This is a genomic window from Georgfuchsia toluolica (genome assembly GCF_907163265.1).
GTDB lineage: Bacteria > Pseudomonadota > Gammaproteobacteria > Burkholderiales > Rhodocyclaceae > Georgfuchsia > Georgfuchsia toluolica.
The window spans coordinates 2748344-2806014 of the sequence record NZ_CAJQUM010000001.1 but is presented as its reverse complement, the minus strand read 5'-3'; the positions used below and the strand labels follow the sequence as shown (position 1 = coordinate 2806014).

Sequence of the window (57671 nt, the reverse complement as noted above, 5' to 3'; positions counted from 1 at the left end):
CACGTTTTTCCGTGCATTCCAGGCCTGGACCGGGGTCGCGCCCACGACATATCGCAATCGTCTCGCGAGCAAAAAAACGACACGCAAAAATACAAATATGCACTGATGACAAACGCGTTGCGCCTGCCATCAGTGCCGCCCTAGCGCTCCAGATGCTTCAGCTTGCCCTGACCTGAACCCGGTCAGCGGCATCAGGCAGCGGATCCTTGCGCCCGGTGATCGCTGGACAAATCAATAATGGTAAAAGTCGCGCCCGCTCTTGCGGCTGTAGTAACCGGCCGCGACCATTTCCTTGAGCATGGGCGCCGGGCGATAGCGCGGGTCTTTGTTTCCTACGGCGTCGCCTTGGCCCCTTAAGGCCAGTAGGGAACAGTGCGATGAGAAATGTCGGTGATCTTCTCTTTTCGCTTATGTGTGGTTGGGAATGTTTAAGTACGCGGCGTCATGCTTCGGCCGATTTCCCAGACGAAACCGACCAGTTCGCGGGCGAAAGCGGCGCACGTACTGTTCTGATGCATGCCGCGGTAGCGCAGCTAGAGGAAACGATGGCAAAGCGCACTTGTGCCTTCCAAGCAACCTTGGTGATTTCAATGGATTGTCCCTGCTGACAGGTTTCCCAGGCTCGCAATCTTTCCGATTTAAACCAGATTATCCAGATCACTACGTCCTATGAAATTTGACAGGTTCACAATCCTTCCGATTCGAGCTAAATTGGCTTCGGTCACCAATTCTGCCATACGGTCGTCGGCCAAAGTTCATCGGCGAGGTTGTCTTAATCGTGGTGGGGGCGGTCACCGAAATTTGGATAGCGCGGTAAGCGATAGCCATGCTCGACCAGCACTCGAGTCAGAAACCGAATTTTCTTGGAGGTGGATCACTCTTAAATATATTTCGCAATTTCTGTTGATTATGATTGGAAGTGTAACGGGTGATTTTAAAAAACCCGTATTTTGCCGTTCGACTTAGGAGGAAGGAAGAACATATGAATGGATTACTTAGTCCAGATGACTTGCATCGGAGGATTCCAGGTAAATTGGTCATTCCTCGGCAGCAGCCCGCAGCGGGTGGAGTAGAACTAAGTTGCTATCAGTACGGCCCTTGGAGGGGATCACTCTCGCCCCTTCGTAATCACTTGCTTATTGCGTATCATCGGACTTCAAAGATAAAGCAGCGAATTGATAACAGGTGGCTGTCGGAAACGCTGTGTCAGGGGGACTTTTCGCTTCTGAATCAAGCAACAGAATCCCAATGGGAATGGTCGAGTCCAATCGAGAATACCGATATACATATTAGCCCAGCTTTTCTCTCCAGAATTGCCACGGAAGTATTTGATCGGGATATTGAATGTTCACTACTATTCAATCAACTTCAAATTCGCGATCCGACAGTTCAATATATTGTTAATGCACTCGAATGTGAAGCCAATTCCTCAGAAATTGGTGAGAAGTTGTTTACGGAAGCGCTTACTAACCAACTATGCGTACATCTACTGCGCAAATATTCCAAAATATCATTTAGGTTTCCTCGGATCAAGGGAGGGCTTTCGCCCATGCAGGCAAAAAGTGTGGCGGATTACATTGAAGGCAACTTGAGTGGGGATTTGTCTCTCGACGACCTCGCAGCGTTGGTAAAGATTAGCCCTTACTACTTTGCGCGTCTGTTCAAACAAAGATTCGGGTGCCCTCCCCACACCTATGTAATATCTCGTCGCCTCAGTCGTGCAAAAGAACTCCTTGCCACGAACCAACTAATGCTCAAAGAAATAGCTAGCTGCTGCGGTTTTTCTGACCAAGCTCACCTGTCGCGACTTTTTAAGCGGCAATTCAAGATGACACCTAAAACAGCACGTGACTATAGCTGACATCAATGCAGCAGGCGAAATATAGGACATCAGCATTGCACCCTGAACAACAGTTGGCAGTACCATGGGCAATGACAAATTAGCCGTTCGTTTTAGGGCTTTGATTTCTATCACTGCGCCTTCACTGGACTTGCATAACGTCGCAAACCTAGCGATATTCGTAATAGGACTCTGAGTCGTCGAGGAATATTACTCACCAAGGAAGCTACGCGAAAGGTATCAATGGACAACTTTGCTCAACTAGCCCCGATTGCCGAAGGACTATTTACCTGGCCGTCAGATGATCCCCACCTGATTGGAAGCAAATGCCTAAACTGCGGCGCCGTGAAGTTTCCCAGGCAGGGTTCCTGCTCGAAATGCTGCAGCCAAAATGTTGAAGAAATAGAACTAGAAAAAAGGGGGACGCTGTGGACCTGGACGATACAGGCATTTCCTCCCAAGTCACCTCCATATAGGGGTATGGACCAACAGGAGCAATTCGTTCCTTTCGGTGTCGGTTATATCGAGTTGCCTGGCCAAGTGTGTGTTGAGTCACCGCTTACCATCAATGATCCCGCCTTGCTTTATATCGGAATGCCGATGGAACTGGTCGTTTTGCCACTCAATAAGAATGCGCAAGGGATCAAAGTCATGTCCTTCGCCTTTCGGCCAGCGACCGATCTAACATCCGACAGAAAGGATTCTAAATGACGGACGTCGCCATAATTGGTATAGGCATACATCCGTTCGGCCAAACACCTGGCGTGACGGGCTACGATCAAGGAATCTTCGCTGTTCGCGAGGCGCTTAAGGATGCGGGGATTGAGTGGCGCGACGTTCAGTGCGCCTACGGAGGCAGCTTAGACTGTGGTAACGCCGACACCATGGTCGACAAGCTCGGTCTGACAGGCATTCCGTTCACCAATGTGACGAACGGTTGTGCAACTGGCGGCAGTTCCCTCATTTGCGCAGTCAATGCGATTAAGTCCGGACAGTGCGACGTTGGTGTCGTTGTGGGATTTGACAGCCACCCGCCGGGCTCTTTTTCATTCGACCTTGAAAAGTGGGGGCTTGGCAGATGGTACAGCGAGATCGGGCTGGGACTGACGACTCAGTATTTCGCGATGAAGATTCAACGCTACATGTATGAATATGGTATCACCGAAGACGCCCTTATCCGTGTCGCTATGAAGGCGTACCGCAACGGCGCAAGAAATCCCAATGCATGGCGTCGTAATGAAATGAGCTACGATGACATCGCTAACTCGCAGATGCTGAACCATCCTCTGCGCAAGTTTATGTTCTGCTCGCCTTCTAAAGGTAGTGCAGCGCTTGTAATCTGCAACGCAAAGAAGGCCAAGCGATATACATCGAACAAAGCTATTCGCATCGCCGCCAGCGTTCTCCGCTCACGGCACTATGGTTCATTCGAGGTTTGGAGTCCAGAAAAGCCGATTGAACAGGCCGAAAGCCCTACGGTAGAGGCTTCCAAACTAGCCTATGAAATGGCAGGCATTGGTCCCGAGGACGTCAATATTGCCCAGGTACAAGATACGGAGTCAGGTGCGGAAATAATTCACATGGCTGAAAACCAATTGTGTGCACACGGCGAGCAGGAAAAATGGCTGCGTGAAGGCATTACCGAGATCGGGGGCCGGTTACCGATCAACACAGACGGCGGTTGTATAGCCAATGGTGAGCCAATCGGAGCCTCGGGATTGAGGCAGGTGTACGAAGTCTGTTTACAAATTCGCGGTGACGCAGGCACCAGACAGATATCCGTCCAACCCAAAGTTGGCTATTGCCAAGTCTATGGGGCGCCAGGGGTCAGCGCCGTACAAATACTCACGGATTAATCACTCGCCATGAAGATAGACATGCAGGTTCCTAACGCAGTAAGCGCCTATCGGACTCAATATCAATCTGAATGGATTTCTTCGGGCCTTTGGAAGAACAGGACCGTAGCCGACGAGGCCTTTCATCACGAGCAAATGCATCCCGACGATCCGGTTGTCTTCCTGGACGATGGCGATGCATTATGTTTCGGCGAAGTCATAACAGAAGCGCTCGCACTGGCTGCAGCCTTTCAACGCTTAGGTCTACGCCAAGGTGACGTCGTGAGCTTTCAGTTGCCGAACTGGCGCGAAGTTGTACCAATCAATATTGCCAGCGCTTATCTTGGTCTCGTGGTTTGCCCGATCATTCCGATTTACCGATCGAAGGAGTTGCAATTTATTCTCCGCGCTTCGCGCTCCAGGTTGCACCTTACTTTGGATAACTATCGCGGAGTTGACTATCGGGCGATGCTGGAGAAGTTCAAAGGCAAGCTACCGGACTTGAAGGACATTGTTTACGTTCGCCCAATCATAGCAAGCGGCAACAGCTTTACCACACTGCTAGACTCGGCAAGAGGTCTCAAGACGGTGAAGCACCCAGTAGATCCAAACTCAGTTAAGTTGATTATGTACACTTCGGGAACGACCGGTATCCCTAAAGGTGTTTTGCATAGCCACAATTCGTTGCGCTGCTTCCTCGACAACACCGCTCGATACTGGAATCTTTGTGCAGATGATGTGATGCTAATGCCTTCGCCAGTCACTCATATTACCGGCTTGGCACTCGGGCTTGAACTACCTTTCTCCAGCGGTATTAAGTGCGCTCTGATGGAAAAATGGAATGCAGATGCTGCACTTGTCTACATTCGGCAGGTCAAGGCGACAGTTTCAGTAGGAGCTACCCCGTTTCTGGAGGAACTCATTGACGCAGCAAATAGAAACAACGACAAATTGCCGAGCATGCGCCTGTATGCTTGTGGCGGCGCTACGGTACCACCGGAATTGATTGTACGCGTCGGGCTTTCTTTATCGAGATGTCGCGCCTTTCGCGTCTACGGCAGCACGGAAACACCATTGGTCACCCTGGGATTCGTGGGGAAGGGAGAAACCAGTCTGGCAGCCCATACCGATGGAAAGGTGATCGGCTATCAAGTCAAGGTTGTTGACGGACAAGGGGGCGAAGTCGCCATGGGTCAGGAAGGCGAGATACTGACGCGTGGTCCCAGCATGTTTCTGTGTTATGCGGATTCCGAACATAATGCCGACGCCTTCGATAACGCTGGTTACTTTCGGACGGGAGACCTCGGCCACCTTACGCCAGAAGGTGGCATTGTAATTAGCGGGCGCAAGAAGGATTTGATCATTCGCGGCGGCGAAAATATCAGCGCCAAAGAAGTCGAAGATGTTCTCTATGATCATTCGTCGGTGCGTGAGGTAGCTGTTGTCTCGATGCCCCATGCTCGCTTGGGTGAGGGAGTCTGCGCCTGTGTCATTCCATCGGATGGTCAGGCACCCCCAACGCTTGAAGCGCTGGTAGCCGCCTGTAACGCAGCCGGCCTTGCCAAACAAAAGTGGCCTGAGCGTGTCGAGGTTATGTCCGAGTTTCCCCGAACAGCTTCAGGCAAAATCAAGAAGAACGAACTGCGCGATTTGATTCATCAGAAACTCTCTAATGCCGCATCGGCAGCTTACTGACAACCACTATTGAGCTGTGATCCCATGAACTTTACGCTAAACGAAGACCAGAAAAGAATCGTCGATTCGCTCGAGCGGTTCATTCAAAATAACTACGAATATCCGAAGCGCAGGCAGATACTTGCGTCAGAATTGGGGTTTTCCAGGAATCACTGGCAATTCTTTGCCAATATGGGCTTGCTGGGTCTGCCATTTGCGGAGGAATTTGGCGGTCTTAACTTAGATTTCGCTTACACCGCGCTAGTTATGGAATGGTTCGGCAGAGGACTGATCGTCGAGCCCTTCCTTTCAAGCGTAATGCTGAGCGGCGGTCTGATCAAGCACGCAGGAACCAAGGCTCAGCGAGCAACCTGTTTGGCCCCACTCATTGAGGGCCGCCTGTTGCTTGCTTTCGCCCATGAAGACTCGGGTTCTCGATTTGGAAAGAGAAGCCAGAAAACGCGTGCTCAGCCGCAAGGAAATGGATTTGTTGTCAATGGCGGAAAACGACTGGTCATCCACGGTCAAAGCGCCGACCGATTCGTTGTCAGCGCTGCTGGGGCAGCAGGCGAACAGGACAGCTTCCTGTTTCTTCTGGACGCCGATCAAGCCGGGATGCAAATTGATTCTTACCGCACTGTCGATGGTCAACCAGCTTGCGATCTCCGATTGCATAACGTCACAGTACCACGGGACCATGTGCTCGCCGAAGGCAAGGCGGCCCAGGCCGCGCTGAAAAACGTACTGACCGAGGCCACAGCGGGTCTCTGCGCGGAAGCATATGGTTGCATGCAGGTCTTGTTTGACATGACACTTGATTATGTTCAGCAGCGTAAGCAATTTGGGAAAACCATCGGAAGCTTTCAGGTCATCCAGCATCACATGGTCGATTGCTACATGGACCTCGAACAGGCCAGGAGCATGGCATTGCTCGCCTCAAGCAGCATTGCAAGCGAATCACCAGATCGGCACCAGAACGTAGCCGCAGCCAAGGCATTCATCGCCGAAGCAGGCTTGCGCATGGGACATGCAGCGATTCAACTTCACGGGGCCATGGGCATGACTGAAGAACTCGCCGTGGGGGGGTATCACAAGCGGTTGCTGATGATTCAAACATTACTCGGCGATCCGAATTATCAGATTGATAGGCTTATTGATCTGGAAAACGAGTCATCGTTGAATGTCAAGCAAGCCGCGGAATTGTGCCTTGACTAGGAGGACTTGTCCGGTGAATAGCAAATATGATGGGAACGATTGACGTTACTGGTTGCCAGATCGCACCAAAAGCCTGTTTGGAAATAAATAGCGCGTGACAAAGAAATGGGCCGCGCAGACATGTCTGCCAGGGTTCACCATAGTCGTCTCCCCACTAAATCCTTGTGATTTAGGCTTTTATCGTCAGAGTTACGCCGCAACTATGATACTGACAGCGCTCTAACTTTGACGATGCACAGCCCTTCTGCACGGGTTTCAGGGTGCCCAGAGCCTATTTTGATTGCGGTTGGATGCTGCCGGTACGGCCGCCATAGCTGTACTTGGGATTGCTCGAATCGCAGGTGCAGGACAAGCCGGTTTCCGACGACGTAGCCAAGGCACAAGAGCCGCCGGTAGTAATGCAATACTGCGCCGGATGCTGTGGGGTTTGCTCGGTTGGCGCATCGTAGACCACACCCTGGGCGTCCGGCAGCAATTGCCGATCGAGCGGTAGCCGTTGTCTTTGTGCATCACTACCGGCACAACCGAGCACCAGCAGCAAAGATATTGCGGGCAACAGATTTCTCGCCATCGCCAAACAGCTTGCCTTCAGTGTAAGACTAAAAATAAGTCCTCCCATCCCAACAATTAACCGACACGGATGACCAGCTTGCCGAAATGATCTGTCTTCTGGAGTGCTACAAAAGCATCTTGGGCCTGTTCGAAGGCAAAAACTTTATCAATTACCGGACGCAGATGATGCAGACGGATCGCCTGGTTCATCTCTTCGAACATTCGACGCGAGCCGACATAAATCCCATTGATACGAGCGTTCGAGAACAGAATCCCCGTAGTCAATTGCATGGCGTCAATGGGCGTGGAGCCAGATAACACACCTATCATCGCGACATGTCCGCCCAAGCGCAGGGCCTGTAGCGAGCGTAACCTCCTCTACCAAGCTGATGTTGCGAGCCAGTGATGGGTTGAAGATAGGCACATCTTTGAGCGCGAGATGCACGATAGCAATGAATCAGGTACAGTATTAAACGAGGCATTTGATGGTCAAGATCTCATACTCTGCATTTGTGAAATGATGCGCTTGCTCAACGAACGCCCCTTTTCACCATGGTATAGCTATGCCCGATATCTAAGACAGAATGTTAACCATTGAACTGGCCGCTGTACGGAAGCAACAACTATGCACTAATTTACTGCCCCATTCCTGAACTCGATTTCCTTGCTGTTCAAGTTAATTTACTCTTCCGCTGGGCTCACCTCAGGGACCAGATCGGCCAAACGGCCCAACTCCAAGCAGATACTTATCGAACCAATCAATCGCGAGGCGCATCGCTTCCCCCCGCCCCGGCTCAATATAGAGGCCGACAACATCATAATTGAGTATTGAAAGGTCCTTCGGCTCGCCGGCCCTGCGATAGGCTTCCTGGATGCTGTCAAGGGCGTGATGAATATCGTACCCACCGTTGGTTACAATTCGCAGAGGCGTGGGCGCAATGTGTTCGACGAAGTTCATCGGCGCCCAGATAAGCATATGCTCAAGCGACTCAAGCGGAATCTCGAACCTGTAGCTGTCAAACAGCTCGACGTTATTTTTCATGAACTTCGACGAAAGTGTGTCGCCGGGCATCACTGGAAAGACGCCCGGCTCAACCGGCACCATGCAGGGAACTCGTTCTCCCGTCCCTGTTCGGAATCGGCGAAGATGATCTTCCTGTAGTTTGGTTTGCAGTTGCGCGAAAGCTTGAGCGCCGTAAAGCGACTTGGTCGCTTGGCGCCCATCCAGATAGGCCGGGCTCTGGGCGACAACGCATTTCACGCGACGATCAACCGCTGCTACCTGCAACACGACGCCGCCACCGAAGCTGACGCCCCAAATGCCGATCCGATCAGGATCAACGTCCGGCCGGTCTTGCAAATAGGAAATCGCATTCCGGAAATCCTCGACTTCATCTAATGGCCGCATGAGCTGGCGTGGCAAACCCTCGCTCGCTCCGAAGCGGCGATAATCGATCGCAAGTACGACATAGCCGGCTTTCGCAAGATAGGCGGCTTGCTCACGAAGCGCTTCCTTGACCATGTTAAAGCCGTGGCCAATCACCAGCGCTGGCTGTGCGCCCTGCATATTTTCCGGCAGATAAAGGTCGCCTACACATTGCTCGTCGCCACTTCGAAAGTGCACTAGTTGAGGTTCCATAGGCTCCTCCTTGTCAATTGAAAGTCCGACGTCCTGATCAAATTGGATTTGAGTTTAGACGCACGCCCGGAAGAACGTATTGAACGCTTTAACGTTTATTGTTGAACTTCATTGCTGTCGCTCGGCCGTTTCGTACCTCGATGGCACAAAATAGAGTGGAGCAGAGCGTGAACGGGTAGCGAGAAACCTGTGCGGATAATGATGAGCGTGCGACCTGCGCATAGTATCTCAAGTTAACTCCCTAACCGTTGGGGTTCACCTTACTTGGATCGAGATCGATTTCCTTTTTCAACTTGCAGACTTGTGTCGAGAAGGCTTCGTTGGTCTCGATAGCATCCAACAGATCTGCCGCCCGCTGACCTTTGCATTCGATTACCTTCCGAGTTTCAGGAACCAGGCCAATTCCACGGACTCTGGCTCGACGGCCTACGTGATCATATGCGACCAAGCGTGCCAACAGCTAATATCAACGCTTCAGTCGCAACCCTCCAAGGTAGTCGCGCTTTCCCAGAACGACGCCCTTGGATCGCAGAATATCGTAGGCAGTCGTCGCATGAAAATAAAAATTGGGCAAGGAAAATGAAAGCAGAAAACTTTCGGCGGTAAATGGTATCCGGTGATCGCGGAATTCGAAAATAACTTCGGCCCCCTCCATGGCATTGATTTCTGTCGCTGACAACTTTCCCAGCGCATCATTGGTTTCGTTGATAAGCGTTTGCAAAGCCTCGTAGTTGTCCTCAGGAAGGTTGCTAGGCGGGCGAAAAATGCCGTTCTTGATTCCCTCAATTGCGCCCAAGGAATGATAGGCAACTGACTGGATCTGAAAACGGAAGGGCAGCATATCGTGATACATGCGAGTCTCAACAAAGGTCTCTAGGTCGATGTGGTTGCTCTGGCAATGTGCAAGACCCAGCTTTAAAATATGGCTGACTGCTCCCAACGTTTGCTGGTAATTCATTACACTTATGTCATATAGTGAAATTGCCATGGTGTCCTATCCGTCCCAGTCTGGGCTGTAGAGCGGTACTCATTGAGCACTCTGTTATCAAATGTCATTGCTTAACGAGCAACGCAACAGTAGGTGCCTGATACTAGAATCGACAGTGAGTGCCGTTGTCGTAAGTGAAGTCCGCCGAGGAGGTCTTTCTGGCATCCCATACCCCTGCGTAATCATATCCTACAATAAGCGTTCTATTTCTTGCGCATATTTGTGGTAATTGACAGGTGGGGCGGGGACGGTTATTTTTCAGTACTTAATGTATCCCTATCTATTACCGCAAACCAAGGACATGACTGGCAATAATATTGCGTTGGATTTCGTTTGAGCCCCCATAAATTGAAGATGCTCTGAGGTTAAGATATCTTGACATGAGCGGCATTGTGAAATCAATTGGAGTGGCTTTGGTTTGTGTTGTGTCATGCTCAAACAGACGCAGCGCCTTATTTCCAATCGCGTCTACCGCCAGCTTAGAAACATCCTGTTCAAGTTGTGCTGAAACCAATTTCAAGATCGACGATTCCTTGCCGGGTGGTCGCCCTGGTTTCATTTGCGACATTACTCTCAATTCAGTAGCCTCTAAAGCGAGTACTCTAATCTTCAACCTAGTGAGGTTGTGGTTGAATATCCGATCGTTCGTTAATCGATTCGCAAAATTTACAAGGTGTTCGATGTCTCTGCGTATCTTTCCAGAAACCGATACACCTCCGCGCTCATATTCCAACAGGAACTTAGCGTATTGCCAGCCACGGCCCTCCTCGCCAACCAGATTCTCGATCGGTACTTTGACGTCGTCGAAGAATACTTGATTTACATCGTGATCCCCACCGAGGGTAATTATCGGCTCGATACGGATGCCAGGCGATTGCATATTGATCAGAATGAAGCTGACACCGTCTTGTGACTTGGCGGATTTGCTTGTACGTAAGATGCAGAATATCCAGTTTGCGAAGTGAGCATGGGTTGTCCATATCTTGCTGCCATTGACCAGATAATGGGTTCCTTTGTTATCTGCTCGGCATTGTAGCGCAGCGAGGTCTGACCCAGCACCGGGCTCGGAAAACCCTTGCGCCCAATAGTGCTCGCCGTTGAGAATACGGGGCAAGAAATATTCCTTTTGCTGCGGGCTGCCGAAAGTAAAGATCACCGGTCCAACATATCTCAGGCCCATTGGTATTAGTGCCGGCGCATCGGCTAGAGCACACTCGCGCTCGAAGATAAACCTTTGTATTGGCGACCAACCTGTCCCCCCGTATTCCACAGGCCAGAGATATCCTAGCCACCCCTGCCTGTGTAATATGCTGTGCCACTCTTGGGCGATCTCCTTAGAAACAAAGGTCGCTGAATTCAGCCGCGTCGCAATGCGCAAGTGCTCAGGCAGTTTCGTGTCAAGAAACTGTCTCACTTGCTCACGAAATGCCCTTTCTTCTACGCCGAAAGCAAAATCAAGAGACATCTGACCCACTCGCAATGCGCTATTGGAGTTGTGGTCTTATGAACACAGAATCTCGTTACAGTGCTTGGTGTCCATATACTCGCGTGCCTCAATGATCTTTCCGTCCCTGATAAAATGGAGAATGTGATACTTGTTATTGTATATCTTGCCATTCTTACGTTTGCCGTAGGACTCTGCAACCATTGCCACTCGGTCTTCCTCGGCAGTCATAATCTGTGGGGTAACACGAATTCCTTTGGGTACGTCGTCCAGCAGCCCCTTGACGAGATCTCCAAATTGCTTCTTGGAATACGTTCCGGAAATGGCGAAATCTCCGGCGACCCACCACTTTAAGTCCTCACCCAATAGCGTAAGCGCGGTATCGAAATCACTTACAGAGAAAGCAGCCCAGAACTTAGTCACCACCTGTTTGTTTGCTTCGATACTCATAAGTATGCCTCCGGTCTTAAATTGGAATATGGAATATACGAATTACTCCGTATGGATAACGCACCAACCTATTCACTTCCATTTGCGCCACAATGTGTCCGTTGAGAATATACGATTACAAAATTACTTGTATTGAACGTTATGGCCTTAACACTTAGCTAGTATTGCTATCGTGTCGAAAGCCAGCCCCGGAAAATTGGACAGCGAGTTTCGCGTCAGAAAACCGGCCAAGACGGTCTTAGACGTCAACTCGGTAAGTCCCCTTGCAGCGAACTTCCGGCATCTCATCCTCGCCATGTGCTTGCCATCGCCCACAAGCGATCCGCACAGGTGCTTAGGAGAGTATGCGTCCCGGCTTTTTTCGCCCACAAAACAGTTCTTAAATATCGCTCTCCTGTCGCCGATATGCGCACATTTGTCAGGTCCAGCGATCAAAGTGGTTTATTTCGCGTGCATGTTTATGGGTAATTGTGAGAGTTCTTCCGGCTTACGCTGAATAAACGAACTGAGCAAGTGGGATCCAAGATCAAATTTCAATACCCTTGGAAATTCGCCGGACGTTTTTCGAAAAATGCGTTCAATCCTTCCGCAAAGTCGTTGCTTGCCGCACATTCACAAAACGCTGCCTGCTCGGCATCAAGTTGTTGAACCAAATGGTTTGCGTACGACGCGCGAAGCAGGCGTTTGATTCGTCCATAGCAGCCCGTCGGTCCGGATGCAAGCCGTCGTATCCAGGCATCGGTTTCCGCAACGAGCATTGCAGACGGTACTACGCGATTCACTAGACCCAGCCGATGCGCTTCGTCGGCATCGAGTGGATCGGAAAATAGCGATAGTTCCATCGCTTTGCGCAGTCCCACAATCCTTGGCAGGGACCAAGAGCCACCAGCATCGAGACTGGCGCCAATGCGCGAATAGGCAAGCGCGAAGCGCGCGTTGTCGGCGGCAATCGCGAGATCGCAAGCCAGCGCAATGCTTACGCCAGCGCCGGCGACTGACCCATGAAGACGGGCTATAACAGGTTGTGGCAACTCAGTCATGATGACGAGTCCGGCGTGCAAATGTTTGATCAAGGACGCGGCTGTTGCAGGGGCTGCAGTAAGATCGGCATGAAACGCCGCCAAGTCACCACCGGCCATAAAAGCCTTGCCTTGTCCGCTGAGCAGGATAACGCGAAGACCTTTCATTCGTTTCAATTCCTTGCACACGTCGTGAAAAGCCTGAGCCATGGCTACATCGATCGCATTGAGAGACGCTGGGCGGTTGAAACGGATGTGTGCGATCCCGCAATTGACGTCGAATAACAGCGATTCATGTGAGCTAAGTTTCATTTGTAGTCATCTTAAAAAAATAGCGCCAAACACGTTCGTGACAAGTTGAATATGAGTGCCCTGCAATCAAGGTACGGCAAGGATTGCTGGGCTTCAATTGCGATATCAAGTCCTTACAGCACTGGCGACAAACTCAGAAATATCCTGTACACGGCCCCCCATTCGCGCAATTGGATCTTCTAGCATTGTCAAGCAAAACGGACAACCGGTAACCAAGAGGTCTGCACCCGCTTCCGAAACTTGCGTTGCGCGTTTTGCAGCCATCCGCGCTCCAGGTTCGCCATCGCGCCACAACCGCGCTCCTCCCGCTCCACAGCAACGGCTTTGTTCGCGGGACTCATGCATCTCAAGCCGCTCGACTCCCTCGATGGTGTCAAGCAAGTTACGTACTGGCTCGTATTTTCCGTTGTAGCGCCCAAGATAGCATGGGTCGTGAAAGGTAATTTTCGTTGGAAGCACAGCCAGATGACCCAGTCGGCCATTCTGTAACAGTTGGAGGAGCAGTTCGCTGTGGTGTACGACTTCAAAATCACCGCCAAACGCAGGGTATTCATTGGCGAAGGTGTTAAAGCAGTGAGCGCAACTGACAAGTAGCTTCTTACACCTGGCTTGTCGAAGCAACGCAATGTTTCGCAGTGCGAGTTTTTGAAATAAGCCCTCATCACCCATTCGGCGTGCAGTATCTCCCGTACACAATTCCTCCGCACCCGCTGTCGTCCAACGGATTCCTGCCCGGTTCAACAATCCAGCAATTGTCGCGGCTATGCGTTGCCCGGCCGGATCATGGCGGCCGGCGCAGCCGACCCAGTAAACAAGTTCGGCTGGGGGCCCATCTGCTTCCATTAACCACGGCACAGGAGGTTGTAGATAAATAGCTGGTGATTTTGTTTTGTCCCAGATACTGCCAAATTCTGAGATCCTCCTCAACGCAGATTCATGACCAGATTCAAATCGCCCTTCAAATGCCGTCGTTCGGCGTAACTCATGAATCGCCGATAGTGGCTCCAAGGCAACCGGACATGCAATCTCGCAACGTCCGCAAGTAGTGCAGCAGTCCACCTGTTCACTTTCCGCTATCGCCACAAGATTGGCCGATGGTGCGCTCGGCGCATTGGCCAACTGCAGTTGCCTCATTATCTTGGCGGGGGAAAATCCATCACCGGTGCCGTGGGCGGGGCAGATTTCTTCACAGCGACCACATTGCGTACATGCATCAAACGCCAGTAGAGCGCGCATAGAGAACTCTTCGCGGCGTCTTGGTCCCAGTGGCAGATCATTGTTCGATATCTCTATCTCCGTCTCACGCGACAGATCGAAGGGAAGCGACATTGTAAATCGCTTATCAGGTCGAACCAGCGTCCACAATGGGACGGTAATGATATGCAAAAGCCTCGAATAAGGGATTAATGCAAAGACCGTCATCGCGCACATATACTGTAGAAAGAGCACACCGGTCGAAAGCACGGTCGAACGCATTACGAAGAAATGACCAATCCCGACGGCGGCGATCAGAACTGGGGCGACAACACGGCCCAATGTGTGCGCAAAACTCAGCTTCCGATTCGGCCATGAAAATAGAACCAATCGGCCTGCTAAGAATAGGCTGCCTATGCTGATCCCCAGGAATAACGCACTTAGCAGTGGATACGGTATGGTTGCCAGCGTTACGCCTACTGACGGCAGTAAATAAACCGTGAAAAGTATTGCGCCACTCCAGAACATCGCCGCATGGAATAATCCTGGCCAACTGTTGCGAATTACCCTACGTTGGGCCGCAACTATCATGAACAGTCTGCTCAGCGCTTCAGCAACGGTAGTGGTCTGAATGTCATTTCTTGTCTGACCGGATGTCCAAATCCATAGCCGTCTGCCAATACCGATTATGAACGCTGCGATTGTCAAGACACCATAAATAAAAAATGCGATCCGCCATGGTCCATTGAAAAGATACCCACAATGAAGATAGAGTGATATGGAGAAGCCCACCGCAACCAAAACGAGTAGGGAAAGGCCTAGACCTCTGAGTTGGATCTGATCCATCCTCACGCTTGCCATTTCCCGAAAAGTCCCAATAGTTCTTCGGCAACGCTTTCCGGTGTGCCAACCAGTTTCGTTTGCTTCGACTCTGCTCCATCTTTGTTCTTGCGCCTTAGAAGATCCATCGAGGAAACCCGCTTGTTTCCGGGAGATGCAACCCGAGCGCGAATCCTTGGAAGTGACAGGTCCATCTCCCTGAGCAACGATCTAGGCATCTCCGCTAGCCCGACCATCTCGGGTGTCCATGTCTCTACTTCACCCGCCAGTCCGACGCGATAGGTTCGCCCTAGAACGGTGTTGTGGCGAATTCTCGTGATCTCAGGCTCTACGGCAATCACCGCAGGAAACTGAACGCGATGTGCCGCACGCCAACCACCATCAAGCTTTTGCACAGCATCGAACACGCCATTCTTAAACGACAGCGACAGCACCCCGGATATCAGTTCAAAATGAGCGGCAGCGGCTATAGCAGCCGGAAAGAATCCGCTGCCCAGATCCGCGCTGCGCGTCGCACAAATCACAAGATCAGCTGCCAGAGTAGTTGTGGCTGCCGCTGCTGCAGTGGCGGCAGCATATGTATCTAGAGGTTCACCGTCTTCCAGGTGCCACAGGCGAACAGCGCGGTTAGCCCCAGCCCGCAAAGCTTGATACAACAACGGATTAGCGCTTTCATCCGCTACACTTAAAACCGTGACGTGGGCATCGTACTGATTCTTTTTGTCGAGAGCAGTCTGAAGGGCTGCCCACTCGGCTTCGCTTAACATCGTATGGGCGGGCCTGACTGGCGCACCGCTGCGTAAGTCGTACGAGATATCCGATGAGTTAATGCTTGGTTTAATGCAAACAATTATTTTCATAGGTAGTTTCGCGAAAGCATTGTCCCTGCCAGATGAAACCAGAGTAATGGGTCACCGTCTTAGATCACGTATTTCTTGGCTCACGGCTTTTCAGTACATGGCGGCATTCAATTTGCCGCTGCTCTATCGGCTTTGCCTTTAAGGTTCTCAAGCAGTGCAGGAACAATCTTTGCGACATCATCGACGATAGCAATTTCCGCCGACCCAAGGATTGGTGCCCTGGAATCAATATTGACTGCAACTAGGTGTTTCGCTTCGCGAATGCCCATCATATGATAAGTCGAGCCTGAAATACCCAGCGCGACATAGATACGCGGGGCAATCCATTTCCCAGATGCTCCCACTTGCCGGTCACGGGGGACCAAGCCACCGAACACGGCCTCCCGGGAACCGCCAACCGCAGCACCAAGAAGCTCAGCGAGTTCATGTATTTGCTCAAGTGTCTCCTCGTTCTTAACGCCTCGCCCCACCGAAAGTACAATATCAGCGTCGGCCAAGTCGAGGTCACGTGCCGATACGCGCCATACAACCGGTGGGGTAGCGTGCAATTTCCCCGATATGCTGAGCGTGTTGATTTCTACGGTCGAAGCATTTGTTTCTGATGCCGGCGTCTTATCCAAGATTTGCGAGTCAATTGTAACGACCCAAGGCGGTTCTCCGACAGGGCATAGCACTTGATGAGCACGGTTATTGTAGACAGAGCGACGAGCGACAGGTCGTTTCTCACGCCACTCAATCTCGATGCAGCGCCCCAAAAAAGCGCAGCCAAGTTCCGCGGCGACTCGCGCACCGATCTCAGCATCAAGCGCGGTAGACGAAAGCAGCAGCATCTGCGGCTGATGCAGCCGGATGGCCGAACATAACAGCGCCGCGACTTGCGCAACATCCGGCTCAGAGCAGACCGGCCCGTCAGATAGCGCGTAGATGGTATCGATCCCAGAGCATCGCCCCGACGACACCAGACGCTGCGCACACATTTCGTTACGAGCGACGCCACAACAACGAAGCCCGGCGGCGGCGGCGAACCGGCGGGACTCCGCTACCATACGAGATGAAATATCAAGCGTCGGTCCGTCTCTATCGTCCAGGTACACCCACAAATTCGGCGAACTCTCGAGACTGTGCTCGATCATTCCCAGACTCTGTTTAGAGGGTGTGAGCGAGTCGAGTTGCATCGGAAATGGCATCCCCAACCAGTCTAGGGGCAACCACGTCACCGATTACATGCACCGACAGTTTGGTCCGCTCCCGAATAAGCCGTTCGATCGCAGTATTTGAGTACTTCGTCGTCACCAAGATGACGGTGTCGACTTCGATTTGCCAGGCGCGTCCTGAGTAAATGTTAAACGCAGACACAGCCCCCTTATCAATCGATTTGACCCAACTATCACTGGTCTTCTTGATTCCCAGAGAATCGAGTTTTTCGTAGATCCATGGAAGTTCCATCATTGGCCCTAGCGAGTCGTGCCCCACACTCGGCCACCTGGTCAGGATCTCTATGGTGCGGCTCTTGTCGGCAAGCATTTCCGCAATTCCCGGTGCAATTCGATCGGCCAATTCATCGACAATTAATACGCGTGAGCCGAGTGTCTTCGGCAGTTCTCCCGCCAATACGTGCTCATATGTCAGTACGTGTGGCTGATCATACCCAGGGATAGGCTCCGTAGTAACGCCTGACCGACCATCGGCAGCAGCATGAGCACCACTTGCAACGACAATCTCATCCACGCTCGAACCCGAGATAAGCGCTTGAATATTTGTCGCGTCCACCTCCGAATTTAGATGAATATCGACTCCTGCCTTTTGCACTTGACGCACCAGCCAATCGAGCCAATTTCTGACTTCTGCGCGCCCAGGCAAACGGGCAAACATGTTGATCTGACCACCGAGTTCTGAGCCACGCTCATAGATGGTGATGCGGTGTCCGCGTTTTGCTGCAATCCTTGCAAATTCAAGGCCAGCTGGGCCGCCACCGACTACAAGGATATGTTTTGGCTTCGCCGCCGGGTGGATGTGATCCTTGCCGAACTCCGTTTCATGGCCTGAAGCATGGTTCATCATACACTGGAGGCGCTGTCCCACCCATATGCGACCAATGCAACCTTGGTTCCAATATGCGCAGGGGCGGATATCGTCGATATGACCTTGCTGAGCCTTGAGTGCGAATTCAGGTTCCGCAATCAACTCCCGGATGAGCACGCACGCATCCGCTGTTCCATCCGAAATCAGTTTATCGGCGAGTATTGGATCGTTGATACGTCCGACAACAAATACAGGAATATTCTTCACCGCAGCTTTGATTGTTGCCGTCAGCGGCGCCTCAAAACCGGGCTCCAATCCAGAATAGTGGGACGCAACCGTAAAGTGTACCGATCGGTAAAGCCCAAGGCTGCAATGAATATAGTCGACCTGCCCAGTCGCCTCCAACATCCTGGCGATTTCTGCTCCCTCCTCGATTTCTACGGCACCAGGAACCATATCGCTCGACGAAATGCGACATCCGACAATAAAATCCTTACCAACTCGCCTGCGAACCTTGTCTATAACCTCCAGATAAAAGCGAACACGGTTTTCGAGCGATCCGCCATACTGGTCGGTTCTCTTGTTCATCGTCGGAGTAACAAACGCCCAAAGGAGGTATCCATGCCCCCCATGAAACTCAATACCATCAAGGCCGGCCCGTTGCGCCCGTTCCGCAGCATCAGCAAACTTGTCCGCAATGGCATGGAGGTCCTCTACAGTTGCTTCTCGAGGAATATGAAACGGTTCTTCCTCAGCGGGAACCTGGGACGGAGCGATCAACGGATACGGATCATCGCCTGGCGTTCTATGAACTCCTGTATGCGTTAGCTGTATTAAAAGTTTCGCGCCATGGCGTTGTACCGCTACGGCAATGTCATGTAGTCCAGGAATACACTCATCGCTCCACATCTTACATGTCATAAATGGCGCGTGATTTCCCGTTTGATCAACCGGCGAGGCCCCTATGATGATTGCTCCAACACCCGCTGCAGCGCGTTCCTCATAATAAGCAGTTGTGCGCTCATCCGGCAGTTGGTTCGGCCAAAAATTTGTGACATGCGGTCCAAAAATGATTCGGTTCTTAAAAACTTTGTGGCCCACGGGCAGGGGCTTGAACAGATATTCATAATTAGCCATTTCTTTCATTCTCCAATTTCAGATGATGTGATTTTCATAACCAACAAAGCGCCTCGCCGCACGCAGCGGAGCATTGACGACAATCTTCAATTCGCAGGCAATCAGTCGGCCTTTGCCCCCAAGGAACAAGAGAATATTCTGATGGTTCAAGAGGAAAGACCTGTATCCGAAAAGTCCTGCGACCGCGATATAAAAGCGCAACCATTACGAGGTTGCGTAAAGTCCACCCGGAGGTCAGGTGGACGAGGAGAAGATAAAGAGTGAGGAGTTTCAGTTAGCACAGCCCGCTACACCCCTGCGAGAACAGCTCTGAAGCTTTTCCCATACCTGACTTGGACGAACCGGAAGCTCTGTGATCTCTATCCCCAGTGGTGCCAGAGCGTCGCAAATTGCATTAACCAGTGCTGCCGGTACTTGACCTGGAATACCATCTGCCATACCACGCGCACCGAGCGGAGCATGTTCGGTCGGCGTAACCACGTGGATGGTTTCCACATGTGGTACGTCGGGGGCAATTGCGATCTTGTACGTTTCGAGAGTACTCGTCATCTGTTGGCCGTTCTCGTCGAAAAGAAACTCTTCGAATATCGAGTTCGACAGACCCTGTATTACGCCCCCTTGAACCTGTCCTTCCATGGTTAGTGGATTAATCACGGTGCCTGCATCCTCACAGGTTATATAACGTTGGATTTTGAACTCTCCGCTGACCGGATCCACCTCGACAATACAGGCATGCGCCGAGAAAGAAATCATGTTCTTGTCGGCCTCAAAATAATTGGTCGCCTCAAGGCCACCTTCCTCTCCGGGAGGAAGGTTCACCGGCTTCATAATGATGCGATTCGCCAGGTCGGAAAACTGCATACTTTTGCCTGGATCATTCTTCAAATACACCCTACCATCCTCGAAAGCCACGTCATCGGGCTGTACCTTCAGGCCAAGGTCATGGGCGAATATTCTGGCCATTTTGGTCCGAATGATTTTCGCAGCATTGTGGAGCGCACTGACTGTGTAAGATGCGCCCCGAGAACCGACGGCACCACAACCGAATGGCGTATTGGAGGTATCACCAATCACGAAAGTTACGTCATTGGGATCGACACCCAACATTTGGCTGACCACCTGTGCAAACATTGTTTCGTGGCCGGTTCCCGTTGGGGCGTCACCTTCAAGTATCTGAACACGACCGTTAGGATCTATCCGAACTGTCGCGGCCCCATAGCCAGGCTGATTCTCAAGTGTGACCAGGAGTGCAGATGGAACGCCTGAGAGGGAGGTGGAAGATGAAAGTCCTATACCCAAATAGCGCCCTTCTCGCAATGCTTCCGCTTGTTTAACACGAAATTCGTTATAGTCAATTTTTTCCGCAAGGGTCTCCAAAACGCGGATGAAATCACCGCCATCCATGTAGTACCCAGTCACGCTTGTGTATGGAAGCTCGTGGACCAAATTGAGGAGCCGAATCTGTAACGGGTCTTTTCCAACCCGCTTAGCTAACTGATCGAGCATTCGCTCTATGGCAAAATGGCCAGGAAGCCACCCGAAGGCACGATTTGGAGTAATACATGGTTTGTTGGTGAAATAGCAGTCTAAGTGAATATCGGCCTTGACAATGTTGTAGCCTGATGGCACAAACACCGCCCCAAGAAAAGGCATGATGAAGCCCCAGTAGATGCCGAGACAACCATCCCCGATATCCGCTGTGATTCTGTCGCGCAAAGCAAGTATGCGGCCATCTGCAGTAGCAGCGAATGAGATTTCATGAGTTTGGTCTCGCCCATGCCCGACCAGCATTAGATTTTCCTCACGCGATTCCAGCCAGCGCACGGGTTTCTTCAATTTCTTGGCTAGCCAAGCTATGAGCGCAGTTTCCCTATAGAACGGCGCCTTGACACCAAAACCACCTCCCTGGTCGCGAGGCGCTATTACCCGAACTTTGTGCAAAGGAAGACCTAACACATCCGCAAGCGCCAGACGCTCAATGTGCGGGCGTTGGGTTGTAGCCCAACAAGTAAGGCCATCCTCTGGATTCCATGAGGCCAAGACACCTCGCGTTTCGAGGGGGGTAACGCCCGTTCGATGCGTCCGAAAAGTTTCCTTCAAAACGATAGGCGCTTTGGCGAATATTTCATCAACTTCTGCAACGTTTTTTGAGATTGATTCCGCTGTTGCACCTCCAGTAAAGCTCATTGAAAAGCTCAGGTTGTCCTGCCATTCATCGTGAACCGTTTGGGCACCGGGTTGCGCGGCAGCTTCCGGTGTCCCAATGTAGGGTAGTGTTTCGTAATCCACTTCCACCAAAAGTGCTGCGTCTTCCGCCAAATAGGGATTCGTAGCCACTATGGCTGCGATCGGAGCTCCATGAAAAGTAACCTTGTCGATCGCTAGCGGCCAATGCTTGGGAAACCGTCCAGGAAGATTAGGTACTACAGTCGGTTGCGGAACAGGGGAAATCTCTTCTTTAATATCCTCGCCAACAATCACGGCAACTACTCCGGGACAGTGTCTTGCAGCTTCAGTGTTAATTGAACGAATTCGAGCATGGGCATGTTGACTGCGAACAAAAACCACATGAAGAGTATCCGGCAAAACGATGTCAGCAAAGAAGTGACCACGACCGCTGGTCAGGCGAGCATCCTCATGACGAGGACGAGCCACCCCAATAGACGACTGAGTTGTGTTCATGAGTTCTTTTGTGCGCTGGCTGAGTTAATGGTGAGTGCGGCATCTTGCACCGCTTCAACAATGTGGGAGTATCCAGTGCAGCGGCAGATATTTCCGGCCAAGGCACGACGGATCTCATCTTCCGTTGGATTCGAGTTCCTTGAGAGAAAGTCAGCCATGTTCATGATAATGCCAGGCGTACAATAGCCACACTGTAGGGCATGCTTTTTGTTAAAACTTGCCTGGAGGGGATGCTGATGATCATCACTGGCAAGTCCTTCAATTGTAGTAATCGATCTACCATCGGCCTGGACTGCAAGCATCATGCACGATTTAACGGCTTCGCCATCAAGGTGTATTGTGCAGGCCCCACATACACCCTCGAAAGTGCAGCCAACGTGGGTACCCGTTAGCCCGAGATGATCACGGATAAAAGTGACGAGAAGAGTACGGATCTCGACTTCACGAGTGATGGATATCCCGTTGATTTCGACAGTTATCTGTTTTGTCCCACTCATTACTTCACTCCAGGGTTTGCTCTAGAAATAGCGGTATTAGTCACTTCCTCGCCCAATTTACGTATGAGGAAACGTTTGTAATCTTCCGAGGCCCATGGATCCCCTTCAACTTGAGCATTTTGTGCTATTGAATTGAAGGCAGCATTGACCGACTTTGCGTCAGGACCTTCACATCCAACGATTAGTTTTTCCGCAGAGGGAAATCGGATAGCGCCAGAAGATAGTCCGGCAAGTGCAATTCTTGCAGAACAACATTTCCCAACACGATTCAATATTAAAGACACTGCGACGCCTATCGTGGGTACAGCATCGGTAGTTGGCCCCCACTTTTTGTAGGCGCTGCCACACCAGTCTTTACTAGTTGGTAGCAGAATAGACACCAGCAACTCTTCTGGGCGCCGCGCCGTTTCCAATGGGCCAAGAAGAAAATCATCGATAGACAGCAGTCGCGATGTCGGCTTCCCATCAGGATTAAGTGAGGCAAGTTCCAGTGTCACGCCAACCGCGAGTGCGGCAGCCGGTGTACAACTGGAAATATAGTTCCAGCAGAGACTCCCACCAATGGTCCCGCGATTACGGACTTGCCGATCGCCGACATGGGCGGCCGCATCGCTGAGCGCTCCGTAGGCGCCGCTCAACTCTGTCGCATTAGCCAATTCAGCATAGCGTGTCATCGGCCCCACGCTCATTCCTTGCGGCGAATTACGAATACCCCTCAAAGCTGCTATCCGCTGAAGATCGACGATGCCCATTGGTTGAACCATCCGACCCTTTATTGCTTGCATCAGACTCATTCCACCAGCCAAACACATGGTCATCCCATCAGCGGCGCCGGCTAGAGCGTGCAGCGCCCCAGAGATGGAATCCGGAGCCTCATACGCTTCGATCTGTGCGGGAAACATTATTTTTTCTGTCCTCGTCGTTACCAACCATTTCCTTCGAAATGTGAAACACTTCTAGTTGCATCCAGTCCCACACCATCACTATCTATTGCCATCCCCTTCTCATGTAGAAGGATTCCTGCCAGCACTTTGTCCACTTGCCAATCTTTGATCGATCTGTTGCCCGAATTTCTATTGTTGAATTTTGGTCTTGGTACATAACGATTCCCCATCCAACTAAGCTGCCGTGCATTTCTTGATGAGTCATTACAAACTAGCCCATTCCCCCTTACTACCGCATCGCGATGTAAATCCCGACGATGACCGCAATGACCAAGAGACTCCAAAGCCAAATTTTCATACTGCCACTAGCTAATCCAACGCTTGAGCTAAGTTCATTAGTCGAGGAGGTTCCCTGACACTTGCCGGCAAGCGTTGCAAAGAATTCATCGGCAATCTTTTTCGCAGTTCCGTCAATCAAACGGGAGCCAACCTGCGCCAGTTTGCCCCCGACTTGAACGTTAACAACGTAATTCAACCTTGTCCCATCTTCTTCCGGTGCCAAGTTGACCTTTGCACTACCCCTGGCAAATCCTGAAGCACCACCTTGCCCTTCAAAGCTAATCGAGTACGAACTAGGTGGATTCAAGTCAGCCAGCGATATCTGCCCCTTAAACCTAGCGCTAATCGGACCTATTTTGGCTACAATCGAAACTCTAAATGCGGTATCTGAAATCCTTTCGATGCTCTCGCAGCCGTTGATACATGATTTCAGAGTTTCGGGGTCGTTCAACAGTTCCCAGGTCTTCTGAAGAGATGCTGGTACGAGGGCTGAACCTGACATTTCCATTTCGCATACCCTTGCATATACTGTACTATTACACGTGTGCACAAGACAAGAGAACGTAACGGCGATCTCTTGAAGAAATTAACGAGAGAACCGTGAAACGGATCGTAGTCTTGACGAACCCCAATCCTTTTCCTCGTCTTATCTGTGTCGCATGATAGGGAAATGCAAGGCCACTAGTATTGAAGGTTATGGCCTTTGTTCTTGGAAAGTATTGCTATTGTCTGTACCGATACGGCAATAACCCGACGCTGGGGTCACTGCCAACGCATTACTCTGAGATGACGACGCTATGTCGTCGAGTTCGATTTCCGGCACGCTGGGCAGTAGCTCGGTGCGGCCGAGCACCACCATCAGCGCCTGCGCCAGTATTCTGACCTTTAGCGGGATGTTGAAGAACTCACCGGCACAGGATATGCGCAAGGTATAGTGCAAAGCATCTAATTGCCTCCCAAATCGACGCCATGTGACGGTACCACACGACCCAGGCCGTAATTTTCAGCTACCTGACGCTGGAGGCCCGCATCCCGAAGAACCTTCCGCTGCACAAGCTGCGGGTGGTCGTGGATGGCATACTGGCGCGATGCACGGCGAGTTTGAAGCGCTTTACGCAGCCTCGGGGCCGATCGATTCCGCAGGATACTTGCGCGCAGCGGGGGCTGTGGCCGGTAGACCTTGGCGCTGCTCGTGTTGCAATCTTTCCGGCCACTGCACCAGCCCCGGTTTCTCGATATGCTCAAAACGCTCGCCGTCGATACTGGGTGCGCCACCATTTGCGCGGCAGCAACCGCTTGGTTACATGCTTATGGACCGCAAATGGAAATCACGTGCACAACACTGGTCGGTACTCTCGCATTAAAGCTAGGTAGTACTATTATTGCTATCGGATGTTCCCGGTATGTAATCGGAAGATTTCTCCGATCGCAACAAGAAGGTCGCGAGGCTCGGGACAAGGATGAGAGCACCGAGCATGTTCCAAAGGAACATGAACGCGAGAAGAATACCCATGTCGGCCTGGAACTTGATGGGAGACCAGGCCCATGTGATGACGGCTGCGGAGAGGGTAACGCCGATGAGGGCAACGACCTTGCCGGTGAATGCCAGGGCACCGCGATAGGCGTCGGTGACCGAGAGGCCGCTGCGCTGCTGAACCAGATGAACGGTTAGCAGATAGAGCGAGTAATCGACGCCGATGCCGACCCCGAGCGCTGTGACCGGCAAGGTGGCGACCTTGATCCCGATGCCCAGCATCACCATCAAGGCTTCGCAGAGAATTGACGTCACGATCAAAGGCACCACCGCCACGATCACCGCGCGCCAATTGCGGAAAGTAATAAAGCACAGCAGGATCACCGCCGCATAGATACACAGCAGCATGGTGCGGTTTGCTGAACTGACAGCAATATTGGTGGCGGCCTCAATCCCCGAGGTACCGGCTGCGAGCAGGAACTTACGCTCGTCGGTGTTGTGATCCGCAGCAAAGGCTTCCACGGTCTTTACCACGCGGTCGAGGGTTTCAGCCTTGTGGTCGGCCAGGTAGGCGATAATGGGTGCGACCGAACGCTGGTCGTTGAACATCTCCGGGTTGGAATCGTAGACGTAGTTGATCGCGTCGGTATTTACAGTGATGTCGCGATTGAGGGTGATCCACTTTGACGAGCCTTCGAAACCGGCCGCGGTGAAATTACGGGCCAGGCTCGCTGCCGATATGGTGGTCTGTACGCCAGGCAGATCGCGCAGTATCTGTTCCAGCCGATCCATTTCTAGCAGAGTATCGTAGAGTATCAGGCCATTTTTCGGGACGGTGACAATGACTGCGAACTGGTCGCTGGACAGTTGGTAGTGGTTAGTTATGTAGGCATTGTCCTGGTTGTAGGTGGAATTCGGCCGCAGTTCGGGCGCACCCGGGTCGAGATCGCCGATCTTGAGACCTTCGCCAACTATGACACCAGCAAGGGCAAGGCCAATGGTCACGACAAGCACGCCGATGGCCCAAGGACGGGTGGTAAACCGCGCAAGCCACCGCGGCAAGGGGTGGTCACCGGCGCTGAACTTCAGGCTGCGGGCGGCAGCCTTGGAGCTGACGCTGGTGTAAGAGAGCAGGATCGGTAGCAGGATCAGATTGGTGAAGATTAATACGGCTACGCCGATGCTGGATGCAATCGCGAGACCCCGAATCACTGGGATGTCTATCACGGCCAACACGCCGAATCCGACGGCATCGGCCAGCAGCGCGGTCAGGCCGGCCAAGAACAGACGCCGGAAGGTGTAGCGGGCGGCCACGTAGCGGTGGGTGCCGCGACCGATATCCTGGGTGATGCCATTCATCTTCTGGGCACCGTGGGACACACCGATTGCAAAGATGAGGAAGGGCACCAGGATGGAATAGGGATCGAGGACGAAGCCAAGCAGGTGCATCAGCCCCAGTTGCCAGGAAACGGCGACGAGAGAGCAAATCACCACAAGCGCAGTGCTGCGCAGGCAGCGCGTATACACCAAAATCAGCACGACGCAGATCAGGGTGGCATAGAGGAAGTAGGTAAACACCTCGTTCATGCCGCTGATCAGATCTCCCACCAGATGGGCAAAGCCGATGATGTGGATCTTGACGCCCTTTTGCTCGTATTCGGTGCGGATGTTGTTCACCGCGTCATGGAAGGCCCGATAGTCCAATGGCTTGCCAGTGACGCCATCGCGGTCCAACAAGGGAACGAAGAGCATGCTGGAGCGCTGGTCTTTGGCCACCAGGGAACCGATGATGCCGGCGCGATGGATGTTGGTGCGCAAAGCTTCGATACTCTCGCGCGAGCCGTTATAGGTGTCGGGCATAACGGCGCCGCCCTTGTAGCCTTCGGGAGTGATTTCCGTCCAGCGCACTACAGGCATCCACAGGGACTTCATGAAGGCGCGGTCGACACCCGGGACGAGGAAGACCTTGTCGTTGATGTCACGTAGAACTTCCTGGTAATGGGCGTCGTAGATGTCACCCTGGGTGTTCTCGACCACGATCCGCACCGAATTTCCCAGGCCGCGCAGGGAATCCGCGTTGGCGCGGTAGTTCTGGATGAAGGGGTGCGACTGGGGCATCATCTTCTCGAAGCTGGCATTGATCGTCAGCCGGGATGCCTGGTAGCCCAGCAGCGCCGTCAGTAGCGCACAAACCACCACCAGGATCAGGCGGTTGTTGAAGATGATGCGTTCGAGGAGGTTGCCGGAACGCTGATCGAAGTCTTCACGGCGCGGTACGACGGGCATTGCATCAAGCTGGTTGTCGGTGGAGATGGACATGGAATTCCGGGTTCGCTAAGGGGGTGAGTCAATCAGTGGCCGGCGGCAATGTCACGCAGGGTTTCGCTCCTGACCCCACCCAGTCCGGTGACCAAGACAGTCCGGGGAGCCACGGAGACAATCCCGGTCATGCGCATCGGCTTGTCCGCGCGCTGGACGCGAAAGTTCTTTCCGCTCTTGTCGCTGAGCAGAAACTGGCCCGCCGCATCGACCAGGACGAAGCCCTCACCGTCGCTGAGGGGAATACCGGCGGCAAGGGTTTGGTTGCTGGGCATGCCCAAGGCTTCCCAACTCTTGCCCATATTGCCGCTGCGGTAGGCAGCACCCTCTAGGCCGTAAGCGATTAGGGCTTGGCTGTTGCCGGTTATGCCGAAGAAGCTGCCAATAAAACCCGTGTCGATCTTGTCGAAACGTTCGCGGCCGCGGTCAAGCCGATAGATCAGGCCCCGTTCGCCGACGATGAAGACGTCACTGCCGATGACACGGATGACGTTGAGGTTTAAATACAGGCTGTTGTCGATGCGATGCAACCAGGGTTCCCAACTCTTGCCGCCGTCAGTGGTGGCGGCGATCATGCCGAAGGATCCGACGACATATCCCTTTTGCGCGTCTTCGAACCAAACATCGAGAAACGGCAAGGCCGGACCGGCCTTGTAGTTCAATTCGAGTTGGACCGCGTGTGCCTGCATGGCGGAACTGTCTTCGGCGCTGGCAGCACTCTTGCCATAGAATGCCTTGAAGGACTTGCCGGACATCCGACCGTCCAGTTGCTTGGTCCAAGTCTTGCCGCCGTCGGCGCTGTGCAACACCACACCCTCGTGACCAACTGCCCATCCTTCGTTGGCTGTAGGGAAATGCACGGCCAATAGATCGCTCTGTACTGGAACTTGCGCTTGGGTCCAAGTCTTGCCATGATCGTCAGAACCGATAATGAGCCCCCGTGAACCAACGGCCACTATGCGCTCACCGGCCTTGGTTAGCGCCATCAGAGGTCGCTTCGTCACGTTGCTGCGCATCTCGGCCGGGGTGTCCAGCGGATCGTGAAATTTCGATTCGGCGGACACCGGCAGCGCAAGCAGCAGCAAACATAGACATCCCGCGACGGGGCACCACCGCCGGACAAATTTACAACTTCTGGACATGGTCCAAATGCTTCGCATGACGCAACCGACTCCTTAGGGAAAATCAACAGACACTCTCTGCGCAATACCCCGATTAGATTCATGTAACAAACATGCACCGCCAAAAAAAAAACGGCTGGATCAATCCAGCCGCCCTTCGGCTTGACTTAGCGCACGCCGCCAGCCGCCACCGACTGCGGGGTCAGCTTAATCTTCATTCCTTCCGCTGTTAAATAGCTGTGCTGGGAGTTGCCCGGTAGTCTGTGCGAAAGATTGGCAACCAAGTAATTGCCCTTGACCAGGTCATAGGTTGTCCAGGAATCCATATTAATACCACCTGTGTCATAGCTCGGGAGGTTGTTGACCTGCGTCACGCGCCATAACTTGTTAGCGTTGTCGTAGGCCTCGTTGGTTGTGACGCACCAGCAGTCCTCGTCGATATAGAATGTTTTGCGACTGTAGGCATGACGGGCGTTGGGTTTGCGGATCGAATCCACCACCCACACGCGGTGCTTCTCAAAACGCACTGCAGCCGGGTTAATGAACTTTTTCCCCAAGACCTCATTTGGCAGCATGGTGTTCGTTAGCCCAAAGACGTTATAGGGCACGAGCATTTCCTTCCTGCCGACGAGCTTGAAGTTGAAGCGATCCATGCGGCCAACAAAGCCGAAGACCTCATCCCACAACATTACACCACCATAAGCGGCGATCGGCACATCGTAGGCAAACTCCGGTGCCAGACGGATGCGGCGCTGTCCCGGGGTATAGAACCAGACTTTCTGTCCGTTGGGGATATAGTAGTTCAGGAAGACGATGCCCGCCGACGACGGCGGAGAATACATAGTTGAGTTAAGGGCGAAGTAGGCATCATATGTTATGGGACGCAGCGCGTTCTTCACGTCATACCAAGGGTGGGTGTAGTGATTGTCGGAGCCAGGCAAATCAGACACATTGCCCGCGCTGTCAACCAGGAAGCCTTGACTGACATTGTGGCTGACGGCCGCCGAAAAGCGGAGGTTATTGTTCCACATTACTTCATAGCCCGTCTTGGGAATCGGAAATGGAATTCCGGCGTAGGCCATATTGCCCTTGTCGGCCCCCTCGAGTGAGTCCCCTTCCACCACGCCGCCCAATTTGGCTGTGGTAGCATTCTTCAGGGTATTTTGCAGTACCCCCGCCGTATATCGCATGCTGCGATGGGTCGGATACACATTAATCTGGTATCCGTACTGTTTCATCATGGCCTTGGTGCCCTCCGTCAACAGAGCATCATACTGCGCCATGTTCTTGTCATTGACCGAGTACAAAGGCTTTTCCCCAGCGAATGGGTCGACATAATAGTTCGAAGTCTTGGGGTCATATCCCGCCACCTTCTCGATGCCACCCGTATATGGGGGGATGGATCCATCCGCATTGCCGGCCTTGATCGCGCCGAACTCGGTCAGCGTCGTACCGAGTTGCTTGGCTTCCTCAGCTGTCACCAGCGCCAGTACCGTAGTACTACACAGTGAAATCCCCAAAGCAAACAGTGCTCCTAGAATCGTTCTCTTGTTTGACATAATATTTGGTCTCCTTATGGCGTCAGAATTAGAATGAAGTCTTAAACTGCAGTTCGAACCAGCCGCGGTCATTCAGTGAAACGGCACCGATGCCGCCGAAGCCTGCCAGAGCATTGCGGCCTGAGAAAGGATCGATTCCTTTCGGCCCTTGACGCCAGTGGTAGCCGTTGTAGGAAAACCCTAGGGTTGATTTGGACTTGTAGGTGGCCTTGACGCCTATCGAGTATATTTCCGTCCCTTGGCCGTAGAACCCACTGGCGCGATAGGCCGGGTTCCCTCTCACGCCATAAGTAAGTGACATCGGCGCGGAGAGATCAATACCCGGCCACACTTGCATCCACTGGGGCTCAAACAGTCCGGCAATGGCCAAGGAGTTCTTTGTCGAGCAACCGTCCTTCCAAGACTGGCCTGCGCAACTCGCAAAGTTCTCTCCCATGTAGATGTTTGCGTTGTCGGTTACCTTATTCAATCGTGTATATGTGAATTCAGCCAACAGAATGCCGGTATCCCACACTGGCGTCTTGCCAAGCTGGACAAAGGCATTGCCAATCAGATTGGTGATGTCGCCCCTAGCGCCCGTATTCGACGGCGCCAAACCTGCGGTATTCAGTGCTGTGTGACTGCGATGGCTGAGTTCCCAGCCAGTACTGATTAAACCCCAGGTCTTTTCGAAGCTGATGCCGAAAAGCTTGGACTTCTGATTGATGGTACTCTGTAATTGGCCGGTCGCCGGGTTAACTAGCGCCAACCAGGGATCAACTTCATCAAACTGCCGGTAATAGAATCCAAGATCGCCATCCAACCACTCGGGTGACCAATTCATCTTTAATCCCCAGTTGTGGTTGTTGTTGGGCGGTTCCACGATGCCGGCGTTCCCCGTAATGCCGCCAAGACCAAGAGGTCCCGCCTGATTGGGTCCTTTGAAAAGGATGTCAAAGAAACCCAAGTAAGTTCCGGCTTCCGGGTAGCGGTTGGGACGGTATTCAAAGAAATATTGCCCCGTTACCGAAAGGTTAGGGGCGAGTTCTGCAGACAGCAATACCTGGGTACGCGGCAGGAATAACTCCTTGACCTCGGAGCCCGGCTGCGAAAAGGCCTTCACGAAATCAAGTGGCTGTTGAGAATAGGCGATATTGGAAAAGGGGAAGAAGAAGGCATTGCCCCAGTATTGGCTCAACCGGCCAGCCTTGGCATACACCGGTTTGCTGCCAATATTTGAATTGACATAAACAAAGGCATCGAGAAATTCCCCACCTTCTATGAAGTAGCGCTTTGTGTAGTTGGAATAGGTGTTGCCTTTATATGCGGTCGCTTGACCTCCCGCAGCAGCCATATTTGCAGAAATGGCTGGGTTTTGCTTGACGTTGTCGTTATAAGCGAAATCCTTCCAGATCGAAGCCGAAATCCGAAACCCCATGTCTTGCTTATAGACCCCCTGAAACTCAATCAAATCCTGAACGCGGTTTGTGACCATATCGCCCTTTTTAGGGAACTTGTAGTCACCCGTTGCAAAGGCAAAGTGGTTGCCAATATTCGGATCCAAACCCTGTGCTCGCCAACCCATGGTGTATTGGATTGAGTTATCAAAATTCACTACCCAGTCCGGGTCAGTTTCAAATTGGAAAGCGTTTGCAGTACTCGTCAAACAAAACGCTGAAACTGCCAGGATCACCGCCCTTGTCGTACATAGCCTCAAAGATAGGCTTGTCATCTCTCGCCCCCCCCTATGTAAAGGTAAAGTACAAACTCGTCAAGTTAATATTAGAAAACCGTTCAAAACTACTCACTCTTGGCAGAGTTACCTTATTTCTGCCTGTCTCGCAATCTTTAAACTTCGAGGAGTATGATATTTCTGGCCTCTTATTGCGGTGAGTGTGCGTATGTTATGCGAGCACGAATTTGCGTGTATTGAACATAATAGCCTTTGTTGTTGGAAAGTATTGCTATTGAGTTACCAAAGGTTGGCCTGTCTTAGGAGATCTCCGATGAAAGGGATTAGCAGTGCGTTTGATGTCTTTATCCGAGAACCGGATGACATTCGAACGGCTGCGCTGCGGATGCGTGAAATATCTGAGGAATTGGGGCCCTTTCTCATTCTTGCCTGTGATGACATTTCAAGTCCCGCACCCATGTGCGATGCAGAGGGGAACATTCTTGCGGTTGAAGTATTCAGGTGGGTCGAAAAAAGCAATTGGTACCAGAACAAGGCCCTTGCCTTGGGTGATCCAATCAGTGTGGCCTGCCGTCACGAGAGTGAAACCTTTTGTTTCAGCGGGGGAAGATTCATATCCAATCAGCCCAGTGGATTACTGAATTCTGACGATTTATGCAATATCGGCAAGCTTGGGTTCAACCCAACGTCTGGAATCATAGTTCCCATCCATATGTCGATGGGAACCATCGGCGCAGTGGGTTGGTACAATTTTGATGAGGATTTTGACGTTGTACCTGTCTATCGGCGACACGGGGACGACTTGCTGGTCATGGCGAGTCGGTTTATCAATGGCTACAGAAAAGTAACCCGGCCGAACGATCAACTGAAAGTTAATGATCCTCACCTGACCAAGCGGGAAGTCTTGTGCTTGAAGTGGGCTGCTTTCGGCAAGACCGACGAAGAAATAGCCCTTATCATCGGGCGGTCCACTTCTACTATCCGTTTCCACCTCAACAATGCGGCAATGAAACTTAACACCAGCAATCGTCCACAAACAGTTGTGAAGGCGTCACAGTTGGGGTTCATCGGCCAATATCATATGGCGGCATCACCATCTGTTGCTGGGTGTGCGAAGCAACAGAGCAAGAAAGTCTAAAGCGAACCTCTGCTGGTAGAGCAAATTCAGGATCGACGATAGTTTGTCTCGGCCCAATATATACGAATCTCAATAGATAGTATTTCTATCCTGTCGTCGACGATACTGCCCAGATAGACGACAAATGAATCAGTGCCATTTCCCCTGTTTCTATGTTTGTATCAAATTAATTTGAACATGAATTACCCTCGCCTAAAGGCGAGGAGTTTGTGGATCCCCGAAGGGGACTCTAAATCCGCGGCAGCAAAGTTTCGATGGGCGGCGGTATGCACGCTGGATCGGATTCGAAACCCATGTTGACAACAAGCGCACGCTCACGATCCTGTTCTTCCTTGGACGCGCTTAGCACGAGCTTTCTGACCGATGCCAGTGCCGCCTCGCCACCTTTCGCATGCACGGCTTTAATCAGTTCCCCGACAGTTGCGCGTAGATCGAAAATCGCCGTCTCCAGTTCCGCCGGCTCGGCACGTGCCCGTTCCAGCACGTCAGCGCCTTGTTCCACCAGCGCCTTGAGTTGCGTCATGGCGGCGCCGCCGGCATTAGGGTTCACTTGCGCAATCAGTTCGCGGGAAAGTTTCACGTATCGGTCTAATTCGTCACGATCATAACGATAGGCAATCGGCAGACGCTTATAGATCATCTGCAGTGTGCCGATGACGAGCCTCGCCTGTTCCTGGGCCATCTTGTGCTCAGGATCGACCGCCGGCAGCACCACGTCAATCATGGCTTTGATCATGGCCTGCAGCTGTATGTCGGGACGTACGTCCATTTAGCCTACCTCCTCTAGTTTATCGCGCAAATATGCCAGGACGGGATAACCCAAACCCATGACCCAGGTCAGTAACAGATCCTGATGGGTCTTGCCGTTGCGTGCTGGCCTGTAGCCGGATGCAATGACGATAACGGCGGTACGGTAAGATTGAAAGATATGATAGTAATCGATGGTCTTCTGATCAATGGTCAAGCCCGAGGCCTTCTCGAAGGCTTCATACAACGCCTGGACCGGCATCATGCCGCTGGCGAGGAGAGTCGACCCATCCTCTGAGTAATGAGAGAAATAAGGCAGCGTCGTAAACGCAACATCGTAGTGGAAATCGCCGAGGTATGCCAGTTCCCAGTCCAGCCAGGCGGTGATGCGATCGTCATGCTCGGTATACAGGAAGTTGCCTGCGCGGAAATCGCCATGCACCAGCGAAAGTCGATCAACAGTGGGCATGTTGTCGCGCAGCCAGATGGCGGCCAGCCTCATGAGCGGAATGTCCCGGTTGCTGTCTTCCTCCCAGATGCGCTCCCACCAGTTCAGGTGCATGCTGATAGCATCGGTGCCGAGGGCCGGAACATCCAGGGAACTCAGATCGGCCTTGCGCCAGTCCCAAGTATGCAGCTTGGCAAGATGCTCGACATACTGCTTGGCCAGTACCTTCCTGACCTCCGGGCCGAAATTGGTGCCGAGCCCGGTGACGTTGCTCACGACACCGCTCGGCTTCGCAACGCCTTCGGCAAAACCGTAGATGATCGCCGGATAGGGAAAATGCGTGCCGTCCTGGTCGATCCAATAGACGGGGGGCACAGGCAATATCTCGCCGACCGCCCTGATGACCTGGAATTCGCGCAACCGGCTCGTTTCAACAATAGATTCGGCCGGCTCCATGCGAATCACCATGGGCGTTATGGTGCGGCCGACGCCCGGTTGATTCCAGTCGAGCTTGAATGCAACTTGGAGTTTGGAGGCCCCTCCCGAGAGCCATTTCGCATCGCGAACTTCGAAGGTGTCTTTCAGTTCATTCGCCAGTAGAGAGTGCAGGCTGGCACATAGGGTTTCCAGGCTGACCGGCGAGTAGCTGGGGCCGTTCCGGCGCTGCAGTTTGCGGGTGAAGATGCGATCCATCTCCTTTTCGCAGGGAAAGCGTTTCCGCAGGCTGGCGATCCATTTCGGTGAAGGATGGTTCTTATCAATAGCTGCCACATCCATGGTACTGTTCCTCATTTGAAGCCGTAAGGTTTGTACGGGCCGTTGATGAACATCTCGAGATGGCCAGCACCTTTCGTTACGGTGCCATCGGGCGCGTAGGTCGTGATGCGGAGCAAATACTCGACGCCGTGGATCGGTTCTCTGTAACTCAGCCCCATCTGCATGGAGTCAGGCGCGTTCGTGCCGTCGGCGCCATAGGGAACATAGTGGAACGGCTGTTTCGAAAAATCGAACTCGTCCCATTCAGTCACTAGGGTCTCGGAACCGTGATAACAGTGGACTGTGCCGCCATCCTTCCAGCTTCCCGGCGTATAGCCGATTGTTTGCGGAACCCAGGGTGGCGCCGCGGCTTCCATCTCTTGACGCCATTCGCGACCGTGACTGTCCTTGAGAGTGACTACAGCACATCTCATGATCCGCGTGCCGGGTTCAAACTCAATGGCATGGCTGGCGCCGGCCATCTCGATCACCTCATCCGCCCAACCCTTGTAGATGCGTCCTCCGAACGGCGTGCCGAAGACGTCGTCAAGCTTGCGCTGCATGCCTTCGGCATCCTCGTGCATGTGATAAAAGCCGCTGTAGTCCCCACTTTTGAACACCACCCAGAAACGCAGCGCGCGCGCTGCACCGCTCGGTGGTTTGGGAGGTAGCCAGCGATCGTCAACGGCAAAGGGAGGTCGTTCGAAATAGAGACCCCAACTATGGTCGCGTACGCCGACCCAGCCACTATTGCCAACATCCCAGTTGCGTTTGCCGAGACGCAGGATCCCGCTTGTCGTGCCCGGTTGTGTATAGCGACTCTGGTCGGTGGTACGCCGTCCCCGCCTCTCGGCGCTGTGATGTCCCTCAAGAAATGCAGGAGACGATCCTTCCCACAGGATATCGAAACTGATGCCGCTGTCGTTGTCATCAAGGATCAGGCGGATCTTCTTGAGCGGCTCAATGATCTGAACCCGGAAAGGTCCGACACAGAGGTTGTAGTCCTGTCGCCAGCTGCGACTAAAACGAAAGGTACGTTGGACACCGCCGAGATTAAAGAGCGCGTAACCCCCAATCATGTCAGTGTTCGGATTGATCCGGAAACCCGTGCAGAAGAAAATTTTTTCATCCGGGTTGATCACCCCAAAGAAGTACCCTTCGTCCCAGTTGAAATCGGTCGATGGAATGTAGCTGACGGGATAAGGGGTGGTATGTAGAGGAAACTCGTCGTAGGGGGTTAGCATGTGGGGCATCGTACTTCCTTTCGTATTTGAGCGATAGCTAAAGCCTATTGAAGTTGCGCATTATTCGGTTGAATCAGAATTGTGTGTCAATGACTTTGGGACGCCGGAGTGCTTAGACTGGCGTCGGAAGATGAGATGTTTCCTGGTCGGCGGGATCCTCTATTGTTGAGTTGATTCTCGCGGGCAATTATCAGCTTATGTTGACGACGAACTGTCGGACTAGCTCTTTGATTGCATCTGTGCCACAAGCTTGGGCAAATTCGGTTGGCCGGTGGCTGCCATAAGTCCGCCATCGGCGACCACGATGCTCCCGGTCATGAAACTCGCCGCATCGGAGGCAAGAAAAGCCAACACGTTAGCGATTTCCTCTGGTCGGCCGGCACGTCCCATTGGGACGTTATCAACCCAAGTCTTGCTTAGTCCCGCTTCGATGATGAAGGCGCTCATGGGAGTATCCACATAGCCGACGCAGACGGCATTTGCGCGAATGTTGTCCTTGGCATGGTCAATTGCCAGCGATTTCGTATAATTGTTCACAGCACCTTTTGCGGCGTTGTAGGCAGTGAACCCATAGTCGGCGGCAAGACCGGAAATCGAAGAAGTGTTGACTATGGCGCCACCATGGCGGCGCTTCATTAAGGGAATGGCCGCCCTGCATGCATAGAAAACAGCATTGAGATTGACAGCGATAGTCTGAGCCCACGTTTCAGGGTCGAGGTCGGGTGTGAATCCGAGGCAGGGCAGGCCGGCATTGTTGATAAGGATGTCTAGGCCGCCAAAAGCATCGGCTGCTTTTTCGATTACGGCTTCAACCTCCGTCCGAATGGCAACGTCGCATTTTTGGAAGATCATGGAGTCAGCGCTGATTTTGTGCGCCCAACTGTCAACGGCGGGTTCTTTACGGGCGCAGATCACAACGCGCGCGCCTTCTTCCACTAAGAGTTGTGCCGTAGCCGCACCGATACCTGTCGTGCCGCCGGTAATCACCGCGATCTTCCCGTAAAATTGCTTACCCTTCATTGCCATCCCCTCTCAAATTTACCGCCTTTGTTCACCTCGCCTTTTCGATGATCCTGCTTTGGCGATTCTGGTATCTATGAAATGAGTTTTACTCAGACATCAAAACCCTTCCAAGGCAAGCGGTAACCGTTCTCGCACATGCCGTAGCCGACTGTCCCGTCAGACATGCGGTACTCCGCGATCTGTTCGCACATGATGAAGTTGTCCAGGGAGAAGAACCAACGGAGCAAAGGCTTGAAGGTGAACTCGTATTTTCGGTCATTCTCGTCGGTGAATTTCCAGTGTCCGCTGGCAATCGAGAAAGTGTCATCGGCATAGGTCTGTTTAGCTTCGATGTCCTTGACCCGCAGCCACTTCTTGCCGTCGTGGTACATGCGCATGTACGATGTTTGTTTGTCGGTTGAGACGGCGCGAAGGCCTGCGAGCGCGGTGCCGTTCTCGAATATTGGCCATGCCAGGCGGTAGTGGGCGAGACAGTCCCAGTTTCGGGGACCTGCGCCGATATCGCGAAAACCGGTACCGTTAATTTCTGTACGGTCACCGCGATGGATGATGTGGCCACTTACTCTTGACGTACCTTCGAGATGAATGTGCGCCATTTCGGTGGGAAATACCTGGACGTTCTGGGCAATCGCAATCGCATCCTCCAAGGGATGCAATTCGTCCCAAGCAAGATCCACCGAAAAATCCTTACTTGAGAACACTATTCGGGTCTTCTTCAAGGGTTCGACGGCATGAATGTACATGCCGGCAATCTTGACGCCGTTTGCCGGTCGATCGTAGGTATAGGGCAAGTTCATATTCACCCGATTGAAGATCGGCAGACCGTCTTTAAAGAAGATAAACCAGGTATTACTTTCCCGGTGGTTTTCATGCAGGCCAAGGCGAATCAGCGCGGCAACCTTGGTCGTGGGATCATAGAAGTTGTAGTAAAAGCTTTGGCCCCAGTTGGGATTACCGTCACCAGGAATCAGGCCTTCGTATATTTCATATTGCTTACTCATTTTGTCAGCTCTCCATAATGGGCGCTCATATTGTTTTTCAATCAAGTGTTATAGGGGCAGTACTCAGTAAGATCACTCTTGGACAAGTCGTCTCACAGATGGAGCCAGTCAGTCGATGATCGTACGTATGGGGCGCAGTCTTCTTAACTCATACGCAACAGTCGGCAATGGAGGGATACGACATCGTCATGGCTTCACCGCTTGTGGTCTAAATTATCGGCTCACGAGAACTAAGAACGCGTTCCCGGTCTCTCGCCGATCAGGGTTTCGATGGCCGGGATTGCCTTCGGATCGGGTTCCCAGCCCTGCGTAATCAGCCATGAACGTTCTCGCAGCAGTTGCCCCTTGGCATGCGTCGTCACACTCGAGCTAATGTGCGTGAGTTTCGCCATGTCGTTCGTGGCATAGATCGCCATGATCAGCGCGCCGATCTTCTCGCGCAAGTCAAAGTTCGCCGCTTCCAGCTCGCTCGGCTCGGCGCGCGCGCGTTCCAGCACGTCTTCGCCCACTTCGACGCTGGTGGACAGGGCGTACATCGCTTCGTCCGCGCCGGGCAGGCCCTTGGCCTGGCTCTTCAGGGTTTCTGCCAGGGCGAGGAAGCGCAACAACTCGTCGCGATCATAGCGATACATCAGCGGCAGGCGCTGGGCCACCAGATGCAGCATACCGATCACCAGGCGCACCTGTTCCTGCGCCAGCTTGTTGTCCGCGGCCACGGCTGGGAGTACCACGTCTGTCATGGCCTTGATAACAGTTTTAATCTGCAGTGCGGGGCGAAGTTCCATGTCAGAGCACCTCCTCAAGTTGTGTTCTGAGTTCGTCAAGAACAGTGTAGGAGCAGCCCATGACCCAGGCCACGAGTATGTCATGGTGCGTCTTGCCGCTGCTGCTAATGCGATATGTCGTAGCGTTTGTCAGGGTTGCCAGTTGGTAGGCGTTCTTGATTCGGTAATAGGTGAGCAGCTTTGGGTTGATACTCAGACCCGAAGCCTTCTCATAGGCTTCGCAGAAGTCGCTTTCGGACATCAGTCCGCCAACAAGAAAGGTCTTGCCGTCTTCGGCGAGGTGCCCGAACATGACGTTCACCACCCAGGCCAGGTCTTCATGCCGATCACCGAGGTGAGCTAGTTCCCAGTCGAGCCAAGCAGAGATCTTGTTGTCATGCTCGGTATATAAGAAATTGCCGGTGCGATAGTCGCCATGGATAACCGACACGTGGTCGACCACGGGCATGTTGTTGCGCAGCCAAGCAGAGGCCAGACGCATCAGCGGGATGTCTTCGTTGGAATCTTCCTCCCAGATGCGATCCCAGCAGTTGAGCTGCCATTCGACGGCCTGGGTCGTGCCTGGCGCAGGTTTGTCGAAGGCGCTTAGATCGGCCGTACTCCAGTCGAACAGGTGAATGCGTGCAAGGTGATCGACGAACTGCGGCCCGAGTATTGGCCGTAACTCGGGGCCGAGGTTGGTACAAAGGCCGGCGACGTTGCTGATCGCCTTGGAAGGTTTGGTAACTCCCTCAACAAATCCGTAGATGATGGCCGGATAGGGGAGAAAATTGCCTTCCGCATCGATCCAGTGGATGGGCGGCACCGGCACGTGACTCTCGAACGCTTTGATGATCTGGAATTCGCGCAGACGGCTGGTCTCTACTATTGATTCGGACGGTTCCATGCGCAGTACCATGGGCGTACTGGTCCGGCCGACGCCGGGCTGGTTCCAATTCAGAGTAAAGGACATCTGCAGTTTTGAGGCACCGCCCGAGAGCCATTTGGCCTCGGTGATTCGAAATTCACGCTTGATTTCGCTGCGTATCAGCGCCTCGGTGCCCTTGACCAGGGTCTCGAGACTGACCGAGGTAAAGGGTGGGCCAGCTCGGCGCTGCATTTTTCGCGTCAGAATGCGATCGATTTCTTTCTCACAAGGAAACCGCGTGCGCAGATGCTCGATTAATTCATGCGTGGGATGGCTCTTATCATAAGCGGACATTGGCTACCTCTATTATGGATATATCTGCTGGCAAGAGAAAAGGCGACAGATCGTACCTTCTATCGCCTAATACTCTTGTTCGACGATGTTGTTGAGAGTTCTAATCTCGCATTGTTGCTAAATGGCGTAGGCACCACCGTCCACGCATAAATCGGCGCCGGTGACGAACTGAGCTTCATCGGAACACAGATACAGGGATGCATAGGCAATATCCTCAGGTATACCGATCCTTCCCATGGGGAGCGCCTCCTCAAGGGCCTTCATCATGTAATCTGGAACTTCGCCCAAGATCGGCGTCTTGATCACGCCGGGATACACCGTATTTACCCGCAAACCGCGGCGAGCATATTCCACTGCGGCCGCTTTGCTCATGGCCCGCACTGCCGCCTTGCTCGCATGGTAGGCAATCCCTTCTGGGCTTCCAACCAAGCCATAAAGAGATGAGATATTGACGATCGCTGCGTTTCCAGATTTCAGAAGTTCCGGCATCGCGGTCTTCATGCCCAGCCACACGCCTGTCTGGTTGACGGCAACGACTCGGTTCCAACCTTCATTCGATTCCGATTCCACTCCCCCCGGAATGAAAATCCCCGCGTTGTTGATCAACGTTGTCAAAGAGCCAAAGCGGCCGACTGCCTCGGCCACCGCCTTCTTCCAGTTGCTTTCGTCGGTTACATCAAGGCGAAAAAATTCGGCTTCACCACTTTTACGCTTAACATCATCCACGACTCTGCATCCCAATTCCTCTTGAACGTCGCATACGAGAACTTTGGCCCCCGCATCACTGAAGAGCCGCACATGGGCGGCCCCGATGCCGCTTGCGCCACCCGTAATAAGCGCTACCTTGTTCTGTAACCTCTTGTTCATCTCTATTCCTCCTATTTGAGTGTTTGAACGATAAGAAATGCAGTGCTGTCCGGTTAAATGAAGAGTTGAATCGCTAAAAGCAATGACTGTTGCGGGTATTAGTTCTAACAACTTTCTGCTGCCAACAGCAACCGTCTACGCACTCTACAAGAGCCGCTGGCAGGCCGAATGATTCATCAACGAATCAAACAGCATCTTTGTATAAAGCGATTCTTCGGAACATCGGGTATGTGGTCAAGTCGCTGAGCTGGATTGCCATGTCCGCCTATGCCTTCGTCACCATCATCAGAAAATGCCACAGCCTCGACGTTTCACTCTACACCCTGCTATAGATTCTGTCGGTCACCCTTTTCGAGAAGATACCCATGCAGCAATCCTTCACGACATAGGCATCACCCGAAAACCAGAGTAATTTTGCCACGCGACTGTTACTCTTCGAGTATGCCCCGGGCACCACTACCACAGTGTGTTTGGCGAGAATATACGATTGCAAAATTACTTGTATTGAACGTTATGGCCTTTCCACTTGAATGGCGTTGCCATCCCGTCGTTGACGATGCTGTCCAGATAGGCGACAAAATGAGTCAGAGCCATTTCCTCGTTCCTATGTTTGTATCAAATTAGTGTCTTTCTTCACTACTGCCACCAACCTGATAGCAACGCTGACTAAAACGCATGCCGAAGTCTGCTCGACGACAAGTTCAAGTTCTACGCGACGCCACGGCTGCTGATCGTCGATAAAATTAAATACTTGCCGATCGGCAGAACGGATGCCAACCTGTTCTTCCAGTTGATCAGCCGCAGCTATGAGCGTGGCCCAATGATCCTGACCAACGACCAAAATTTCGGTGATTGTGGCGAGACATTTGGCGACCGGGCCATTGTCACCGCGATTATCGACCGCCTACCTCATCATGCCGTGACGCTCAATACTCGCGGCGATCAGTACCGGCTCAAGATAATATGATGACTAGCCTCGTCCGTCCGGAAGACGGCCTAAGCGTATCCAGGATGAGGGGAATTCGATTGCCACACCTGGGGAAAATTAGGTTGCCCTTGACAGCTTAGCCACAAAATTAGTGAAAATCTTTGGCAGCGGTTAGTCTTACGAGGGAAAGCGCTCCTTCTACCTGAATGTCAGCGGGCGCAAGGGCAACAGACTCTCACACCTTTCGCATCGAGCAAGGTCAAGTCGCTGAAAGATGCGGCTGGCGTGCAGATTGGCTGGCGACGAAGGACGCATCGATCCAAGACGCTTTGAGTCTGACGAATTGCGCCGTATCGGCGAGCGCTGATCGCCGAGCTTTGCTAGTTTTTGGCGCACAAGATGGCTTGCAGCGAACTGCGTTGCAGGTCGGTCAAACGCTGGTTGTCAGCCATGTAATCACAGGCTCGGCGTCCTGTCGCATCACTTTGGCTGACTGCGGCACCGCGCTCGACTAGCAAGCGTATTAGCGGTTCGGCAGCACCGGCCGCAGCGTACATCAAGGCCGTTCGACCGGCTACCGCACCCTCGCCGTTGTCGATCCCGCCAGCGCCTTCAGCGTGCCAGGCAATTGTCGCGCGTTGCGGATCAGCACCCGCATCGAGCAGAATCTGCGCGCTTCCCTGCTGGTTGGTCTGCGCTGCCGTCATCAACGCCGTCTTGCGCCAGTCGTTGCTGGCGTTCGCGTCGAGGCCTGCCACCAACAATTGGCGCAATGTCTCGGGATCCCTTACGGCGGCCATCAATGCGGTGTCGCCAGCCGGCCCGCTGCCTTTACTGGAGCCTGTCATGCCGATTTCATATTTAACGAAGTCGGCTATGACCTCGGGTAGGGCGCGATTCAGCACGGCGCTGTGCAATCCGGTATAGCGACGACCCTGCTCCAGATCTCCCGGCACCGGCGCCGGCGCGTAACGCGGCCTGGCTTTGGGATTTTTCCCAAGAGTGGAAGGCGCAGCCTCTTGCAAATTATCCGCCGCCTTGTCCAGTGTTTCGATGATCAACAAATCTGCCGCCGCGACCGCCTCATCCGGCTTCAATCCTTGGCTGTTCTGATAGGCCCGTATGAGTTCGACATGCGCGGGCTGAATCAACGGAATCAATCGTCGATAGAGTAATTTGCACGGCAGATTGCGTTCTGACCAGGTGAATATCGCCTCCATCGCCGCGTCATGCCTGCGCCGCAGGGCTCCCTCACGCTGATAACGGTCGACTACGTCCAACATCAGCAGAGGCATGTTGTAGAAGGTCCACAGAGATTCCTTGTCCAGCAATACTTCATCCTGCCGCTCATCAGGTGCAAGAGCTTCGGGGGCTTCGCCAGACATGGTGTTGAGCACGTTGCGCAGCTCGGTGTACAGCGGCAGCCGCTCGAAGACTCTCGCCATTGGCGGCGTCAAATAGGTACGAAAGAGGCATCTTGGCTGCAAGCTTGGCGTCAATTCGTACACGCCGGCATGCGGCGATTCCCCGCGCGCAGCGGCCGCGTAATAACCCCAAGTTTCGACCACCAGGACGAATTCGCGTTCGCCGAACATGAAGACGTCGAGCGCGGCATAGTCGAGCGTTTGCGAGGAACTGGCGCTGAAGCTGCCACCGGCATTCGGCAATTGGGCAACCCAGACGGGTAAGGCATTTTCGTCGATCAGGTTTTGTCCGTTGCGGGACAAGCCTTTGGCGCGCAGCTGATAACTGGCATAAGGGCCTGCCTCGTAGAGGCTTGCGGCCAGGTTTCCTGTTTTGTCAGCACTGCTGCGCGGCCCATGGGAACCGGCCAGTTCGCTCAAGCCGGCTATGCGGGAAGGGTCGACCTGCCCAATGTCGCTGATCGCCACATTGAACTTCCTACCCAGCTCGGCGCACAGTGCTGGCTCGCGGTCATCGACGAGGCGGAATTCGACATAAGCTGCAAGTGGGTGCTGCTTGCCGGCTAGGGAGCGCGGCTGCGGCACCGGCCAACGCTGCAGCTCGGTGATGCGTGTGCGATAGAGGCTTAGCAAACAGTTGGCCGGCGCCGTCCGCGCCGCAAGGTCGCGCTGGTTGGCGGACAGGCATTGGCTGGCACGGCTGAGCAGCCAGCGGCGCTGGTTGGCGAGGAGTTCGGAGCGTCCGAAGAAGTCGAGCTCTCTAAGCTTGCCCCGGAAAGACTGCGCCATCTCTCGGTCTAGTCCGGCTAGTGCTTCGTTCTCGCAGATGACTTCCTGCAGCGGAATTACCGGCATGGTGCAGTTGAAGCTGGCCGAATATCGCGTAGGCTGCAAGACCCTCGGTGGCGTCGGCAGGCTTTGCGTGCCGGCACATGCGGTGATCAGCAAAGGCAGAATCCATGCGGCCCGGAGCCAGGTGCCCGCTGCAGTCTTCATCGTCTATCTCCTTTTCGGCAGTTCAGCGCGTGCGGAAATTGGCGCTGCCATAGATGACATATTGTTCCGCGCCAAGATCGGGCGGCGGTGGAAACGGGCCGGCTTTGAGCAATGCAGCTTCGGCAGCGGCGTCGAGCATACCGTCGCCACAGGGTTCAATATGATGCGAGATCATTTTGCCGTTGCGATCAACCACGATTTCGTAAGGTACAGTGCATTGGCGTTTCAGCTGCTTAGGGTCGCCTTTATAGCCAGGCGGCGGCTCATAGACGGCATCGGGCGGGTAATCTAACTTTGCGACGACGCGGGTCTTGACCTTGTCGGCATAATCGGGCGGGACACGCCGTGCTCCGCCGGCGCCGCGCCCCGTACCTGCTCCAGGTGCAACGGCAACCCAGTCGTCGTCATTTTTGGCAAATTCGTGCACTGGGGCGCCCGCTGGAGCTGGCAGCTCGACTGGTTTCTTTGGTTGCGGTTTGACCGGAGCCGGCGCATGCGGCAAAGGCTGCGGCTTGATATCTTTCAGCGCTGGCGGTGCGGTAGGAGGCGGTGGTGGCCGCACCAGTTCGAGGGCGATGACATGAGGTGGCAACGCCGTGGGGCCGCCGCCCAGCGTGGTCGTGAGCAGCCAGACCAGCAGAGCGGCGTGCACCATCAGAGAAAAAACGAACGCCCCGCCGCGCGAAAACCAGTCCGGTGATGATGCGACGGCTGAATTCACTGCTCCGCAACTTCCTCTGTCAATAAACCGATCTTGGTATAACCGCCGGCTTGCAGCGCGGTCATGACAGCCATCAACTGACCATATTCCGCATGCCGATCCCCGCGCACGAAAAGACGCACCTCATGATTGCCTTGGGTTCTTGCTTGCAGCTCAGCAATCAGCTGGTGCAAGTCGCTGCGGTCGTTCTGGATATAGACCGTGCCGTTTTTTTGCACGCTGATGTAGATAGGCTCCAGCGGCGGCGGAGTCGGCGCTGCGGCGTTGGGCGGCAGGTCGACCGGCACGTCGACCATGGACAGTGGGGCCACCACCATGAAGATGATGAGCAAGACCAGGATGACGTCGACAAACGGCGTGACGTTAATCTCCGCATTTTGCTGGTAGCTGTGGCGCTTGATCTGCGATCCGCCACCACTGATTTGGATGGCCATGTTCAGCCCGCTGCATCCAGTTGGCGCGAAACTACATTGACCAGCTCGGCCGAAAAATTGTCGAGCGCACCGACAAATCCATTGATGTCGCGCACGAACTTGTTGTAGATGATCACGGCCGGAATTGCTGCGAACAAGCCGACGGCGGTAGCCAGCAAAGCCTCGGAGATGCCAGGAGCAACCATGGCAAGGTTGGTCGTATTGTTTGCGGCGATCTGAGCGAAGCTGTGGAGTATTCCCCAGACTGTGCCGAACAGGCCGGTAAACGGCGAAGTGGAACCGATTGTCGCGAGGACGCCCATGAATGTTCCAAGACGTCCCAATTCCTGCTCCTGAACGATTCCGGCATTGAGTGCAAGCCGCTGCAGCAGGCGATCCACCTGATGCGGCGTGGGCAGAGCGGAATGCGCCGCTTTGAATTGGTCGAATTCTGCCCGCGCTGCCGCCCACATCCTTCCCATCGCGCTGCTCGCGGAAGTTTGCGCGGGCGGCAGCGTCCCGGCATTCGCGCTTTGACGGAAAGTTGTTAGGAAACTTTGGTTGGTACGCCGCACACGCGAAAAGACCAAGGTCTTTTCGATCAGCACCGTCCAGGTCAGCACCGACGAAAGCGCCAGAAATATAATTACGGCTTTCACCACGATGTGCGACTGAGTGAACATCTGGCGGACGCCCAGATGGTCACTTTTGACAGCGTGCACCCATGAGGCTGCTGTGGCTACCGGGGTAGCAGCGCTGGCAGCTGTCGCTCCCGCAGTGGTCTCAGTTTGTGCCGCTGCCGCTGTGCTGATCGCGACCAGCAGCGTCACAACCAGCAAGCCCTGTATGACGCCGCCGAACAGATTACGCAAAATGGTTTCCCGCATGGTGCCTCCGATATGTTATGTGTATGCCACTTTTTCAACGCGGATGTTTGTTGAAACATACCTTGCATGTAATCAACGTGCAAACCACATGGATTTGACGATGGCGAGAAATCTACAGTTACTGATCACAATATCGTTGTTGCTTGTACCGGGTTGTGCCGGCAATGATGCACAAGGACAACAGCAACCGCTCGATAGACAATTGCTGCCTGATGCCCAGGGAGTGGGCTACGATGCGCTGGCCGAACAAACCCCGCAGTATCCGGCGCTGTATTGCATCACCACCGGCGGCTCTTGTGTCCTAGTCACGCCGGCGGATACCGGTTTGTCCTGCACCTGCGATTCGAATAATCCCAAATACAGCTATGGCGGCCGTACCGGCAGCATTCAACCGTCGTCAAAATACGTAGTCGTTGCGACTGGCCGAGAACAGACCTTAAGGTAACCTGCCGGAATTCAGGACTGGGCATGAGCTATCAACGGTTACCCATGGCGCCGTCGCCATCCGGCCATAAACCGGATGGCGACGGCGCCATGGGTAAGGCAACCGCAAGGTTCACTTATCTCCGCTCAAATTCTGTCGCAATCATACGTAGGCCATTACATCACTTCGTTCGATCCACGGCTTCTTTACACGCGTCAGAATTGTGTTTTCCTCGACAAACGTTAGCCGCATACAACTCGTGGGCAAAATGATGTGCGAAGTCATCTGTAAACAGGCGTTTCCAGGGACGCCTCATGAGTTGGGTCGTCAATCCACGTACAACGCGATCTTGTTTCATCATGATACCGGCGATTTCCCAGGCACGAGGTAACAGCTTTTCGCGAGAGTGCACCTCGTTGACAAGTCCCCATTCCAATGCCTGTTTTGCATCAACGCCTTCAACCATGTACGATGCCCAATTGGCGCGCTTCAGTCCAATTAGTTGCTGAAATACGAGAAGACTCGCATCTCCCGGGACAAGCCCGATACCCCAGTGTATGTCAACAAAGCGAGCATCATCGGCACAAATGGTCAAATCGGCAAGCAAGGCAAACTCCGTGTGAAATCCGGGGCCATTTATTACCGTAATAATTGGGATATCAATAGACCAGAGCATGTTCTCTTGTAACTTTAATCCATCAAGAAACCAGAGGTCGTAGTTGGTTTTCCTGAATGTATCCTCGTTGCTTTCTTGTTTGGTGAAGCTTTCCTTACTGAACTCACGAAGCCAGTAATCTCCTGTCCCGGTCAGGATCATCACTTCGTTATCGCGGTCAGCGCCAACCGCCTGAAACATCTGAGGCAACGCCTTGTGCAACTCAAAGCCCCATATCGCCCCCTCTCCCTTGTTATGCATTCTGACTTCTATAATGCCGTTCTTACGCGTCATAACAAAATGGTCTTTGAAGCGCTCCCTGTATGACTCGAAAGGTTCATCCTTAACAAAATCAAATCCAAGTTTCTTTGACTCTTCATGAATTCCCATGTCTATTTTCCTTTCAGCAAATGATTAGCATCCCATCTGGTCTATCAACGCATCGGATCACATATATGCTGGCTTGTTCAGACCTTTCCTAAACACTAGGCGACGACTCTAAGTGAATTTGAAATCATAGTATTGAAGATTTCAACCGTTATTCTTGTGGTTTGTTGCTCTTGCTCTGAGGGAGTAAAGGTCATTCTGGGCGCAATAACCTAAAGTCAAATCGAGCACTCTTGAAGATAATAGTCATCTGCCACGGGTTCAACGTCGGCTGTGGCCGAAATGCTCCCATTCCAAACCTTGTATTTCTCTGCTGTCTCGCTAATATCTGACCTGCCCCCAATAGCCTTACCAGTCAATCGGCAGGAAGCCCAGTTGCAAGGTTAACCAAACTGCATGGTCTTGCACTGCATCGGCAGCAAGCTGCCGATGCAGTGCGGCGTATTTGGCTGGTGGAATTCCGCTGGGGTTGCGAAGCCAGTTCCACGATCGAAGCCACGATTCTCTAGTGTTGGTACTGCCATCAGTGGTGTCCAAGTTGGACTTCAACGCCGTGGTGAATTGCAGCCACCCGGACTTTGGCGCACTCAAGCCGTCCGCGCCGCAGCCAGTGGAGTGGGACAAGCGTCTGTGAGAGAAAAAGCCGTGAGCCACACTATCCTGGACGCATAAAATGACCAAAGCGGTCATTTTATGTGACATGAATAGCAATGCCCATCGAATTCCCATCCTGCCGGTAGCTTCACGCTTGCTGTTTGTGCCGCTTTGCGCTTCGCGTGCAGATTCCATGTCGGCACCGGCCAGAGAAAATCACGGTGACAAAATCAAATATCAAGCGATGAAATTTTAGTGCCACCGCACTTTCGACATAACCAACGGTCGGACATCATCGTCTGACCATCCCATTCCCATTCGTGTTCGCAATTTGGATCAGGCTTCCTGGGAAACGTTGACTGAGCCGATCGATTGCGGGATGGATCTTCGCGCTTTCCGCGTGCAGATTTCTTGGCGGCTTTCATCGCAGTGTTCCTTTCGATATCGGTCTTTATGCCACAACCAGTATGCGGGCAACGCAGGCTCGCCCGGTGAGCCTGTCAGGAGATAACCCCACCGCCAGAAATTTCACTTCTGGATCGTTTCCGCCTCGCTATCCATCCCACCTTCCATCGATCTGCAAACCTCCTCGCCACCCGGTCATACCAACAGGGCCTGTCATTGAAGTCCCTAAGTAGCGCACTGTATGTGACGGCGCCAGCCTTCCATGCCACCGTGAGCCGGGCATCAAAATCCGCCAGGTACCAGAAGGCCAGTTGCAACAGATGGTGGCGCTCCACGACCGGCCGCATCTCGAAGAACACGCGCCCGGTCTGAACCGGAACGTCGGCGATGCCGATTTCCCGGCAGGCGAATTCGCGCAACGCGACGTTTCGATACCGAACTCCAAGTAGCCAGCAAAGTTGGTGTAGCACGTTGTAATAGCGCACGCTACGCGGTTTGAACCAATCGCCACGGCCTTCCAGCCGGCGCACCGCGATGTCCATCGCTTGCCTCGCGCTTTCCTCATAGAACGTCACCGCCGTCGGCGGCGCCTCGCGCAAATCGAAATCGCAGCGATGGCATTCGGTCAGCAGCCCGCCCTCGATCTCCGTGGGCAGCGCCGGTGGAAGGCGACCGATGCGCCGCAGCGTGGGCAGCGATCGTGGAGCAGCGCCCCATGGATCGAACAATAAATATAGAGCGCCACGCGCCAGCGCTTGCGGAAATACGGCTCGGCATCGGCGACGAGACACGCCGGGCAGAACTGCAGCCCGAAACCGTGGCGCTCGCGGTGTTACATCCGGAGCGGCAGAATCCATTGGGTGATGAAGCTTTCGCGGTAGTCGCGGTACAGGACGCCCTCATACGCGCGCAGCGTGCAGTTGCGTCCAACGTCGAGCGGCGTCGCCGTGTTTTCGCAGAGGGTGTCGATGAGCCAGGACGGCGCTAGGCGGTCGATGTCGCGGTTCCACAACTGGCGCTGCGATCCAAACAGCAGGCGGCAAAAAGACTGTGCTTTCAGCCCATGCGCATGTGCCAGGCGCACCAACCAGCTGGACAACAGCTCGTCGGGTAATGGTTTGAGATGGACGGGCCACAGCGGCCGCGTCAGGCCGTCGCGTCTTTTTCTAGGCAAGCTTCGGCGGCGTCTGCCGCATCGAAGGTTTCACCCACTTCAGTTTCTCCAGCGCCGCCAGAGTAATGCGTTCTTCCCCGGAACGAATGACGGCAATCGAGGCCAACTTCAGCACGTCGTGCATATCGCCCAGAATTCCCTCGCTCATCCAGACGATCTTCTGCAGCAGTTCCGGCTGCTTGAGAAGCGCGGGCTTACGCAGCGGCAGGCGCCGCTCGAAGGAGGCGAGAAGCTTTCCCACTTCCTCGTCGCAATTCCAGAGCGGCAAGTGATCGGGTTGGAACCGGTTCGATAGCTGCGGGTCGGTCGTAAACACCGTCCAGGCCTCCTTGATGCCGGCGGCGACGATGGGAATCTTCAACTCATTACCGAGATCCTTGATGCCGACGCGAAATTCGCGCTGCTTGACGGCGCCACCGATCAGCATGTCATGGATCTCATCGATCAGCAGCATGCGCGTGCCGACTAGGCCCAACAGTTTCTTCACGGCGCGCATGCGTTCCCCGGGAGACGATTTTTCTCGATAGGGCGCGTTCAGCTGGTCCAGGATGCGCGCACACAATTAGCCGATGTCGGGCGACGATAAGCGGACCATCACCGCCGGCACAATCGCGGCCTCTCCTTCCGGGTTCTGGTCGGGTGGATGATTGTCCATGAAGCGCCGCAGCAGATTGGTCTTGCCGTTGTTGCTGCAGGCGACTATTAGCAAGTTTGGCATGCGATCGATAGGTGGATGCGCCAGCAGTTCTTCCATCCGCTCGAGGATTTCCTTCGAGCGACGATACGGAATCCGGTAGCCGGCCTGGATCGCCCAAATCCGGGTTTCAGCGTCGGCATCGGCCATGGCGCGCGACTGTTCGCGCAGATGCGGATAGCGCATAGCGAGTTCGGCCTCAGCGGCTTCGGCCGCACCGTTATCTGCGACCAGATGCGGCTTAGTCGTCATCGTCGTAGGCCGTCACCGCGTCGGGGTCGTAGCCGCGGATGGCCGGCGGCGGAGCGTTCTGCGCCGGTTCTGCCGCGGCGATCGTCGGCAACTCCGTCTTGCGGCGCTTGCGCGTCCTTTCGTCCTCGACGGTGCGCTGCTTCCGGCGTCGAGCCGACTTGGTCTTGGCCTTGGCCTCCTCGACCACGGTGCGCATCTTGAGGATCGATTGAAACACCTCGCGCTCATCCACGCCTTTCTTGCCCTTCTTGGCCATGGCGGTCTTGGCGGCGCGGAATTCCCAGAGACTCACGGCCGGCAGGCTGAGGTCGCGGTAGGGAACGGGGAAGTAGCGCCTGGCGTTGGGCTCGAAAAAATAGATCCGGCTGATGTCGCGCGGATCGCGACGGAAGCGGAACGAGCGTTTCGCCTTCGAGTTGGACGGATCAAAGCTATTGATCCACGGGCGCAAAACGTCGGCGAAGTAATGCACGTCCCATTGCACGCCGTAGTCCTGAATGGTGCGGTCCTCATAGGGCAGGAAATCGATGCGCACTTTCTCCTCGTCGAGGCGCCGCGCCGGCAATCCCCGCCCCGGCCGCCCCTTGGTCCCGAGTAGGCCTTCCCGGTATTTGTGCAGGGGGCTGGTGCCGATGCCCTTGTGCTCGCGGTGGTGATACTTGCCGATCAAATACACGAGCCACTTTTCCAGCTCGGTGAGGGTCATGACGGCGTGCTTCTCCGATTTGTATTCGTCTTTCTGCTTCGGATTGGCGAAGGTGGCGCCCGGGACCTTGTTCAACTCTTCGGAAAACGTTCCCATGAGGCGCTCGATATGGCCACCGTAGTGCGGTGTCTTCACCGGCCGCAGGTGCAGGTCGAAGTCGTATTCCTGAGCCGCGGCGCGCAGCATGTTGCCGCGGAACTCCTTGGCGTTATCCATGTGGAGGATGCCCATGACGCCCCAGCAGGGCCAATCGGCGTCGTGGATGTCGCGGTCGGCGAGCCACTTTTCCTTGGGGAGGATGGCGTGGGAGACGCACATCCCCGCCGACATGGCAGAGGGCGGATTCAACGACAAATACATACCCGTGACAACGCGGCTATAGACGTCGATCGAAAAGGTAACCCACGGCCGCAGAATCGATTCGCGCAGTTCATCATCCACGATGATGACCGGCAGGGGGTATGGTCGATCTGGACGATCCCCAGTGGCCAGTCGGCATCGGGAATTTGGCCTTCGATGGCGTCATGCAGTTCGCGCGCGGCTTTTTCGCCATAGCGAGCCGCCGTCATCTCGCGTCCTGCGCTCCAGACGACGCGGCGCCGCACGGTCTGGTAATGCGGAACCTTCAGGCCGGCCGCTTCGCACTCGATGCGGATTTTTTCGAGGGTGGCGGCGACCGTCGGGTGCGCATCGGTCTTGTAGTAGTTGTCGATGTTGTCGGCGATGATCTTTTCGACAGTTGGGTCTTGGAGCCTCGCCTTGCCTCTGCCGCCCTCCCGTTTCACCGGCAGCAGCGAGGACAACAGTCCCGTATCCAGATAGTCGCGCCGCCAACGGTAGAGGGTACCGAGCGTAATATCGCTCTGCTCGGCAATTCGGGCGGCGACCGCCGATCCCCACGCACCGGGCCGGAGAAGCGGCTTGATCAGTTCGAGCTTGTGCCGGGCAATCTCCCAGTCCTCGCTCGACACATCCTGCAGATCGATATTCTTCTGGGTTTCTCGGTCGTCGGCCTCTTTACCGCTCGGCCGTAATTCCGCAATGGGCAGCGTCTCGAGCGTTCCCGAATCGAGGTTCTTCGCAAGCACCTTGTCCAAGGCGATGACATTGGTGATGACGTATTTCCCGCCAAGATAACTGATCTCGGTTCCCTTGACGACGGACAGCAGCGGCAGGACGCCGGTCATGAAGAGGCCCCCGTCTTGGGAAGCTTCAAGCGGACGCCGTCGGACACCGGCTGGTCGAGATTGACCTCGAGACGCCGGGTGACGACGAGGTGCCAGACGACGGGAATCATGTGCAGCTTTTCCGCGTCGGAATGGCACAATCGACCGATCAACTGCGCATAGGTGGCCTTGCCGCCCATCGCCTTCAGACCTGCAATCACCTTGGATATGTCGTCGGCGTTGGGTGATATGTAGTGATTGATTTCCGCCAGCAGCGGCTTGCGCGAGATGCCGTTCGTATCGGCGCGGTAATGGACCAGGACGTCGGAAACCTATTTGGTGGCGCTTCCCTTGGCGCCCGGCACGGGCACCTTCACCGCCTGTTCTTCATAGCTTTCGACGGCCTGCGGCTGCGGCAACTTTTTTGTCATCGCTTGCCGCGAACTGAGGCTGCTCAAACTCGACGTGCTGCGCGTCTCGCACGAAAGCGGCCAGCAGCATCTCGACGTGCATCAGCTGATCCGCATCGACGTCGACCAGTTCTACGGCATCGAGATCGAGGAATTCCCGGCCCGGATCGCACAAGTGGCGCTGTGGCTGATCGATCACCAGATGAACGTGCGCGTCTCGGAAGAGTTCGGCCTCTACTTCGCCCGCATCCCGTTGAAGAGCACGCTGCACATCCACTGTGCCAATGCGTTGCGGCTGGAATGGAACGAGGTATTGCCAGCCGAGCGGGCCAATTATGTGTTCGGCAATTCGCCGTTTGTCGGCGCGAAGTTCATGAACGATAAACAGCGGAGCGGCGTAGCTGAAGTGTTCGACGGCATTGCCAGTGGCGGTCTGCTCGATCTCGTCGCCGCCTGGTATGTCAAGGCCGCGCACTACCGATGCGGTCTATGGCAAGAAGAGCTTCAAGAACGACGCCGAACGCGTCGCCTTCCTGTTCGAGCTTTACCAGAAATATACGAGCCTGCTGCCCGCAGCCGCGAATCCGAAGCGCGGCAAGCGCGCTTCAGCAAACGGGTGAGATCGTCCAGCCGAGCGAAACGGAAAACATCGCCGGTTGTTTCGTGCCGCGAGCCAGTTTGAGAAATCCGGGGTAAAGGTCGACAACCAGATCGGCCGTATCGGCGACCCTGGCATTAATGGCGTTCGGTTAGCTGTTGGGAGCCGTCACTCAATCCTGCATGTGCTCCAACACCGCCAGCACGTCCTCACGGCGCCGGAGCAATGCCATGACGACGTCAGGGGAGAATTCTGTGGCGGCACGTTCGCGAAAGAATTCAAATACCTTGTCCGTTGGCCACGGATCCTTGTAGGGGCGAAATGTCGTGAGGGCATCGAAGACATCGGCTACCGCCACAATGCAGGCTTCGATCGGGATGGCTTGCTGCGCCAGGCCGCGGGGATAGCCGCTGCCATCCCACCTTTCGTGGTGTCCCGCGGCAATCGACACCGCTATCTGGATCAACAGCGAATCATGCTCTCCCAACAGGGCGACCCCTTTGTCGGTGTGTGTTTGCATCACCGCACGTTCAGCGTCATCCAACAATCCCTGCTTGTGGAGAATGCTGTCGGGAATGCCGATCTTGCCTATGTCATGCAGTTGGGCTGCCTTTTCGATCATGAAACACATATCCATTGGCAAGCCGAGTTCTTCGGCGAGCAAGCGGCTGTAGCGCCCGACACGCGCCACATGCAGTCCTGTTTCGTTGTCGCGCAGTTCGCCGGCAAGTGCCAGCCGGTTCACCAGCGTATCGATCGCCTCATTCAGTTGCCGGGTGCGGCGCTCGACTTCCTTTTCCATCCGCTGGGCCAAGGTGGCTTGCAGACGATACGCTCGTTCGATGCGGAGCATGTTGCGCACTCTCAAACCCACTTCGACCTGATCGATGGGCTTGTTCAGGAAATCGGAAGCGCCGTACTGAAGCGCCCGGTGGCGGGTTTCCGTTTCCAGCAAGCCGGTAATGACGAGGATGGGGAATGCATGCTGTGAAGACAAGTCTGTGGCACGACCTTCTGGCAGGATTTCCCGCATGACATCGAAGCCGCTCATGTGGGGCATCTCAATGTCCAGAATCAACAAGCTGATTGTGCTTTTGTTTTCCTGAAGGTGGGCTACCGCCTTGCGCGGGTCGGTAAATGTATTGATGTAGCTGATTCCCTGCGCCTCGACAATCTTGGAAAGAAACATCACGTTTGTGATCGAGTCGTCGCAAATAATGACGCGAGCGTCAGGAAAATCGACACTGGAATTCATCAAAAGACTTGTTTGCATCGCTATGAGCTTTTAATAATACGCCGAATGCAATCGGATGGCTCGCCCATTCATTACGCTCATGCCTTTTGGAAGCTCTGCTGCGCTTTTAGGATATTGGCGATTTCCAATAATCATTTTGGCCTCACAGCCATGCCGCCCCGCGCACGCCGGAAGAATCGCCGTGGCGGTGCTTGAGAAGACGCGTAGCGACGTGATCGGAGAAGATGTACTCGCCCCACCGGTGCGGCACATTGGTATAGAGGCGATCGAGATTCGATAAGCCGCCGCCAAGGACGACGACAGCGGGGTCGAGAATGTTGATGACTTGTGCCAGCGCGCGTGCCAGGCGCGCTTCGTAGCGTTGCAGCGTGGCTTCACAGGCGGCATCGCCCTGCGCGGCAAATATGCCGATATCTTCGGCAGTCAGCACTGTTTTGTTGATGCGTTCGTGGTCAGCGGTCAGCGCCAGGCCGGAAAGAAATGTCTCGACGCAGCCGCGTCGACCACAATAGCAGGCCGGCCAAAATGATTCTTCGCCCGCGAGTCTGTTATGGCCCCATTCACCGGCAATACTATTGACACCCGTCAGCACCTTGCCATCGATGACGATGCCGCCGCCGACACCGGTGCCGAGGATCACGCCGAATACCACGGCTGCGCCTTGGCCCGCGCCGTCGACGGCCTCGGACAAGGCAAAACAGTTGGCGTCATTGGCGAGTCGCACTTCGCGTTGCAGCAGTGCTTGCAGGTCGCGGCGCAAGGGTTTCCCGTTGAGGCAGGTGGAATTCGCGTTCTTGATGAGTCCGCTGTGCCGCGACTCGGCGCCGGGTATGCCGATGCCGACGCTGCCGCGCTGTCCGAGTTCGTCCTCGACCTGTTCGACCAGTGCCGCAATCGCGGCGACGGTTGCCGTGTAATCGCCCTGTGGCGTGGCGATGCGCTGGCGCAGCAGTTCGCTGCCATCTTCGGCAAGCGCGAGGATTTCGATCTTGCTGCCGCCGAGGTCGACGCCAATGCGCAGCGGCATGGTTCCTACTTGCTCTTTTTGATGTTGGTCAGCGCGGCATGAAAGCCCGGCTCGATTTCATCCATGGCGGAGACAGTGAAACCGACATCACGCAAACGCCCATCGCTCAGAGCGTAGATCCAGCCATGCACGGCAAGCGCCTGGCCGCGCGTCCACGCATCGTGCACGATGGTGGTTTCTGCCACGTTGACCACCTGCTCGAGCACATTGAGTTCACACAGGCGGTCGGCGCGCTTTGCCTCCGGAATTTCTGTGAGCAGCGCGCGATGCTTGTCGCGCACATCCTGGATGTGGCGCAGCCAGTTGTCGATCAAGCCCAGGCGCTCGTTGCGCAGCGCGGCGCTGACGCCGCCGCAGCCGTAGTGACCGACCACCATGATGTGGCGCACCTTGAGCACGTCCACCGCAAACTGGATCACCGACAGGCAATTGAGGTCGGTATGCACCACAACGTTGGCGATGTTGCGATGGACGAATACCTCGCCCGGCAGGAGGCCGGTGATTTCGTTGGCCGGTACGCGCGAGTCGGAGCAGCCGATCCACAAATACTGCGGTGCTTGCAGTTGCGCGAGTTTGCTGAAGAATTCGGGGTCTTCGGCGCAAATGCGCGCGGCCCACTCGCGGTTATTGTCGAGAAGATGGCTGAGGTCGGGGTTATTCATGGTAGTTACTTTCCAAACAGGCCTCTCAACTGGCTCTTGAGGTTGTCATGCAATTTCTGCTGCAGTTCCTGCTTCTTTTCCTCGATGCGTTGCTTCGCCGCATCATTGACCAGATTGGCGAGTTCGAGCTTGAACGAAGGCTTCTCGAACGGGCCGCTGACGCGCACCGGCACTGTAACGCCTTTTAATGCATCGAGTTCCTTGCCGCCCTGCCCGGCCGCGGTGCCGACCAGCGCCGCCTTGAGCAGGTAATTCAATTGGCTGTTGCCGATGTCGATATCGCCGCTGCCGCCGAGACGCAGGAAGGGCGATTTTGCCATGAGATCGTCATTATGCGCGACGCCATTGGCGATCCTGAACGATGCGCTCAGCTCGGAAAAGTCGGTCTTGTCGGCGACATTGGCCTGCTGCGTCACGTCGCCGCCACCGAGCTGGGCCTTGGCCGCGCGCAGGGACTGGGCGAGGTTGATGCCCTTGATCGCGCCGTCGCGCAGCATGGCGCGCGCATTGCCGGACAGGGCTTTCTTCATCGCCGCCAGCGTGTCGCCACGCGTGGCGATATCGAGCGCGACATCGCCCCTGCCTTCGATGATGTCCTTGTCCGCGAGATCTTTCAGCAAGGGCTGGATGTTGATGCCGGACAGCGTTTGCTTGAGTCCGATCACGTTCCCGGCGGCATTGATGGAAGCGCTTCCGCTGACATGCCCGCCGTAGAGATCGGCCGCATGCGGCGCGATATTGACGCGGCCCTGCGCTGCCTTGAAACTCACGCGCAGATTGCGCATCTTGATTTTCTTCACTTGCAATTCACCCACGCGCAGGTTGCCATTGGCATTCAGGCCCTTCAGCGCAGACAGGTCGATACGGTCAGCGGCCGGTTTGTTGTCCGCTGAGGGCAGATATTTGTCGACGTTGAGCTTGTCGATGTCGAGTTCGATGCCGATATTCATCGGCGCGGTACCAGCGATGTTGAAGCGCGCATCGACGCGGGATTCGTCGAACTGCGTGGCCAGCTTGCCGCTCACGGCGGGCTTGCCATAGTCGGACTGGATGCGGCCCTTGATCGGCAGCTTGAGCGGCCGGGACGGCAGGCCCGGCATGTCGAGCGCCAATGC

General features: G+C 54.2%; 53 protein-coding genes and 3 pseudogenes (2 of these 56 running past the window's edge). 11 read left to right on the top strand and 45 right to left on the bottom strand.

The window, feature by feature from the left end:
- Positions 1 to 106: the end of an AraC family transcriptional regulator gene (locus tag K5E80_RS13325; RefSeq protein ID WP_220636619.1), read on the top strand. 959 nt of this gene lie to the left of the window's left edge; only the last 106 of its 1065 coding nucleotides appear in the window; the start codon falls outside the window, past its left edge; the stop codon is at positions 104 to 106.
- A 125-nt stretch (positions 107 to 231) separates the two neighbouring features.
- Here K5E80_RS13325 and K5E80_RS17215 read toward each other — a convergent pair whose 3' ends face one another.
- Positions 232 to 363, bottom strand: a complete 132-nt coding sequence (locus tag K5E80_RS17215) for a 3-hydroxyacyl-CoA dehydrogenase family protein (protein ID WP_425514559.1) — start codon at positions 361 to 363, stop codon at positions 232 to 234.
- Between the two features lie 619 nt (positions 364 to 982).
- Between K5E80_RS17215 and K5E80_RS13315 the strand changes: the two genes are divergently transcribed.
- The 5 genes from K5E80_RS13315 to K5E80_RS13295 all read left to right on the top strand — a co-directional run bounded on the left by K5E80_RS13315 (position 983) and on the right by K5E80_RS13295 (position 6564).
- Complete coding sequence (locus tag K5E80_RS13315; RefSeq protein ID WP_220636618.1) at positions 983 to 1861, top strand: helix-turn-helix domain-containing protein; 879 nt, start codon at positions 983 to 985, stop codon at positions 1859 to 1861.
- A 222-nt stretch (positions 1862 to 2083) separates the two neighbouring features.
- Positions 2084 to 2551 carry a Zn-ribbon domain-containing OB-fold protein gene (locus K5E80_RS13310; RefSeq protein ID WP_220636617.1) on the top strand — a complete coding sequence of 156 codons (468 nt, stop codon included), beginning with the start codon at positions 2084 to 2086 and terminating at the stop codon, positions 2549 to 2551.
- Complete coding sequence (locus tag K5E80_RS13305) at positions 2548 to 3696, top strand: thiolase family protein (protein ID WP_220636616.1); 1149 nt, start codon at positions 2548 to 2550, stop codon at positions 3694 to 3696. Before K5E80_RS13310 ends, K5E80_RS13305 begins: the two co-directional genes overlap by 4 nt.
- Before the next feature lie 9 nt (positions 3697 to 3705).
- Positions 3706 to 5370 (top strand): AMP-binding protein, encoded by a 1665-nt coding sequence (locus tag K5E80_RS13300; RefSeq protein WP_220636615.1) that lies wholly within the window; start codon positions 3706 to 3708, stop codon positions 5368 to 5370.
- A 24-nt stretch (positions 5371 to 5394) separates the two neighbouring features.
- Entirely contained in the window at positions 5395 to 6564 is a 1170-nt protein-coding gene (locus tag K5E80_RS13295) for an acyl-CoA dehydrogenase family protein (RefSeq protein WP_220636614.1), read from the top strand.
- A gap of 271 nt (positions 6565 to 6835) precedes the next feature.
- Here the strand turns inward: K5E80_RS13295 and K5E80_RS13290 are convergent, their stop codons facing one another.
- From K5E80_RS13290 to K5E80_RS13190, 21 genes and pseudogenes are all read right to left on the bottom strand, one after another.
- A complete protein-coding gene (locus K5E80_RS13290; protein ID WP_220636613.1) occupies positions 6836 to 7135 on the bottom strand; it encodes a hypothetical protein in 300 nt (99 codons plus the stop codon).
- A gap of 56 nt (positions 7136 to 7191) precedes the next feature.
- Positions 7192 to 7473, bottom strand: a pseudogene (locus K5E80_RS13285) (zinc-binding dehydrogenase); the annotation flags it as partial.
- A gap of 346 nt (positions 7474 to 7819) precedes the next feature.
- Positions 7820 to 8755, bottom strand: a complete 936-nt coding sequence (locus K5E80_RS13280) for an alpha/beta hydrolase (RefSeq protein WP_220636611.1) — start codon at positions 8753 to 8755, stop codon at positions 7820 to 7822.
- Between the two features lie 241 nt (positions 8756 to 8996).
- On the bottom strand, positions 8997 to 9203 hold the full coding sequence (locus K5E80_RS17210; protein ID WP_425514558.1) for a hypothetical protein: 207 nt from the start codon (positions 9201 to 9203) through the stop codon (positions 8997 to 8999).
- 18 nt (positions 9204 to 9221) lie between these two features.
- Positions 9222 to 9743: a DUF1993 domain-containing protein gene (locus tag K5E80_RS13270; RefSeq protein ID WP_220636609.1), complete on the bottom strand. Its 522-nt coding sequence runs from the start codon at positions 9741 to 9743 to the stop codon at positions 9222 to 9224.
- A 283-nt stretch (positions 9744 to 10026) separates the two neighbouring features.
- Entirely contained in the window at positions 10027 to 11208 is a 1182-nt protein-coding gene (locus tag K5E80_RS13265; protein WP_220636608.1) for an acyl-CoA dehydrogenase family protein, read from the bottom strand.
- Positions 11209 to 11244: 36 nt separating this feature from the next.
- Positions 11245 to 11637, bottom strand: a complete 393-nt coding sequence (locus tag K5E80_RS13260; RefSeq protein ID WP_220636607.1) for a nuclear transport factor 2 family protein — start codon at positions 11635 to 11637, stop codon at positions 11245 to 11247.
- 533 nt (positions 11638 to 12170) lie between these two features.
- Entirely contained in the window at positions 12171 to 12968 is a 798-nt protein-coding gene (locus K5E80_RS13255) for an enoyl-CoA hydratase/isomerase family protein (RefSeq protein WP_220636606.1), read from the bottom strand.
- Between the two features lie 105 nt (positions 12969 to 13073).
- Positions 13074 to 15008 carry a 4Fe-4S dicluster domain-containing protein gene (locus tag K5E80_RS13250; RefSeq protein WP_220636605.1) on the bottom strand — a complete coding sequence of 645 codons (1935 nt, stop codon included), beginning with the start codon at positions 15006 to 15008 and terminating at the stop codon, positions 13074 to 13076.
- 2 nt (positions 15009 to 15010) lie between these two features.
- Positions 15011 to 15862 (bottom strand): hypothetical protein, encoded by an 852-nt coding sequence (locus K5E80_RS13245; protein ID WP_220636604.1) that lies wholly within the window; start codon positions 15860 to 15862, stop codon positions 15011 to 15013.
- Between the two features lie 107 nt (positions 15863 to 15969).
- Positions 15970 to 16995 carry an electron transfer flavoprotein subunit alpha/FixB family protein gene (locus K5E80_RS13240; RefSeq protein ID WP_220636603.1) on the bottom strand — a complete coding sequence of 342 codons (1026 nt, stop codon included), beginning with the start codon at positions 16993 to 16995 and terminating at the stop codon, positions 15970 to 15972.
- 13 nt (positions 16996 to 17008) lie between these two features.
- Positions 17009 to 19030: an oxidoreductase gene (locus tag K5E80_RS13235; RefSeq protein ID WP_220636602.1), complete on the bottom strand. Its 2022-nt coding sequence runs from the start codon at positions 19028 to 19030 to the stop codon at positions 17009 to 17011.
- 261 nt (positions 19031 to 19291) lie between these two features.
- Positions 19292 to 21703, bottom strand: coding sequence for a xanthine dehydrogenase family protein molybdopterin-binding subunit (locus K5E80_RS13230; protein ID WP_220636601.1), 2412 nt, complete (start codon positions 21701 to 21703; stop codon positions 19292 to 19294).
- Positions 21700 to 22200 carry a (2Fe-2S)-binding protein gene (locus K5E80_RS13225; RefSeq protein ID WP_220636600.1) on the bottom strand — a complete coding sequence of 167 codons (501 nt, stop codon included), beginning with the start codon at positions 22198 to 22200 and terminating at the stop codon, positions 21700 to 21702. Before K5E80_RS13225 ends, K5E80_RS13230 begins: the two co-directional genes overlap by 4 nt.
- Complete coding sequence (locus tag K5E80_RS13220) at positions 22200 to 23102, bottom strand: FAD binding domain-containing protein (RefSeq protein WP_220636599.1); 903 nt, start codon at positions 23100 to 23102, stop codon at positions 22200 to 22202. The genes K5E80_RS13225 and K5E80_RS13220 overlap by 1 nt, the downstream gene beginning before the upstream one ends.
- 271 nt (positions 23103 to 23373) lie before the next feature.
- Complete coding sequence (locus tag K5E80_RS13215; protein ID WP_220636598.1) at positions 23374 to 23931, bottom strand: SRPBCC family protein; 558 nt, start codon at positions 23929 to 23931, stop codon at positions 23374 to 23376.
- Between the two features lie 186 nt (positions 23932 to 24117).
- Entirely contained in the window at positions 24118 to 24363 is a 246-nt protein-coding gene (locus K5E80_RS13210) for a hypothetical protein (RefSeq protein WP_220636597.1), read from the bottom strand.
- Positions 24364 to 24789: 426 nt separating this feature from the next.
- On the bottom strand, positions 24790 to 27216 hold the full coding sequence (locus K5E80_RS13205) for an efflux RND transporter permease subunit (protein WP_246590985.1): 2427 nt from the start codon (positions 27214 to 27216) through the stop codon (positions 24790 to 24792).
- Positions 27217 to 27248: 32 nt separating this feature from the next.
- Complete coding sequence (locus K5E80_RS13200) at positions 27249 to 28301, bottom strand: WD40/YVTN/BNR-like repeat-containing protein (RefSeq protein ID WP_220636596.1); 1053 nt, start codon at positions 28299 to 28301, stop codon at positions 27249 to 27251.
- A 203-nt stretch (positions 28302 to 28504) separates the two neighbouring features.
- Entirely contained in the window at positions 28505 to 29896 is a 1392-nt protein-coding gene (locus tag K5E80_RS13195; protein WP_220636595.1) for a DUF1329 domain-containing protein, read from the bottom strand.
- A gap of 28 nt (positions 29897 to 29924) precedes the next feature.
- Positions 29925 to 31607 carry a DUF1302 domain-containing protein gene (locus tag K5E80_RS13190; protein WP_281420281.1) on the bottom strand — a complete coding sequence of 561 codons (1683 nt, stop codon included), beginning with the start codon at positions 31605 to 31607 and terminating at the stop codon, positions 29925 to 29927.
- A gap of 274 nt (positions 31608 to 31881) precedes the next feature.
- Here K5E80_RS13190 and K5E80_RS13185 point away from each other — a divergent pair, with 274 nt between their 5' ends.
- On the top strand, positions 31882 to 32706 hold the full coding sequence (locus K5E80_RS13185; protein WP_220636593.1) for a helix-turn-helix transcriptional regulator: 825 nt from the start codon (positions 31882 to 31884) through the stop codon (positions 32704 to 32706).
- Positions 32707 to 32935: 229 nt separating this feature from the next.
- Here K5E80_RS13185 and K5E80_RS13180 read toward each other — a convergent pair whose 3' ends face one another.
- From K5E80_RS13180 to K5E80_RS13145, 8 genes are all read right to left on the bottom strand, one after another.
- The gene (locus K5E80_RS13180) at positions 32936 to 33475 is read right to left on the bottom strand and encodes a hypothetical protein (RefSeq protein WP_220636592.1); all 540 of its coding nucleotides are present in this window, start codon (positions 33473 to 33475) and stop codon (positions 32936 to 32938) included.
- On the bottom strand, positions 33476 to 34678 hold the full coding sequence (locus K5E80_RS13175) for a phosphotransferase family protein (RefSeq protein WP_220636591.1): 1203 nt from the start codon (positions 34676 to 34678) through the stop codon (positions 33476 to 33478). It abuts the gene before it with no gap.
- 11 nt (positions 34679 to 34689) lie between these two features.
- Positions 34690 to 35901 carry an Rv3169 family protein gene (locus K5E80_RS13170; RefSeq protein ID WP_220636590.1) on the bottom strand — a complete coding sequence of 404 codons (1212 nt, stop codon included), beginning with the start codon at positions 35899 to 35901 and terminating at the stop codon, positions 34690 to 34692.
- Positions 35902 to 36120: 219 nt separating this feature from the next.
- Positions 36121 to 36921 (bottom strand): meso-2,3-butanediol dehydrogenase, encoded by an 801-nt coding sequence (gene budC, locus K5E80_RS13165; RefSeq protein ID WP_220636589.1) that lies wholly within the window; start codon positions 36919 to 36921, stop codon positions 36121 to 36123.
- A 92-nt stretch (positions 36922 to 37013) separates the two neighbouring features.
- Entirely contained in the window at positions 37014 to 37925 is a 912-nt protein-coding gene (locus K5E80_RS13160; RefSeq protein ID WP_220636588.1) for a DUF7064 domain-containing protein, read from the bottom strand.
- Between the two features lie 230 nt (positions 37926 to 38155).
- On the bottom strand, positions 38156 to 38710 hold the full coding sequence (locus K5E80_RS13155) for a hypothetical protein (RefSeq protein WP_220636587.1): 555 nt from the start codon (positions 38708 to 38710) through the stop codon (positions 38156 to 38158).
- A 1-nt stretch (position 38711) separates the two neighbouring features.
- A complete protein-coding gene (locus K5E80_RS13150; protein WP_220636586.1) occupies positions 38712 to 39911 on the bottom strand; it encodes a phosphotransferase family protein in 1200 nt (399 codons plus the stop codon).
- Between the two features lie 117 nt (positions 39912 to 40028).
- Positions 40029 to 40778 carry a glucose 1-dehydrogenase gene (locus K5E80_RS13145; protein ID WP_220636585.1) on the bottom strand — a complete coding sequence of 250 codons (750 nt, stop codon included), beginning with the start codon at positions 40776 to 40778 and terminating at the stop codon, positions 40029 to 40031.
- Between the two features lie 685 nt (positions 40779 to 41463).
- On the opposite strand from K5E80_RS13145, the gene K5E80_RS13140 reads away from it, so the two are divergent.
- A complete protein-coding gene (locus tag K5E80_RS13140; protein WP_220637334.1) occupies positions 41464 to 41745 on the top strand; it encodes an ATP-binding protein in 282 nt (93 codons plus the stop codon).
- Between the two features lie 341 nt (positions 41746 to 42086).
- On the opposite strand, the gene K5E80_RS13135 is transcribed toward K5E80_RS13140, so the two are convergent.
- From K5E80_RS13135 to K5E80_RS13120, 4 genes are read right to left on the bottom strand one after another with little or no spacing between them, the layout of a single operon-like run.
- The gene (locus K5E80_RS13135; RefSeq protein ID WP_220636584.1) at positions 42087 to 44126 is read right to left on the bottom strand and encodes an ankyrin repeat domain-containing protein; all 2040 of its coding nucleotides are present in this window, start codon (positions 44124 to 44126) and stop codon (positions 42087 to 42089) included.
- A 22-nt stretch (positions 44127 to 44148) separates the two neighbouring features.
- On the bottom strand, positions 44149 to 44847 hold the full coding sequence (locus K5E80_RS13130) for a TonB family protein (RefSeq protein ID WP_220636583.1): 699 nt from the start codon (positions 44845 to 44847) through the stop codon (positions 44149 to 44151).
- Positions 44844 to 45281, bottom strand: a complete 438-nt coding sequence (locus K5E80_RS13125) for a biopolymer transporter ExbD (protein ID WP_220636582.1) — start codon at positions 45279 to 45281, stop codon at positions 44844 to 44846. Before K5E80_RS13125 ends, K5E80_RS13130 begins: the two co-directional genes overlap by 4 nt.
- Before the next feature lie 2 nt (positions 45282 to 45283).
- Positions 45284 to 46147, bottom strand: a complete 864-nt coding sequence (locus tag K5E80_RS13120) for a MotA/TolQ/ExbB proton channel family protein (RefSeq protein WP_220636581.1) — start codon at positions 46145 to 46147, stop codon at positions 45284 to 45286.
- Positions 46148 to 46235: 88 nt separating this feature from the next.
- Here K5E80_RS13120 and K5E80_RS13115 point away from each other — a divergent pair, with 88 nt between their 5' ends.
- Positions 46236 to 46592, top strand: a complete 357-nt coding sequence (locus K5E80_RS13115) for a hypothetical protein (RefSeq protein WP_220636580.1) — start codon at positions 46236 to 46238, stop codon at positions 46590 to 46592.
- 160 nt (positions 46593 to 46752) lie between these two features.
- Here the strand turns inward: K5E80_RS13115 and K5E80_RS13110 are convergent, their stop codons facing one another.
- Positions 46753 to 47616: an enoyl-CoA hydratase/isomerase family protein gene (locus tag K5E80_RS13110; protein ID WP_220636579.1), complete on the bottom strand. Its 864-nt coding sequence runs from the start codon at positions 47614 to 47616 to the stop codon at positions 46753 to 46755.
- Between the two features lie 670 nt (positions 47617 to 48286).
- On the opposite strand from K5E80_RS13110, the gene K5E80_RS13105 reads away from it, so the two are divergent.
- Entirely contained in the window at positions 48287 to 48463 is a 177-nt protein-coding gene (locus K5E80_RS13105) for a hypothetical protein (RefSeq protein ID WP_220636578.1), read from the top strand.
- Between the two features lie 244 nt (positions 48464 to 48707).
- Here K5E80_RS13105 and K5E80_RS16800 read toward each other — a convergent pair whose 3' ends face one another.
- The 6 genes and pseudogenes from K5E80_RS16800 to K5E80_RS13070 all read right to left on the bottom strand — a co-directional run bounded on the left by K5E80_RS16800 (position 48708) and on the right by K5E80_RS13070 (position 52825).
- Entirely contained in the window at positions 48708 to 49340 is a 633-nt protein-coding gene (locus K5E80_RS16800) for a hypothetical protein (RefSeq protein ID WP_246590983.1), read from the bottom strand.
- Positions 49238 to 49696 (bottom strand): annotated as a pseudogene (locus K5E80_RS16795) (TniQ family protein). Before K5E80_RS16795 ends, K5E80_RS16800 begins: the two are co-directional and overlap by 103 nt.
- An 82-nt stretch (positions 49697 to 49778) precedes the next feature.
- Positions 49779 to 50630: pseudogene (locus K5E80_RS13090) on the bottom strand (TniB family NTP-binding protein).
- 91 nt (positions 50631 to 50721) lie between these two features.
- Positions 50722 to 51879: a Mu transposase C-terminal domain-containing protein gene (locus K5E80_RS13080; protein WP_220636574.1), complete on the bottom strand. Its 1158-nt coding sequence runs from the start codon at positions 51877 to 51879 to the stop codon at positions 50722 to 50724.
- Entirely contained in the window at positions 51783 to 52625 is an 843-nt protein-coding gene (locus tag K5E80_RS13075) for a hypothetical protein (protein WP_220636573.1), read from the bottom strand. The genes K5E80_RS13080 and K5E80_RS13075 overlap by 97 nt, the downstream gene beginning before the upstream one ends.
- Entirely contained in the window at positions 52622 to 52825 is a 204-nt protein-coding gene (locus K5E80_RS13070) for a hypothetical protein (RefSeq protein ID WP_220636572.1), read from the bottom strand. The genes K5E80_RS13075 and K5E80_RS13070 overlap by 4 nt, the downstream gene beginning before the upstream one ends.
- A 208-nt stretch (positions 52826 to 53033) precedes the next feature.
- Here K5E80_RS13070 and K5E80_RS13065 point away from each other — a divergent pair, with 208 nt between their 5' ends.
- Entirely contained in the window at positions 53034 to 53696 is a 663-nt protein-coding gene (locus tag K5E80_RS13065; protein ID WP_343213265.1) for a DNA methyltransferase, read from the top strand.
- An 88-nt stretch (positions 53697 to 53784) separates the two neighbouring features.
- Here K5E80_RS13065 and K5E80_RS13060 read toward each other — a convergent pair whose 3' ends face one another.
- From K5E80_RS13060 to K5E80_RS13045, 4 genes are all read right to left on the bottom strand, one after another.
- Complete coding sequence (locus K5E80_RS13060) at positions 53785 to 54867, bottom strand: HD domain-containing phosphohydrolase (RefSeq protein ID WP_220636570.1); 1083 nt, start codon at positions 54865 to 54867, stop codon at positions 53785 to 53787.
- 142 nt (positions 54868 to 55009) lie between these two features.
- Positions 55010 to 55888 (bottom strand): ROK family protein, encoded by an 879-nt coding sequence (locus K5E80_RS13055; protein WP_220637332.1) that lies wholly within the window; start codon positions 55886 to 55888, stop codon positions 55010 to 55012.
- 11 nt (positions 55889 to 55899) lie between these two features.
- Positions 55900 to 56556, bottom strand: coding sequence for a carbonate dehydratase (can, locus tag K5E80_RS13050; RefSeq protein ID WP_220636569.1), 657 nt, complete (start codon positions 56554 to 56556; stop codon positions 55900 to 55902).
- Between the two features lie 5 nt (positions 56557 to 56561).
- Positions 56562 to 57671, bottom strand: partial view of an AsmA family protein gene (locus K5E80_RS13045; protein WP_220636568.1) — the 3' portion only. It continues 891 nt past the right edge of the window; the window shows 1110 of its 2001 coding nt (coding positions 892-2001); its start codon lies beyond the right edge, outside the window; its stop codon occupies positions 56562 to 56564.

Bases quoted from the DNA above. Each gene is read 5' to 3' on its own strand.
- K5E80_RS13120 (WP_220636581.1), bottom strand. From the start codon at position 46,147: ATGCGGGAAACCATTTTGCGTAATCTGTTCGGCGGCGTCATACAGGGC.
- K5E80_RS13170 (WP_220636590.1), bottom strand. From the start codon at position 35,901: ATGCTAACCCCCTACGACGAGTTTCCTCTACATACCACCCCTTATCCC.
- K5E80_RS13205 (WP_246590985.1), bottom strand. From the start codon at position 27,216: ATGTCCATCTCCACCGACAACCAGCTTGATGCAATGCCCGTCGTACCG.
- K5E80_RS13150 (WP_220636586.1), bottom strand. From the start codon at position 39,911: ATGTCCGCTTATGATAAGAGCCATCCCACGCATGAATTAATCGAGCAT.
- K5E80_RS13220 (WP_220636599.1), bottom strand. From the start codon at position 23,102: ATGTTTCCCGCACAGATCGAAGCGTATGAGGCTCCGGATTCCATCTCT.
- K5E80_RS13230 (WP_220636601.1), bottom strand. From the start codon at position 21,703: ATGAACACAACTCAGTCGTCTATTGGGGTGGCTCGTCCTCGTCATGAG.
- K5E80_RS13075 (WP_220636573.1), bottom strand. From the start codon at position 52,625: ATGACCGGCGTCCTGCCGCTGCTGTCCGTCGTCAAGGGAACCGAGATC.
- K5E80_RS13180 (WP_220636592.1), bottom strand. From the start codon at position 33,475: ATGGACGTACGTCCCGACATACAGCTGCAGGCCATGATCAAAGCCATG.
- K5E80_RS13245 (WP_220636604.1), bottom strand. From the start codon at position 15,862: ATGAAAATAATTGTTTGCATTAAACCAAGCATTAACTCATCGGATATC.
- K5E80_RS13105 (WP_220636578.1), top strand. From the start codon at position 48,287: ATGACCAAAGCGGTCATTTTATGTGACATGAATAGCAATGCCCATCGA.
- K5E80_RS13155 (WP_220636587.1), bottom strand. From the start codon at position 38,710: ATGGAACTTCGCCCCGCACTGCAGATTAAAACTGTTATCAAGGCCATG.
- K5E80_RS13260 (WP_220636607.1), bottom strand. From the start codon at position 11,637: ATGAGTATCGAAGCAAACAAACAGGTGGTGACTAAGTTCTGGGCTGCT.
- K5E80_RS13135 (WP_220636584.1), bottom strand. From the start codon at position 44,126: ATGAAGACTGCAGCGGGCACCTGGCTCCGGGCCGCATGGATTCTGCCT.
- K5E80_RS13190 (WP_281420281.1), bottom strand. From the start codon at position 31,607: ATGACAAGCCTATCTTTGAGGCTATGTACGACAAGGGCGGTGATCCTG.
- K5E80_RS13240 (WP_220636603.1), bottom strand. From the start codon at position 16,995: ATGATCGAGCACAGTCTCGAGAGTTCGCCGAATTTGTGGGTGTACCTG.
- K5E80_RS13145 (WP_220636585.1), bottom strand. From the start codon at position 40,778: ATGAACAAGAGGTTACAGAACAAGGTAGCGCTTATTACGGGTGGCGCA.
- K5E80_RS13215 (WP_220636598.1), bottom strand. From the start codon at position 23,931: ATGGAAATGTCAGGTTCAGCCCTCGTACCAGCATCTCTTCAGAAGACC.
- can (WP_220636569.1), bottom strand. From the start codon at position 56,556: ATGAATAACCCCGACCTCAGCCATCTTCTCGACAATAACCGCGAGTGG.
- K5E80_RS13235 (WP_220636602.1), bottom strand. From the start codon at position 19,030: ATGAAAGAAATGGCTAATTATGAATATCTGTTCAAGCCCCTGCCCGTG.
- K5E80_RS13290 (WP_220636613.1), bottom strand. From the start codon at position 7,135: ATGGCGAGAAATCTGTTGCCCGCAATATCTTTGCTGCTGGTGCTCGGT.
- K5E80_RS13195 (WP_220636595.1), bottom strand. From the start codon at position 29,896: ATGTCAAACAAGAGAACGATTCTAGGAGCACTGTTTGCTTTGGGGATT.
- K5E80_RS13125 (WP_220636582.1), bottom strand. From the start codon at position 45,281: ATGGCCATCCAAATCAGTGGTGGCGGATCGCAGATCAAGCGCCACAGC.
- K5E80_RS13305 (WP_220636616.1), top strand. From the start codon at position 2,548: ATGACGGACGTCGCCATAATTGGTATAGGCATACATCCGTTCGGCCAA.
- K5E80_RS13060 (WP_220636570.1), bottom strand. From the start codon at position 54,867: ATGAATTCCAGTGTCGATTTTCCTGACGCTCGCGTCATTATTTGCGAC.
- K5E80_RS13110 (WP_220636579.1), bottom strand. From the start codon at position 47,616: ATGGGAATTCATGAAGAGTCAAAGAAACTTGGATTTGATTTTGTTAAG.
- K5E80_RS13280 (WP_220636611.1), bottom strand. From the start codon at position 8,755: ATGGAACCTCAACTAGTGCACTTTCGAAGTGGCGACGAGCAATGTGTA.
- K5E80_RS13270 (WP_220636609.1), bottom strand. From the start codon at position 9,743: ATGGCAATTTCACTATATGACATAAGTGTAATGAATTACCAGCAAACG.
- K5E80_RS13295 (WP_220636614.1), top strand. From the start codon at position 5,395: ATGAACTTTACGCTAAACGAAGACCAGAAAAGAATCGTCGATTCGCTC.
- K5E80_RS13265 (WP_220636608.1), bottom strand. From the start codon at position 11,208: ATGTCTCTTGATTTTGCTTTCGGCGTAGAAGAAAGGGCATTTCGTGAG.
- budC (WP_220636589.1), bottom strand. From the start codon at position 36,921: ATGAAGGGTAAGCAATTTTACGGGAAGATCGCGGTGATTACCGGCGGC.
- K5E80_RS13225 (WP_220636600.1), bottom strand. From the start codon at position 22,200: ATGAGTGGGACAAAACAGATAACTGTCGAAATCAACGGGATATCCATC.
- K5E80_RS13250 (WP_220636605.1), bottom strand. From the start codon at position 15,008: ATGGATCAGATCCAACTCAGAGGTCTAGGCCTTTCCCTACTCGTTTTG.
- K5E80_RS13310 (WP_220636617.1), top strand. From the start codon at position 2,084: ATGGACAACTTTGCTCAACTAGCCCCGATTGCCGAAGGACTATTTACC.
- K5E80_RS13315 (WP_220636618.1), top strand. From the start codon at position 983: ATGAATGGATTACTTAGTCCAGATGACTTGCATCGGAGGATTCCAGGT.
- K5E80_RS13255 (WP_220636606.1), bottom strand. From the start codon at position 12,968: ATGAAACTTAGCTCACATGAATCGCTGTTATTCGACGTCAATTGCGGG.
- K5E80_RS13185 (WP_220636593.1), top strand. From the start codon at position 31,882: ATGAAAGGGATTAGCAGTGCGTTTGATGTCTTTATCCGAGAACCGGAT.
- K5E80_RS13115 (WP_220636580.1), top strand. From the start codon at position 46,236: ATGGATTTGACGATGGCGAGAAATCTACAGTTACTGATCACAATATCG.
- K5E80_RS13175 (WP_220636591.1), bottom strand. From the start codon at position 34,678: ATGGATGTGGCAGCTATTGATAAGAACCATCCTTCACCGAAATGGATC.
- K5E80_RS13160 (WP_220636588.1), bottom strand. From the start codon at position 37,925: ATGAGTAAGCAATATGAAATATACGAAGGCCTGATTCCTGGTGACGGT.
- K5E80_RS13300 (WP_220636615.1), top strand. From the start codon at position 3,706: ATGAAGATAGACATGCAGGTTCCTAACGCAGTAAGCGCCTATCGGACT.